Origin of the sequence: Kribbella sp. NPDC000426, assembly GCF_040300265.1 — a bacterium.
GTDB lineage: Bacteria > Actinomycetota > Actinomycetes > Propionibacteriales > Kribbellaceae > Kribbella.
In genome coordinates this window covers 280,110-337,780 of sequence record NZ_JBEPDK010000001.1, presented here as the reverse complement: position 1 = coordinate 337,780, position 57,671 = coordinate 280,110, and the positions used below count along the sequence as shown (strand labels likewise).

Here is a 57,671-nt window from a genome sequence, read left to right as displayed (position 1 = left end):
CTCGGTGCCGAGGTCGTGGTCGCGGAGATCGATCCGGCACGCAGGACTGCTGCCGCCGAACTCGGACTCATGACGATTGACCCGTCGTCGGTCGACCAGGCCGCGTGGGTGGATGAGTGGACCGATGGGGCCGGCGCGGATGTCGTGTTCGAGGTGTCCGGCGCTGCCGCCGCCGTTGCGGGTGCTACCGGCCTGGTCAAGGTCCGCGGGACACTCGTCGTGGTGGCGATCCATCCGCAACCGCGGCCGCTCGACCTCCACCGGGTGTTCTGGCGGGAGCTGCGGATCCTCGGCGCGCGGGTGTACCAGCGGGCAGACTTCGAACGTGCTGCGGAACTCGTTGCCGACGGCACCATTCCGGCGGCGCGGCTGGTGACCGGCGTCGTACCGCTGGCCGAGGTGGAGTCGGCCTTCGGCGTGCTCGAGTCCGGGCAGGCGATGAAGCTGCTGGTGGAGTTGAACGCCTCATGAACCCCTTCGACCTGAGCGGACGGCTCGCTGTGGTGACGGGCGCGAAGCGCGGGATCGGCTTCGCCATCGCCGAATCGCTGGCCGCTGCGGGCGCCGACATCGTCGGTGTGTCCGCCACTCTGGACCCCGCCTCGTCCGAGATCGGCGAGCGCGTGCGGGAGCTCGGCCGCGAGTTCTCCGGGCACCGGGTGGACTTTGCCGACCGCGATCAGGTGACCGACTTCGCCGAAGCGCTGGCCGCCGGCGACCGGCAGGTGGACATCCTGGTCAACAATGCCGGGACCATCCGCAGAGCGCCCGCGGCCGAGCATTCGCTCGACTGGTTCGACGAGGTTCTCGAGGTCGACCTCACCAGCGCGTTCGTGCTCAGCCAGATCCTCGGCCGGCGGATGCTGCAGGCGGAGTACGGCCGGATCGTCTTCACCGCCTCACTGCTCTCGTTCCAGGGCGGGATCAACGTGCCCGGCTACGCCGCCGCCAAATCCGGTACGGCGGGGCTGGTCCGCGCGCTGTCCAACGAATGGGCAGGGCGCGGTGTGACGGTCAACGGCATCGCCCCCGGCTACATCGCCACCGACAACACCCAAGCACTACGGGACGACCCGGACCGGTCTCGAGCCATCCTCGAACGGATCCCGGCAGGCCGCTGGGGGACGGCGGCCGACATCGCCGGCGCGGCCGTGTACCTGGCGTCGGACGCCGCCCGCTACGTCACCGGAACCATCCTCCCGGTCGACGGCGGGTGGCTTGCCCGGTGACCTTCCGGGCCATGGTCAAACATCATACGTATGCCCTATCATCTGGCATCACCGAACCACTCCGACTCGTCAACGAGTCGACAAGACAAGGACAGCTCATGGTCGGAATCCACACCGCGGTTCAGCTCCGCCGCCGGCCGGCGGTGACCGTCGCCGGGATCTGCGCGGCCGCCACCGCGTTCCTGGCCCTCGCCGGGTGCGGCGGCGGTAACACCACGGCGAGCGGGTCGAACGGCTTCCCCGAAGTCAAGCAGGACACCTCCTCGACGATCACGGTCTGGGTCGACGCGGACCGGCAGGCCGCCGCGAAGGCGTTCCAGCAGGCCAACCCGGACACCAAGATCCAGGTCGTCTCGTACGACGGATCGGCGAACGGGTCGAACTCGTTCCGGACCAAGATGCAGCTCTTCGACCGGGCCGGCAGCGGCTGGCCGGACGTCGTGTTCTCCAGCCAGAACAACGACGCGGCCTGGGCCAGCCAGAAGAGCGGCGGCAAGCAGGCCTTCGCGGCCGTGCTGAACAAGGGTCTGGTGCCCAACGACACGCTCTCGAAGTTCACCGAGGGATCGCTGAACCCGTGCACCGTGGACGGCCAGGTGTACTGCCTGCGTAACGACCTCGCTCAGGCCGTGCTCTGGTACAACAAGAAGCTGATGGACCAGTTCGGCTACGCCGTTCCCACCACGTGGGAGGAGTACCAGGCGCTGGGCGAGAAGGTGGCCAAGCAGCACCCCGGCTACATCATCGGAACCGCCGGTGACGCCTGGACTCCGGAGGTCTTCTTCTGGGCCAGCAAGTGCCAGGCGAACGGCATCACCGGGCCCAAGTCGGTCACCGTGAACACCGACTCGACCGAGTGCAAGCGGGCGGCTTCGCTGCTGGACACGCTGCGCGGCAACGGAACCGTCCCGGTGGTCAGCGTCTTCACCCCGGAGTTCGTCAAGAAGTACTCCGGCAAGGTGCTGATGATGCCCGGTCCGGCCTGGTACGCCGGGGCGATCTTCAACAACCCGCAGTCGCTGAACGTGCCGGCCGGCCAGCTCGGCATCGCCGCGCCGCTGCCGTGGAAGGGCGACGACAAGCCGGTCACCGGCAACGTGGGTGGCGGCACCTGGTTCGTCTCCAGCCACTCGAAGAACCTGGCCGCGGCGGAGAAGTTCGTCCAGTTCGTCACCACCGCCGACGACTACCAGGTGAAGGTCGCGCCGGGCTATCCCGCCTACGCGCCGGCCGCCGAGAAGTGGGTCGCGAAGCAGGAGTCCAGCAAGTACTTCGCAACCTCGCTCGAGCCGGTCGTCACCGCCGCCTCCCAGGTCTGGGACGGCTGGGGTTACGGAATCTTCAGCCAGGAAGCGATCTGGGCGAAGACGGTGACCACGGCGGTGACCGGCGGCAAGTCGATCGTGGAACTGCTGCCGACGTGGCAGCAGGCGATCGAGAACCAGGCCAAGGTCAACGGATATTCGGTGAACTGACATGACCATCGCTCCACCGAGCGACCAGCTGGCCGCCGACGCCTCCGGGCGCCGGCGGCCGGTCCGGCGGAACGGCCGGACCGTCGGCCGCACGCCGATCGGCTACGCCTTCGTCTCGCTCTACGCGCTGCTGACCCTGGCCTTCGGCGTCGTTCCCGCGCTGTACGCCGTGGTGCTGGCCTTCACCAACGCCGACGGCGGATTCGCCGGTATCGGCAACTTCACGAAGGTCATCGGCGACTTCCGGTTCTGGCCGGCCGTGCTCCACGTGACCGTCTACCTGGTGATCTGGCTGATCGCGCTGGTCGTCTTCGTCGTCGGGCTGGCCCTGCTGGTGCACGCCGTACGGGTGCGCTGGATGAGTACGGCGCTGCGGTTCGTCTACTACCTGCCCGGTGCACTCGCGGGCGCGTCCAGTGTGCTGCTCTGGCTGTTCGTGCTCGACCCGACCGCCAGCCCGGTCAGCGGCTTGCTCAAGGCCTTCGGGTTCGACAGTTTCGTCGCGGTCATCCAGCCCGGGCACCTGCCGGTGATCTTCGCGATCATCGCGTTCTGGACCGGGGCCGGCGGATGGATCGTGATCATGTACGGCGCGCTGAACAACATCAGCACCGAGGTGATCGAGGCGGCCCGCGTCGACGGCGCGAACGCCGTACAGATCGCGCTCCAGATCCAGCTGCCGCTGCTGCGCAAGTGGGTCGCGTACATGGGTGTGATGTCGCTGGCGGGGGGCACACAGCTGTTCGTCGAGCCGCAGCTGCTGAGCCAGGCCAGCAACGCGGTCGTCCCGAACGACTACTCGCTGAACCAGCTCGCCTACCAGTACGCGTTCCAGCAGAACGACTTCAACGGCGCGGCGGCCATCTCGCTGCTGCTGCTGGTGGTCGCGCTCCTGCTGTCGTGGGTGTTCGTCACCCGCGGCGGCCTGTTCGAGAAGGAATGAGTATGTCGGCACTGTCCAGCGAGTCCCGCCACGTGAACCTCCGCGGATGGAGCGGGCGGTCCGTCGCGGGCGCCGTGATGATCCTGTTCGTCGCGTTCTTCGTGATCCCGATCGTGTGGCTGCTGCTCGCGGTGACCAAGTCCGCCAAGTCACTGATCGTCTCGAACCCGTTCTCCGCCGGGTCGTGGAGCGACTTCGCGGCCAACTGGCACCAGCTGTTCGCCTTCCAGGACGGCGCGGTCACCACCTGGATCGGCAACTCGGCCGTCTACGCGCTCGGTGCCCTGGTGATCACACTCGTGGTCGGCGTACCGGCCGGGTACGCGCTGGCGCTGACGGAGTTCAGGGGACGCCGGGCCCTGCTCGTGCTCACCCTGGTCGTGATGCTGATCCCCAGCACCGCTCTGGTCCTGCCGATCTTCCTGGAGCTGAACAGCATCGGCCTGATCGGGAGTCCGCTGTCGGTGATCCTGCCGATGTCGTTCTTCCCGTTCGGCGTCTACCTGACCTACATCTACTTCTCCACGAGCATCCCGCGCGACCTGCTGGCGGCTGCCCGCATCGACGGCTGCACGGAGTTCCAGGTCTTCTCGCGGATCGCGCTGCCGCTGGCCGCGCCGATCGTCGCGCTGGTCGCGTTCTTCAGCTTCGTGCAGAACTGGAACAACTTCTTCCTGCCGTTCGTGATGCTGCCCTCCAGCGACGGCTACCCGGTCCAGGTCGGGCTCACCTCGCTGCTGGCCGCCACCCCGGCGTTCAACCCCAGCTCGGCCGGATCCGAATCCGTGCAGCTGCCCACGCTGGCGCTGGCGACGATCGTCTCGATCCTGCCCGTGCTGTTCGTGTTCCTCTTCTCCCAACGGTTCCTCGTCGCGGGGATGACCGCGGGAGGCACCAAGGAATGACCGCCCTGAAGGAGAATCACCTATGAAGATCACCGGATACCGCAGTCTGAGCACCGTTCACGACTGGGGGAGAGTCACCGGCGACGTCAACGGCGTACAGAGCGGGGACACCACCCCGGTCCCCGTCCTGATCGTGGAGACCGACGCCGGCATCGAAGGAGTCAGCGTCGGGCCGCACGAAGACATCGCACGGGTCTTCCCGGCCGTCGACGGAGAGGATCCGCGCTCGGTCGTCGCGCTGTACGACCGGATGCTCGACTGGGTGTTCAAGACCGGCCATGCCGGGCCCGTGTTCGGCACGATCGGGGCTCTCGACACGGCCCTGTGGGACCTCAAGGCCAAGGCGGCCGGCGAGCCGCTGTGGCGGTTGCTCGGGGCCCGTGAACGGTTCGTGCCCGGCTATGCGTCCGGGTTGGAGTACGGGCTGACCGACGAGGAGTTGGCCGAGCTCTACGGCCGGTTCGCGGATCGCGGGTTCAAGGCCGGCAAGCTCAAGGGCGGCCGTGACCTCGACCGGGACCTGCCGCGGCTGGAGATCGCCCGGGAAGTGCTCAGCCGCAACTCCCGCCGGCCCGCGCTGATGTTCGACGCGAACGAGTCGTGGAACCAGGCCCAGGCGGCCCGGTACGTCGCGGCGATCGAGGAGCGGATGGACCTCACCTGGGTGGAGGAGCCGCTGCGTCGCTGGGACGCTGCCGGTATGGCCGCGCTGCGCGGCAAGGTCCGGGCCGCGATCGCCAGCGGCGAGAACCTGACCGGGCTCGAGCAGTACCGTCCGCTGCTCGACGCCGGCGCGCTCGACGTCGTCCAGGTCGGCAACGTCTGGGGGATCACCCACTTCCTCCGGGTGGCGACGCTTGCCCACGGCCACGACCTGCCGGTGAGTCCCGTTGCCTACAACGCGAATCCGATCGCGCACGCGGCCGCCGCCGTACCGAACCTGTTGACGTACGAGGTGCAGGACCTGCACTTCCCGGTCGGGCTTGACGTCGACCAGGAGTTCGACGACGGCGGGATCATCCTGGGCGACCGTCCGGGGATCGGCATCGCGGTCGACGAGTCGAAGCTCTCACCGCTCGGCTCGACGCCGACTCTTCCGGCCTCGACCGGGCCGCACGTGCGGCCGATGCGCGCCGCGCTGCGGCTGGTGGCCGAGCCCGACGTGATCGACGTACCCGCGGTGCCGCTGAGGCCGGTCTCGTGACGCGCGTGCCGGAGCGCCGGGCGCTCGTCGTCGGCGTACGTCCCGAGAAGCGCGAGGCGTACCTGACGCTGCACCGCGAGGTCTGGCCGGGCGTCGAGCAGAAGCTTGTCGAGTGCAACATTCGCAACTACAGCATCTTCGTCTTCGGCGACGTCCTGTTCGCGTACTACGAGTACGTCGGCGAGGACCACGACGCGGACATGCAACGAATCGCGGACGACCCGGTGTCGCAGGAGTGGTGGACGCACACCGATCCCTGCCAGGTGCGGATCGCCGACGAGCGGATCCCGGGCGCGTTGTGGCAGCCGATCGACGAAGTGTGGCATCTCGGATGACGGTGCGAATCGATGTGGGAATCGATGTGGGGATCGATGCCCACGTGCATCTGTGGGACCGGGCGCTGGACCCGCAGGACTGGATCGACCCGGAGACGATGGCACCGATCGCCCGCGACTTCGATGCGTCCGACCTGAAGGCGATGCTGGCGTCGACGGGGCTCGAGCGCGCGGTCGTCGTACAGTCGAGCAACAGCGTGGCCGAGAGTGTCCGGCTGGCCTACCTGGATCCGTCCGTGGTGGCGGGCCTGGTCGGCTGGGTCGACCTGACCGCGGACGTCGCGGCGCAGCTCGACGTGATCCGCCGGAACGCGACCGTTCCGCTGGTGGGGGTGCGGCATCTTGCGCACATCGACCCCGATCCGGCGTGGCTGCTGCGCGACGATGTTGCTCTCGGCATCGATGTGCTGGACCGGGAGGGGCTGTGCTTCGACTTCGTCGTCCGTGACTGGCAGCTGTCGCAGGCTGCGGCCGTGAGCGGCCGGCACGAGGGAATGTCCTTTGTTCTCGACCATCTGGGCGGTCCACCAGCGCCGGGAGCGGACACTCGTGCCTGGGCGGCCGGGCTGCGGGAGCTTGCCCGCCGTCCGAACGTCGCGGCCAAGGTGTCGGGGCTGGTGTCCGGTCTGGCTCCGGGATCCTGGCGCGCCGAGGATCTCGCGGACCGGGTGCTGATCGCCCTCGAGGCGTTCGGGCCGGAGCGTCTGCTCTACGGTTCCGATTGGCCGCTGGTGGAGCTCGGCGGCGGAGCGGCGGTGTGGAGAGCAGCGGCGGACAGTCTGCTGGGCGAGCTGTCCGCGTCGGAGCGTGCGCAGGTGTTCGGCGGCAACGCTGCCGGCATCTACTGCCGCTGACCTCGCTTGCGGCCGCGGGGGCGGGGAGCGTGGTCGGACAACCGGCGACGCTCCCACGACCCGTGGATGTGATCGTGCATCGCCTTCTCGGCGCCGGCGCGGTCGTTGCGCGCGATCGCCTTGACGATTGCCTCGTGCTCCTTGAGCGTCAGCTCCACGGCGTCCGGCGGGTTGATGCCCTGGTACCGGCTGGACTCGACGGCTCGTTTGTAGATGTGCTTGGCGATGTTCTCGGCGAGCTGGTTGCCGGAGATCTCCATCACCGCGTAGTGGAAGATCACGTCGGCCTGCCGGAACGAGTCGGTCTCGGACTCGCTCTCCCGCATCGCGGTCAGTGCGTTCTCCAGCCGCCGGACTTCGTCGGCGTTGTGGGACTCCGCGACCGCTCCCGCCATCGCCGACTCGAGACTCGCCCGGACGACGGTCAACTCGTCGAGTACGCCGAGGCTCTCGTCGTTGTCGATCAGCGCCGACAGCACCACCGGGTCGAGCATGTTCCAGTACCCCGGCGCCCGCACCTGGGTGCCGCGGCCCTGCGAGACCGTGACCAGGCCCTTCTCCTCGAGCCGCTTCACCGACTCGCGCAACACTGTCCGGCTCACCCCGAAGTGCTCGCTCAACGGCCCTTCCGGAGGAAGCAGATCGCCCTCTTGCAACCTGCCGGTCACGATCAGGTCGACGAGCTCCGCGACCACCGAAACCCCGAGCCTCCCCGCCGGCAGACGTCTCGGGATCAGGTGCACCGAGGGAACGGGGTCTTTCGCCATAGGTGTGATCTTACGGCGTCCCGGAAGACGGTCGGCCCGGAGCCGCGCAGGTACGGCGCCAGCGCGCGGGCGCTGAGAATCTGCTGAATTGTTAACGTGACCATTGGCTGCTGAAGTCTTGACCGGCGGGTTTGGTGACGTCAACATGTGAGCGCTAACAGTCCGTTGCGGGGCGATTACACGAGGGACGGACATCCGGCCGGAGAGGGGCGAGTCTTGTGAAGAAGAGGTTTGTGGCCACCCTGAGTGGCGCCCTGCTGGTGCTCGGCCTCGCGGCCTGCGGCGGGCAGGGAGCGGGCGGGACCACCGACACCGCAAGTCAGCAGCCGGGAGACCTGACCATCGGCGTCTCGATGCCGACGCAGACGTCGGAGCGCTGGATCGCGGACGGCAAGGCGGTGAAGGAGAAGCTCGAGGCCAAGGGGTACAAGGTCGATCTGCAGTACGCGAACGACGACATCCCGACCCAGTCCCAGCAGGTCGACCAGATGATCACCCAGGGCGCCGACGTACTGGTCATCGCGGCCATCGACGGCACCGCGCTCAGCAGCCAACTGCAGGCCGCGGCCGACAAGAAGATCCCGGTGATCGCGTACGACCGCTTGATCCGCGGTAGCAAGAACGTCGACTTCTACGTCAGCTTCGACAACTACAAGGTCGGGGTCGCCCAGGCAAAGGCGCTGCTGCGCGGGCTGGGGCTGGAGAACGCGGACGGGTCGAAGGGCGCCAAGACCGGGCCGTTCAACATCGAGGTCTTCGCCGGTTCGCTGGACGACAACAACACCCACTTCTTCTTCAACGGCGCGATGGACACGCTGAAGCCGTACTTCGACAGCGGCGCGCTGCTCGTCAAGTCGAAGCAGACCAAGATGGAGCAGGTCGCGACGCTGCGGTGGCTGCAGGAGACGGCGCAGAAGCGGATGGAGGACCTGCTGACCTCGAGCTACAACGACGGCGCCAAGGTCAACGGCGTGCTGTCGCCGTACGACGGGATCTCGCGCGGCATCATCACCGCACTGCAGAACGTCGGCTACGGCACGGCCGCGAACCCGATGCCGGCGATCACCGGCCAGGACGCGGAGATCGCCTCGGTCAAGCTGATCAACACCGGTGTGCAGAGCTCCACGATCTTCAAGGACACCCGGCTGCTGGCCGAGCAGGCCGTCAACGCGTCGGAGGCGTTCCTGCAGAAGAAGCAGCCCGAGGCCAACGACACCAAGTCGTACGACAACGGCGAGAAGGTCGTGCCGGCGTACCTGCTGCCGATCCAGACCGTGTTCAAGCCCGACATCCAGAAGGAACTCGTTGCTTCTGGCTACTACACGGCTGCCGAGGTCGCCGCCGGCCAGGCCAAGTGACGCTGGTGGACGACGTACTGCTGGAGATGCGGGGGATCACGAAGCGGTTCCCCGGCGTCAAGGCGCTCGAGGACGTGTCGCTGGTGGTCCGGCGTGGGGAGATCCACGCGATCTGCGGCGAGAACGGCGCGGGCAAGTCGACGTTGATGAAGGTGCTGTCCGGGGTCCACCCGGCCGGCACCTACGACGGCGAGATCAGGTTCGACGGGCGGCCGGTGCACTTCGCCGGCATCCGCGACAGCGAGGCCGTCGGCATCGTGATCATCCACCAGGAGCTAGCGCTGGTGCCGTACCTGTCGGTCGCGGAGAACATCTTCCTCGGCAACGAGCGTCGTGGCCGCGGCGGGCTGATCGACTGGAACCGGACCAACGCGGACGCCCGCGAGCTGCTGGCGTCGGTCGGGCTGGACGAGAACCCGGTCGCCCCGGTGATCCAGCTCGGGGTCGGCAAGCAGCAACTGGTGGAGATCGCGAAGGCGTTGTCGAAGGACGTCCGGCTGCTGATCCTCGACGAACCGACGGCAGCGCTGAACGACGTCGACTCGGCGCACCTGCTCGACCTGCTCCGGCGGCTGCGCGACCGCGGCATCACCTGCATCATGATCTCGCACAAGCTCAGCGAGATCACCGCGATCGCCGACTCGACGACGGTGATCCGCGACGGCCGGACCGTCGAGACGCTCGACATGGCGTCCGGGGAGGTCACGCAGGAACGGATCATCCGCGGCATGGTCGGCCGGGACCTCGACAGCTTCTACCCGGACCGGGAGTCCGTGCCGGGTCCGGAAGTACTGCGGATCGAGGACTGGACGGTGTGGCACCCGGTCCAGCCGCGCAAGGTCGTCGACGGCGCGTCCCTGACCGTGCGGGCCGGCGAGGTGGTCGGCATCGCCGGTCTGATGGGCGCCGGACGGACCGAGCTCGCGATGAGCGTCTTCGGCCGTTCGTACGGGCGCAACGTCAGCGGCCGGCTGTATGTCCATGGCCGCGAGATCCGGGCCCGAACGGTGGCCGAGGCGATCCGGCACGGCATCGCGTACGCCACCGAGGACCGCAAACGGTACGGGCTGAACCTGATCGCCGACGTCCGGGCCAACATCTCGGCCGCGGCGCTCGGCCGGCTGGCCCGGGCCGGATGGGTCAACGGCAACGAGGAGATCAAGGTCGCCGAGCAGGGCCGGCGCGACCTGAACATCAAGACCCGCACGGTCCTGGACGTCGTCGGCACGCTGTCCGGCGGCAACCAGCAGAAGGTCGTGCTGTCCAAGTGGCTGTTCACCGACCCGGACGTGCTGATCCTGGACGAGCCCACCCGCGGTATCGACGTCGGCGCGAAGTTCGAGATCTACACGATCATCAACCGGCTGGTGGCGCAGGGGAAGGCGGTCGTCGTGATCTCGTCGGAGCTGCCCGAGCTGCTGGGGATGTGCGACCGGATCTACACCTTGTCGGCCGGCCGGATCACCGGCGAGCTGCCGGTGGGCCAGGCCACCCAGGAGAGCCTGATGGCGCTGATGACGCAGGAGAAGGAGCTCGCCGGATGACCAGCACCAAACGTTCCGCGCCGGCCGAACAAACCGAGAGCACCGCCACGGCCGGCCTGCACATCGGCACCAGCGATCCGCTGACCCTGGTGATGCGCAATCTTCGGCAGAGCGGCATCTACATCGCGTTCGTGGTGATCGTGGCGCTGTTCGCCTCGCTCACCCACGGGGTGCTGCTCAGCCCGGGCAACATCACCAACATCGTGCTCCAGTACTCCTACATCCTGGTGCTGGCGATCGGCATGGTGATCCTGATCATCGCCGGCCACATCGACCTGTCGGTCGGGTCGATCGTCGCGCTGACCGGCGCGGTCTCCGCCGTACTGGTCATCCAGCACGGGCAGCCGTGGTGGATCGGGGTGGTGGCGGCCATTGCGGTCGGTACGGCAGTCGGCGCTTGGCACGGTTTCTGGGTGGCGTACGTCGGCATGCCGGCCTTCATCGTCACGCTGGCCGGGATGTTGCTGTTCCGGGGGCTGACGCTCGAGGTGCTCGACAACGTCTCGCTGTCGCCGTTCCCGGCGGAGTACCAGAAGGTTGCCAGCGGCTTCCTGAACGGACTGCTCGGCGGGTACGGCTATGACGCGTTCACGCTGCTGATCGCGGCGATCGCCGTCGCCGGGTACGCCGTCGGCGTGTTCCGCACCCGGCTCGCGCGGATCCGGTACGAGCAGCCGGTCGAGTCGTTCCCGCTGTTCGTCACTCGCGTGCTGGCGGTGGCCGCGGTCGTCATGTACTTCGCCTGGCAGCTCGCCCACGCCCGTGGCCTGCCGATCGTGCTGATCATCCTCGGCGTGCTGGTGGCCGGATACGGGCTGATGACGAAGAACACCGTCTTCGGCCGGCAGGTCTACGCGATCGGCGGCAACCTGCCGGCGGCGATGTTGTCCGGTGTGAAGGTGCGCTCGGTCAACTTCTGGATCTTCGTCAACATGGGATTCCTGGCCGGCATCGCCGGCGTCATCTACTCGTCCCGCTCCAACGGCGCCCAGCCCGCCGCCGGCAACATGTTCGAACTGGACGCGATCGCGGCCGCCTTCATCGGCGGCGCCGCCGTCGCGGGCGGCGTCGGCACCGTGGTCGGTGCGATGGTCGGCGGCCTGATCATGGCGGTGATGAGCAACGGCATGCAGCTGATGGGCGTAGACCAGTCGACCCAGTCCGTCGTCAAAGGCCTGGTCCTCCTCCTCGCCGTAGCCTTCGACATCTACAACAAACGCCGCGCCGGCACGACCCGCTGACCGCGCCGGCCAGGTCATCGGGGATCGACGTCGAGCCCCACGGTGCGGAAACCGGTGTTGCTCATGGAGGAGTCCGGGGTGTTGGAGGTTCTGGCGGCGTTGCGGTAGCGGTTGCAGTAGGAGTCGTGGCAGAGGTAGGAACCTCCGCGCATGACTCTGGCGGTTCCGGCGGCTGGTCCGCGGGGGTCGGTGACTGTCCCGTTGCGCGCGTCGAGTTCGTAGGTGCGCGGGCTGAACCAGTCGCCGCACCACTCCCAGATGTTGCCTACCGTTTGCCAGAGGCCGAGGCCGTTCGGCGCGTAGGTACGCACCGGCGCTGTCGTGAGGTAGCCGTCCGACAGGTCGTTGGTGACGGGGAACCGGCCCTGCCAGATGTTGCATCGCCAGCTGTCGCCGTCGCGGAGGTCGTCTCCCCACGGGTAGCGTCGTCGGTCGAGACCGCCGCGGGAGGCGTACTCCCACTCGGCCTCGGTCGGCAGGCGCCGGCCCGCCCATCGGCAGTAGGCGTCGGCATCGTTCCAGCTGATGTGGATCACCGGATGGTCGTCGAGTCCGTCGAGGTCCGATCGGCTTCCGCCGGGGTGGCGCCAGTCCGCGCCGCGAACTCCCAGCCACCAAGGGCTTCCGGGGGCCGGGCGCATGATGTCGGTCGGCCGCGCCTGTACGGCGAGGTGGAAGACGGCGGAGAAGCCGAAGTGCTCGGCGTCGGTCCGGTACCCGGTCGCGTCGGCGAAGTGCGCGAAGTCGGCGTTGGTCACGCTGGTGGCATCGATCGCGAACGACGCCAGCGCAACCGGGTGCACCGGCGATTCACCGTCGGCCGGGAAGCCGTCGCCGAAGCCGTCACCCATCTCGAACGTCCCCGCGGGGACCGGCACCTGCTCGATGTCGTGCCGGCCGGTGACCGTCACGACCGACGATCGCGGCCGCGGATCACCGGAGACGAACGCCGAGACCGACGGTGCACAGCAGGAATCCATGGTTCACCTCTCGTGGCCGGGCGGCATCGGAGCGGGGACGGCGTCGCTGGGTGCGAATCCGAGCCGCGAGGCCCGGAACCAGCGCGGCCCGTCGTGCTCGGCCACCAGCGGCCGGGTGTAGATGTGCCAGGTCTGCCCGTCGTCGTCGGGATCCCCGGTGATCGTCTGCTGGAACGTGCGTGCCGGGCGCGACACGGGTTCGTCGCGGCTCCACCCGATCACTGCGCCCGGCGTCGCACAGGACGCGGTGATGTTGCCATCGGCATCGATCGCGCAGACCGGAACTTCGGTGGGCTGGAGCGTGCCGGCAGGCCGCCACCGGGCGATGAGTTCGTCCTCGTCGACGGCGCCGAGGTCTCCCGTCCCGCGCAGCCAGTCGTCCAGTGCTGACGACAGCCGGTGGAGTGTGTCGGCGTACGCCGGATCGTCCGCGAGATCGACGGTCTCGTGTGGATCGGCCAGCAGATCGTAGAGTTCGTGCTCCGGCTTGCGTTCTGCGGTGACACGTCGCTGCAGCGGGGTCAGTACGTCGCAGGCGACGCCGGCGGCCCGTTGCCGGGCCTCGTCGTTGACCGCGCGCCGCAGTTCCTTCCAGGTGGGGAACTTCTCGGCGAAATGCTGGTACTGGAAGGGCGACCGATCCGGATGCCGATGCCGGATGTAGCGGTACCTGACGTCGCGGACCGTCCGCGAGGAGTCCCGCTGCTCGTCCATCCGGTCGCGGCCCCCGAACGCGTAGTCGCCTTGTGTCAGGTTCGCTCCGGAGCTGTCGAACAGCGGCGAGAACTGCATGTGCGCGGGGATGTCGAGTCCTGCCATCCGCAGCATCGACGGACCCAGGTCGGCGAGGTGTACGACGTCGGTCCGCGCCTGCCCGGCCGCGATCTGCCCGGGCCAGCGCACGATGACGGGCACCCGCAGGCCGGCCTCGGTGGCCCACCGCTTCGCGCGCGGGAAGCCGGCGCCGTGGTCGCTCCAGAACACGACGATCGTGTTGTCCGCCAGGCCGTCGTCCTCCAGTTCGGCAAGCAGCCGGCCGGCCCACGCGTCCATGACCGAGATGAGGTCGTGATAGCGCGCCCAGGCCGTCGCGAACACCTCGTTCTGCAGGTGGTACGGCGGAACGGGTGTGCCACTCGCGTCGTGCCGCTGTTCCGGCGGCAGCTCGGCGGTCACCGTGTCGAACTCGTCGTCGTCCAGGTAGATCTGGGACTCGTGGGTCGCCATACCGTGGAAGAGCGCGAAGAAGGGCGTGTCCTCCGTCGGCCGGTTGCGCCAATGCGCCGTCGACGAGCAGTCGTCGAAGGCGGTGCCCGGTACTGGCACCTGGAAGTCGGTGAAGGCGTTGTTGGTCGCGTAGTAGCCAGCGGCACGGAAGTATTCGCTCAGCAGTCGTACCTCGGGCGGCGGTACTGCCTTCGACCGCATGTTGTGGGTGCCGATGGAGGTGGGGAAGCATCCGGTCATCAGAGCCGAGCGTGACGGCCCGCAGACCGGTGTCGTCGCGAAGGCCTGGTCGAACCGCACACCGGCGGCAGCGAGGGCGTCGAGGTTCGGCGTCCGGGCGACTTCGGCACCCGGCCAGATTCCGGTGTAGCACCCGAGGTGGGGGTTGATGTCGTGCGTCGAGATCCACAGGATGTTCGGGCGGCCGGCCGGCATCTCGGCGGTCACTTGCCGCTCGCCGGGACCACGGGATTCATGCCGGACGACCCGGTGAACCGGGCCAGCACGGAGAACCGCTCGTCGGTCGCCGGTTGTTCGCCGGTCCACGGCTTGTCGCCGACCGCGGCCTGGGCGTCGTACAGCTTGACCTTGAGCTGTTCACGGATCTCGGCATACCCGGGGTCGTCGTAAACGTTGCGCAGCTCGTGCGGATCGGTCTCGAGATCGAAGAGCTCCCACTCCGTGGGGTACTCGAAGAAGCCGCTGCCCGGCAGGCCGTATCCGCTGTTGTAGTAGAAGATGAGCTTGTAGCGGTCGTCGCGGTAGCCGTAGTGTGCGGGCGCCTTGTGGAACCAGTCGTCGTTCTCCCAGTAGCGGTAGTACATACCCTCCGCGGCCGGTGCGGTCGGGTCACCGACGAGATCTCCCCAGAAGCTGCGGCCCTGCATCCGGTCGTGTGCGTCCACCCCCGCCGCCCCGAGGAGGGTCCGGGCGAAGTCGACGTTGGTCACGATCCCGTCGTGCACGGTGCCGGCCGGAATGGCGCGCGGGTAGCTCATGACCAGCGGCATGCGCAGGGATTCCTCGTACATGAACCGCTTGTCGAACCAGCCGTGGTCGCCGAGGAAGAAGCCCTGGTCCGACGAGTAGACCATCAGCGTGTCGTCGAGTTCCCCGCGTTCGCGCAACCACCCGGTGAGGCGTCCGACGTTGTCGTCGACGGAGGCCACGCAGCGCAGGTAGTCCTCCATGTAGCGCTGGTACTTCCACAGTGCCAGCTCCTCGTAGCTGAGGCCCTCGGGCGGTTCCACCTTGAGGTCCTCGCTGTTGATGTAGTCGGCGATCCGCATCAGCGCTCGTCGGGCCGAGGCCGAGCGGGTGCTGTAGTCGTCCCAGAACGTGCCCGGGACCGGGATCGGGTCCGAGTACAGGTCGGCGTGCTTCTCGTCGGGTTCCCACGGGCGGTGCGGAGCCTTGTGCCACACCAGCAGGCACCACGGATCGTCGCCCTCGAGGCCGTCGACCCACTGCATGGCCAGATCGGTGATGATGTCCGTGGCGTACCCGGACTCGCGCCGGACCCCGTCCGCCGAGAGGAACCGCGGGTCGAAGTACTCGCCCTGGTTGATCAGCACATCCCAGTAGTCGAAGTTCTGCGGGTTCGACGCTGCCTCCTCGCCCATGTGCCACTTGCCGACGATGCCGGTGCGGTACCCGGCCGCCCGGAGTTGGGAGATGAAGGTGGGCTGGGATGCGTCGATCGGTGTCCACAGGGTCGTGACACCGTTGATGTGGCTGTACGTGCCGGTGAGGATCGAGGCCCGGCTCGGAGAGCACAGGGAGTTCGTGACGAAGCAGTTGTCCAGCCGTACGCCGCGCTCTGCGATCTCGTCGATGTACGGCGTCCGGTTCACAACGGATCCGTAGGCGCCGATCGAGTGTGCGGCGTGGTCGTCGGTGAGAACGAAGACAATGTTCGGCCGGCGGGTGGGTTCTGGCATGTGGGTCGGCTCCTGGCGGGTGCGGTTCAGACCGGGTTGGTGGCAGAGCGGGTACGGCGGAACTCCTCGGTGCGGACGACCGCCGCCGGGATGCGGGCGGCGGCCGCGGTGGCGATCGGGAGGAGCTCGCCGAGGACCGTTGCGTAGCGCGGATCGTCGACGAGGTTGGTGCGTTCGTGCAGATCGGTGAGGCTGTCGGCGAGGAAGATGTCGGCCTCGTCCGGTGGGACGGGGAGGCCGGCTCGGCGGGTGTTCAGGTCGAGCCGGTACCGCTCGGTGCGGGCGCAGACGCGCTGCGGCCAGCCGAGGCCGTCGTCCCAGCCGCCGGCGTCCCGGTTGGGGAATGCCCGGCTTGCGGTGTCGCCGTACCCGATGGCCGAGAGCACGACCTGCGGTGCGGATTCGGAGAACACGTCCCGCCCGGTACAGGTCGCCGGGCGGTCCAGCTCGGCGAGTGCGAGGAGCGTGGGCGCGAGATCCTCGCTCACGACCAGGTCCGAGCGTCGTACGCCCTCCGGCAGGACGCCCGGCCAGGAGACGATGAACGGCACTCGGTGGCTCTCGGGCGCGAATGTGTGCTTCGCCAGGATGCCGTACTCGCCGAGCGAGGCGCCGTGGTCGGTCGAGAACACCACGATGGTCGACTCGCGGAGACCGGCCTGGTCGAGTGCCCGCAGGATCTGTCCGACCTGATCGTCGAGCCAGGCGACGCATCCGTAGTACATCTGGAACGAGCGATCGAGATCCTCGGCGGACAGATCGGCGCCGCGGGTGAGCTCGCCCCATTCCCGCTCGAACCGGTTGCCGGACTGCTCCGGCGATCGCGGTACGCCGAAGTTCAGGCCGGCGTACCGGCTCGCCCACGGCTCGGCCACGACCATCGGTTTGTGCGGCTGGACGTAGCTCGCGCGGAACAGGAACGGTCCTTCAGCGGCGGTCAGCGCCTCGACGACCGACCTGGTGATCGTCTCCGAACCGACCTCCTCGTGCTCGGGCAGAACCGCCGAGAAGACGTGGCCGATCCCGGGGGAGCGCCGGATTTCGACGTCGTTGTCCGTAGCGCGCTGCAGGACCTCAGCCATGCCGGAGCCGGAGTGGTCGTCGTGCTGCCAGGGCGACCGGCCTCCGGGCAGGTGCTCCTTGCCGTAGTTGGCCGTCGCCCAGCCGGACGCGGCGAACGTTTCCGGGAACATCTCTGCGGCAACGGCCCCGTCGGGCAGGTAGCCCTCGTTGTTGAGTACGCCGGAGACCAACGGGCTCTGGCCGCTCAGCATCGCCTGCCGGGCCGGGACGCAGACCGGCGAGGAGGCGTGCGCACGTTCGAACAGGACGCCCCTGGCGGCGAGGGAGTCGATGTGCGGAGTGGCGATCTCGGGGTGGGGATTTCCGTAACAGGAGAGCGCATCCGTGCGCAGTTCGTCGGCCATGATCCACAAGACATTCGGCTTCGCCATCACCAGATCCTTCGCTGGACGGGATCGAACTCTTGCAAAACCTACTAAGTGCTCGCTAGGTTTTCAATCCTCGGGGTCACTCTCACCATCGAGGAGCGGAATCAGATGTACGACGTGCAACGACGATCCAGAGTGGTGTCAGCGGTGGCCGCGGGCGCGATGGCGCTCGCCCTGGCCGTGAGCGGCTGTCAGTCCGCGGTCAAGCAACAACAGACCGGCGCCGGCGCGGCCGGCAAGCCTGTCGACGGTGGCATCCTGACCATTGCGCAGAGTTCCGACATCCAGCCGAACAACGTCCTGGCCGGCCGGCTGGGCAACTCCAGCTGGGCGTCGAACGTCTTCGAGACACTGACCAGGTACGACGGCGACGGCACGCCGCAGCCCTTGCTGGCCAAGGAATGGAAGGTTGCCGCGGACAAGTTGTCGATCGAGATCACGCTGCGCGACGACGTGACCTTCCAGAGCGGTCGCAAGCTCACCGCGGACGATGTGAAGTACTCGTTCGAGCAGGTGCTGAAGTCGAGCTCGCAGGTCACGCCGATCGCCAAGAAGTTCAAGAGCATCGACGTGACCGGTCCGACCGCGCTGACGATCCACTTCACCAAGCCGGTCCCGAACATCTTCGACTTCTTCGAGTACAGCTACATCCTCGACAAGGAGTCCGCGAAGGGGCTGGCCGACGGCTCGAAGGTGATCGGGACGGGCCCGTTCCTGTTCAAGAGCTGGTCGCCCGGCTCGCAGGTCCAGCTGGTGCGCAACGACAAGTACTGGGGCGGCAAGCCGCACCTGGACGGCATTACGATCGCGGTGATCACCGACAGCACCGCGATGCTGAACGCGGTCCGCGGCAACCGGTCCCAGCTGGCGATCGGGATGAACCCGGTGGACATCCAGTCGATGGCGTCGAACAGCGCGTTCACCGTCGTCAACACCACCGGCAGCGTCTATCCGCTCGGCCTGAATATCGACCAGCCGCCGTTCGACAAGAAAGAGGTGCGGCAGGCGGTCAACTACGCGATCGACCGGGCCCGGATCGCCAAGCAGATCTTCGGTGCCGCTGGTGTCGCCACCGACCTGTTCTGGGACCCGAGCCTGCCCGGTTACCCGAAGGACCTCGCGCAGCGGTACACCTACGACCCGGCGAAGGCCAAGCAGATGCTCACCGCCGCCGGCGCCGAAGGGGCCGCCGTGCCGATCACCGTCATCAGCCTCCCGCAGAACATGAGCGTCGCCGAGATCGTGCGGAGGAACCTCGAGGAGGTCGGTCTGAAACCGACCATCGAACCGCAGGAGACGCAGAGCTTCGGCGAGAACCAGATCGCCGGCAAGCTCGGTACGGCGTTCATGCCGCTGCACGGCCTCAACGGCCTCGGCGCGATCACGCTGATGGACACGCTTCCCTCGCTGCGCAAGGGGAACTCGTCGCGGTTCTGGACCGACGAGTACGCCGCGCTCCGCAACAAGGTCACGGCTGCCGACTCCGACGCGGCGTACCAGGACGCGTTGCACAAGCTCTCGGAGTACATCCTGGACCAGGCGTTCACCTCGGCGGTCGTCCAGGCCCAGGGGCAGAACGTGGTCGCCAAGAACGCCCACGACCTGAACTGGAGCACGCGCTCCTATCTCGACGCGAAGTCGGCCTACCTCGATCACTGACCGATGCTTTCGTCTGCTCAGGAGGAATCCGTGAATCGGAGACCCAACGTCTTGCTGGTGATCGCCGACCAGCACCGCTTCGACTGGCTCGAGGGCAGCGGCGAGCTGCCCGTCCGGACCCCGAACATCCGCAGGTTGCAGGAGGCCGGGGTCACCTTCCGGCGGGCAACGACGCCGTCCCCGCTCTGCGCGCCGGCCCGGGCCTGCCTGGCGACCGGTCTCGACTACGAGTCCACGCCGGTGCCGAACAACTTCCACGATCTGCCCGTCGACGCAGACACGTACTACCGGCGGCTCCGCGACCGAGCGGGGTACTTCGTGGCCGGGGTGGGAAAGTTCGATCTGCACAAGGCGACGTTCGACTGGAACCTCGACGGTTCCCGCCTGCTCGGTGAGTGGGGGATGTCCGCCGGGATCGACAACGAGGGCAAGTTCGACTCGCTGTGGTCCGGGCGCGAGCAGCCCAAGGGGCCGTACATGAAGCACCTGTACGACGCCGGCCGCGCCGATGCGCATCTGGACGACTTCTCGCGCCGCAAGGACGCGCCGTACAGCGACGTCTCGCCGAGCCCGTTGCCCGAGGAGTCCTATCTGGACAACTGGATCGCGCGGAACGCGCACGCCCTCCTCGACCGGCGGCCGCAGGACACGCCCTGGCACCTGGTGGTGAACTTCGCCGGACCGCACGATCCGATGGACGTCACCGACCGGATGCGCGCCGCGTGGGCCGACGTCGACTTCCCGCCGCCGCATCGGCCCGGCGCGTTCGACGGGGATCACACCGAGGTACGGCGACGGTACGCGGCGATGATCGAGAACATCGACCGGCATCTCGGCTCGTTCCTCGACCGGCTGCAGCGGGAAGGCGAGCTCGGCAATACCGTCGTCGTCTACACCAGCGACCACGGCGAGATGCTCGGCGACCACGGCACCTGGGGCAAGCAGATCGCGCTGGACCCGAGCATCCGGATTCCGCTGATCGTCTCCGGCCCGGTCGTCGAGAATCCCGGCACTGTCAGCGATGCGTTGGTCTCCCTCGAAGATCTGGCCGCGACAGCTCTCGAGATCGCCGGACTGGACATCCCAGCCGAGATGACCGCCCGATCGGTGCTGGCCGTCCTCCGTGGTGAGACGAGCCGACACCGTGAGTACGTCGTCTCGGGCCTGGACCGTTCCGAACGCGAGATCGAGATGGCTGCCCGGCACTACGGCGCGAACAAGTGGGTGCAGTTGCGCGGCTGGCGGACCGTCACCACCGCCGACGAGAAACTGGTCCTGAGCCCGGACCTCGAGCATCCCTATCTCGTCGACCTGTCCGCGGATCCCTTCGAGGAGTACGACATCTCGGGGGAGCGTCCGCAGTCGGTCGATCGTCTCCAGGCGTATCTCGCGAAGGCACGGGACGAGGAGCGAGTCTGATGTTGCGCTTCCTGGTGAAGAAGGTGCCGTCGATCGTCCTGGTGCTGTTCGCCACCTCGATCATCGCGTTCCTGCTGCCGCGGTTCGCACCCGGCGATCCGGCGCAGACGATCGCCGGACCGGACGCGACACCTGAGCAGATCGAGGCGATCCGGCAGTCCCTCGGACTCGACCGGCCGTTGCCGATCCAGTACCTGAGCTGGCTCGGAGGTGTAGTCCGGGGTCATCTCGGCACGTCGTACATCTTCAACCGGCCGGTGAGCGATCTGATCCTGTCGCGGCTGGAGAGCACTGTGGAACTGGCCGTGCTTGCGTCGGTGTTCATGATCCTGATCGGTCTGGGCCTCGGTGTGCTCGGCGGTTCGGCCCGGTCGCGGATCGCGCGGATCGGTGTCGACGCGACGAACACTCTGCTGCTGGCGACGCCGGCCTTCCTGGTGGGGCTCCTGCTCATCGTCCTGCTGGGCGTCACGTGGCGAGTGCTGCCGATCAGCGGCGAGGTGTCGCTGTCGGAGAACCCCGAGATCGGTATCCAGTACCTGCTGCTGCCGGCACTCGCACTGGGACTGGCGCACGCGCCCTCGATCTCACGCCTGCTACAGACGACGATGCGCGGAACCCGCGGCGAGGAGTTCGTCGATCTGGCCCGTGCGAAAGGCGCCTCGCCGCGCCGGATCACCTATCGGCACGTACTGCGTACCAGCCTCGGCGCCGCTGTCGTTGCCATCGGCATCAGAGTGGGCGAGCTGTTCGGCGGGGCGATCATCATCGAGGCGATCTTCGCCCGCAACGGTCTGGGACAGCTGGCGGTACAGGGTGTGAACTCCCGCGACTACCAGCTGGTCCAGATCCTCATCATCGGCGCCGTGCTGATCGCGGTGCTGTCCCAGCTGGTCACGGAGCTGATCCTCGCAGCCCTCGATCCCCGAGTCAGATTGGACGCCTGAGATGCGGAACGACCAGGTCACGACGGTGGCGGCCAGGCCACCGAGACCGACCGTTCGTCCGGTGGGACGACGGCCGGGCCTGCTGCGGAACGCGACGGTGCGGAGGTACCTGGTGGCCTTCCGTACGCCGCGCGGTGTTGCGGGGGCGGTGATCCTCGCGGTTCTGGTCCTGACGGCCGCGCTGGCTCCGGTCATCTTCCCGCACGGGTACGACCAGCAGTCCGCGGACTCGTTGCAAGGGGCGAGCGGGGCACATCCGTTCGGAACCGACGAACTCGGCCGCGATCTCCTCGTGCGCACGGTCTACGGACTGCGCACGGATTTCTCGATCATCCTGGTGGCGGTGCCGCTCAGCATGATCGCGGGAACCGCCCTCGGCCTGGTCGGCGCGCTGTCGCGGGTCGCGGGTGCCGTCGTCCAACGGATCCTGGACATCATCCTCGGCTTCCCCGGTGTCGTTCTCGGCGTGTGCGTGGTGCTGATCATGGGACCGGGCTGGGCCGCGCTGGTGGTGTCCATCGCCGTCGGCGGCCTCCCCTTCTTCGGGCGTCAGGCGCGGGCGGCATTGCTCGAACAGAGTGGACGAGAGTACGTCGTCGCCGCACGGACGCTCGGCGTCAGCAAGAGCGCCGTACTGTGGCGGCACATCCTGCCGAACGCGGTGGACCCCATCCTGGTCGGCGGCGCGATCTTCGTGGTCGTGGCCGTCTTCATCGAGGCCGGCCTGAGCATCATCGGCCTGGGCATCCAGCCGCCGGCCCCGTCGCTCGGATCCCTGCTGAATGTCGGGATCCGGTTCGTCGAGCAGTCGCCGCTGTACATCCTCGGTCCCAGCATCGTCCTGATCCTGCTGTCGATGTCGTTCAGCCTCCTGGCCGACGCCCTGAACGAAACGGTGATCCGCAAATGACCACGCCCACGACCTCCGCACCCGTGCTGCGGGTCCAGGACCTCGAGGTCACCTTCGACCTGCCGGACGAGCAACTGAAGGCGGTGGACGGGATCTCGTTCGCTCTCGAGCCTGGCCGCATCCTGGGTATCGTCGGTGAGTCGGGCTCCGGCAAGTCGGTGACCTCACGCGCGATCATGCGCATGATCCGTCACCCCGGCCGGGTGACCGGCGGGCAGGTGGAGCTCAACGGTCGCGATCTGCTGGCGCTGAGCGAGAAGGAGATGCTCGCCGTGCGCGGCAAGGAGATCGCGATGATCTTCCAGGACCCGCAGGCGGCGCTCAACCCGGTGATGCGGATCAAGGACCAGATCGTCGAGGCCCTCAAGATCCACGGGACCGACGGCGCCGCCGCTCAGGCCCGGGCGCTCGAACTGCTCGAGCAGGTCGGCATCCCGGAGGCGGCCCGCGCGGCGCAGAAGTATCCGCACCAGTTCTCCGGCGGTATGCGTCAGCGGGTCGTGATCGCGATCGCGCTGGCCAACGATCCGTCGATCCTGATTGCCGACGAGCCGACGACCGCCCTCGACGTGACGATCCAGGCCCAGATCCTCGACCTGCTCCGGCGGCTGCGGGACGAGCTGGGGATCGCGATCCTGTTCATCACCCACGACATGGGCGTGGTCGCGGAGATGTGCGACGACGTCGTCGTCATGCACCTCGGCAAGATCGTGGAGCGGGGGACCGTTCGCGACGTCCTCACCCGGCCGCAGGACCCGTACACCGTCTCGCTGATGGCTGCCATCCCGAAGATGGACGCACCGTTGCGCGAGGACGCTCCGGCGGCCGAGCGGACCGTGCTCGAGGTGCGGGAGCTCAAGACGGACCTCAACACGGCGCGGCGGAGCTGGTTCCGCAAGCCTGTGCCGTTCTATGCGGTCAACGGCGTGTCCGTGCAGGTGAGCGCCGGCGAGACCCTCGCCCTGGTAGGGGAATCCGGCTGCGGCAAGTCGACATTGTCGCGAACGATCGTCGGCATCAACGAACCCGCGAGCGGCGAGATCCTCGTGAACGGCGAGCCGGTGGAACTGCGAACCGACGAGCAGCGCCGGGCACTGGCCAGGACAGTTCAGTACGTCTTCCAGGATCCGTATTCCTCGCTGAATCCCCGCCGTACGGCGGGCCAGTCGCTCGAGGAGGCACTCAGGATCGCCGGAGTTCCGCGCACCGAACTCCGCGACCGCAGCGTCGAACTGCTCGAGCGGGTCAGCCTCGGCGCACAACACCTCGACCGGTACCCGTGGGCCTTCTCCGGCGGTCAACGCCAGCGCATCGGCATCGCGCGGGCGCTGGCGTCGGATCCGCGGCTGCTGATCCTCGACGAGCCCGTGTCCGCGCTGGACGTCTCGATCCAGGCCCAGATCCTGGCTCTCCTGACCGACCTGCAGACGACGTTCGACCTGGCGTACCTGTTCATCTCGCACGACCTCGCGGTCGTCCGCGAGATCAGTCACCGCGTCGCCGTGATGAACCGCGGCCTGATCGTGGAGCAAGGTACGACGGAGGACGTCTTCGGCAGCCCACGCCATCCTTACACCCGTACGCTGCTCGCCGCCACACCCGATCTCGACAAGGCGATTGCCTGAGCCACCGCTCAGCACCTGCCCTACTGGAGGGGACACATGACCAAGGACACAGCTCCCGAAGCCGACGGCACGCAGTCGGCCCGGCGTTCGGGACGAGCGACACAGGCGCGCGGCGCGGCGCGGCGGCGGGAGATCCTCGACACCGCGATGTCGCTGTTCTCCGTCGGCGGCTTCAACACCGTCAGCCTTGCCGACATCGCGAACGAGGTGGGCATCACCCAGGCGGGGATCCTGCACTACTTCCCGACCAAGGCGGCTCTGCTGCTGGCCGTGCTGCAGGAGCGCGAGGCACGCAACGTCGTCTCGCGCCAGGAGCATCAGCAGCGTGGGGACTCCCCGCTCGCGGCGTACGTCGAGACGTTGGCGGAGAACGACCGCAACCCCGAGCTGGTCCAGCTGTTCGTGATCCTCGCCGCCGAGAGCACCGCCGAGGGCCACCCCGGTCACGACTGGTTCGTGCAGCGCAACAACAACCTGATGAAGACCATGGTCGGACTGGTCGAGGAAACCGTCGACGTCTCGAAACTCCCGGACGGCGTCGATGCCGAGGTGGTGGCCCGCTGGATGCTGGGCCTGGCCCACGGGCTCGGCGCCCAGTGGGTGTTCGACACCTCGGCGTTCCCCCGCGCCGAGCACGTCAGGCTCTTTCTGAGACTTCTCGAGCCGTACATGCGTCCGTGATGACATCGATCGAAGGATCTTCCGTGCCCCAACCCAACCTCATCGTCATCCTCGCCGACGACCTCGGCTACTCCGACATCGGCCCGTTCGGAGGCGAGATCGACACGCCCTCGCTCCAGCGGCTGTCCGACCGCGGTGTCCGGATGAGCTCGTACTACGTGACGCCGCGCTGCAGCCCTTCGCGGGCGGCACTGCTCACGGGACACCACCCCCACTCGGTCGGCATCGGCGTCCTCACGACGGACAACCGCCCGACCGGGTACGCCGGCTCCCTGACCACCGGCGTACCCACACTTGCAGAGCTGCTGTCCGCCCGGGGCTACGCGACCGGACTGTTCGGGAAGTGGCACCTGGCGAGCGAGTTCAGCAACCCGAGCGACACCTGGCCGACCCGCCGCGGCTTCGACGAATTCCGCGGCATCCTTCCGGGCGCGTCCAGCTTCTACCAGCCGCCGCTCGTGGCCGGCGAGGAGCGGGTCCCGGCCGAGGAACTCGACGACGACTTCTACTTCACCGACGACATCTCGGAGCACGGAGCCGCGTTCGTCCGTCACCACGCCCAGGACGACGAGCCGTTCTTCCTGTACCTGGCCTACACGGCACCGCATTGGCCTCTGCACGCGCGCGAGGCGGACATCGCGAAGTACCGCGATCGGTACGCCGCCGGGTGGGGGCCGGTGCGTAAGGAACGCCTGCGCCGGCTCCAGGAAGAAGGTCTGCTGCCTGCGGTCGACCGGCCTGCTGACGTCGACGACGGTGCGGAGTGGTCCGAGCAGGACCAGGAGTGGCAGGTCGAGCGGATGGCCGTCTACGCGGCGCAGGTCGAGTCCCTCGATCGCGGCGTCGGACGGATCCTCGACGCGCTGGACGAGTCAGGCGTCTCGGACGACACGATCGTGGTGTTCTTCTCCGACAACGGCGGGTGTGCCGAAGAGCTGCCGCCGGGTGCGACGTTCCTTTCCGAGCTCGTCCGCCCGCCGGTGACGCGATCGGGCCAGGAAGTTGTCGCAGGCAACGATCCTGCGGTGATGCCCGGCCCGGAGACGACGTACCAGAGCTACGGCCGGGACTGGGCGACCGTGTCGAACACGCCGTTCCGGCTGTGGAAACGGTGGGTGCACGAGGGCGGCATCTCGACACCGTTCATCGTGTCCTGGCCCGGCGGCGGCGTACCGGCAGGTGGCGCGATCAGTCACGAGGTCGGCCACGTCACGGACATCGTCCCGACCGTCATGGCGGTGCTCGGTGAACCGAACCCAGGCGAGGGAACCAGTCTCCTCGACGTCTGGCGGACCCCGGAGCTCCGCAGCCCCGAACGCACCGTGTGCTGGGAGCACATCGGCAACGCCGCGGTCCGGCGCGGACGATGGAAACTCGTCCGCGAGTGGGGCGGTCCGTGGGAGCTGTACGACATCGAGGCGGACCGGATCGAGTCGGCCGATCTGTCGGGCGAGCATCCGGATCTTGTCAGCGAGTTGGCCGCGGTCTACCAGGAGTGGGCCGAGTCGCACGGCGTCATTCCCTGGCAGGACGTGCTCGACGGGTATGCGGCGCGCGGCATCCCGACGTCCCGGGCGGTCGGATGACGGGCGGTACTGCGGTGACGCCCCCCAACATCCTGCTGATCACCGCCGACGACATGGAAGGTACGACGCCTGGGGCGTTCGGCGGCCCGGCCGGTGTCACGCCGGCGCTGGACCGGCTCGCTGCCGAAGGCATGGTCTTTCGTCGAGCGCATGTCGCGATCGCTGTCTGCCAGCCCAGCCGGTCCGCGATCATGACCGGCCAATGGCCGCACCGCAACGGCGCCGAAGGGTTCCAGCCGATCAATGACGGCGTGCCGCTGCTGACCAGTCTGCTGTCGGCGGCCGGCTACAGCGTCGGCATCCTCGGCAAGGTGAACCATCTGCAGCCCGTCGAGCGGTTCGGCTGGGACACCGTCGTCGAGATGCGTGACCTCGGACTCGGGCGCGACCCGGCGCGGTACGCCGACGAGGCGGCCGGCTTCCTCGCCCGTGCCGAGGGCCGTCCCTGGTTCCTGATGGTCAACGCCCACGACCCGCATCGGCCGTTCCACGGCTCGGCGGACGTGGCTGAGATGTTCGGTGCGGCTGCATCGGATATTCCCGAGCCCTCGCGCGTCTTCGGTGCGGACCACGCCGTACCGCCGGGGTACCTTCCGGACCTGCCGGCGGTCCGTGAGGAGTACGCGCAGTACCTGAGTTCCGCACGTCGGTGCGACGACGTCGTCGGCGCTGTGCTGGGCCGGTTGGACGCGGCCGGACTGACCGACTCGACGCTGGTCGTCTTCCTGTCCGACAACGGGATGGCGTTCCCGTTCTCGAAGGCGAACTGCTATCTGCAGTCGACGCACACCCCCTTGATCGTTCGGTGGCCAGGCCAGGTCGATCCAGGCGAGGAGGCGGACCGCTTCGTCACGATGCTCGACCTGTTCCCGACCTTCTGCGAAGTGGGCGGCGTCGAGCCCGGTGACACCGACGGACGAAGCCTGGTTCCGCTGCTGACCGGCGGTGCACCCGGAGTCGAGCGCGACCACATTGTCACGGTGTTCCACGAAACCGCGGCCAAGCGCCGGTACGAGATGCGCTGCGTCCAGAACGAGCGTTACGGCTACATCTGGAACGGCTGGGCCGACGGGACGACCGACTACCGAGCAGAGAACATGGCGGGGCTGTCCTGGTCCGCGATGCTCGCCGCGGCGAGTTCGGACGATGCCGTCTCGGAACGCGTCCGGTTCTACCGCACCCGTGCCGTCGAAGAGCTCTACGACCTTGTCGAGGATCCCGACAGCCTCGACAATCTCGCGAACCGGCCCGAGTACCGGGAGCAGCTGACATCGATGCGGTCACTGCTCGGCCGCTGGATGGCGGACACCGGCGATCCCCGGCGGACCTCTTTCGAAGGCGCGATCGGGACAGCCGTCCGCGACGGGGACGAGCCGTGACCGCAAGCGCGGAGCGCGTCCGGTTCCCCCGAAGGGTGTTTGCCGCGGGCAACGAACCGGACCCGCGCTTCACGCTCGCCAACGAACGCACGTTCCTGGCGTGGACCCGCACGGCCCTCGCGCTGACGGCCGGAGGAGTGGCCCTGGAGAGCCTCGGCCTCGACCTGCAACCCGGGTTCCGGCTGGCCGCGTCCTTGGTCCTGATCGGAACCGGGACACTGACACCGCCCCTCGCCTGGCGGGAGTGGACGAAGACGGAGCGCGCCCTGCGTGAATCGCGCCCTCTCCCCGGAGCGCACCTCGGTGTCGCTCTGGGGATCACGGTCTCGGTCGTCGGAGCCCTGGTCGCTTGCGCGGTCGTCCTGCGATGACGCACCAGCCTCTGTTCGACGCCGGCCTGCAGCCCGAGCGGACCGAACTCGCGTGGCGTCGTACGGCGTTGTCCATCGCGACCGCGTCCTTGGTATCGGTCCGCGTCCTGCCGGAGATGCTCGGCAGCCTGCTCTGGGCGTTGTTCGGCATCGCGGGCGTCGTCCTCGCCATCTGCGTCTGGACTGCCGCCAGGTCGCGATACCTGCACTTCAACACGACGGCGAACGACGGATCACTCGCCGGCTTAGCCGCCGGCAAGCAACTGTTCGCCGTCACCCTCTTCGCCTCAACAGCCGGCCTCCTCGCCACGGCAGCAGTCCTCCACGCGGCCTGATCCCCGGTGGCCCCACGGCGCCGAGGGGTGAGGTCGGTGCCGTGGGGCCGGGAGGGGTGGGGTTAGGCGCGGGTGAAGGCGCGGATCTCGACTGTGTACGGCGTAGCTGAGAGGACGCCGGTGCGGGTGTCGAAGGGGAGTTCCGCGACGGTGACCTGGGCCGGCTGGCCGACTCGGTTGGTTGCGTCGAGGGTGGTGCCGGTGAGTTGCCACAGCTTGCCGTTCGGGCGGGCGTTGAAGCCGGTGAACGACAGGTCGATGTCCTGGACGTCGGCGGTGGCGTTGACGGTTGCCACTGTCAACGTCTTGCCGTCGGCCGAGAGTGCGGCCATCGCGTCGACCGGGTACGTCGGGCTGCCGGCGTTGACGATCGGCTGGTCGCCGCCCGGCGGGTAGGTCGGCGCCGGCTGGGGTGAGCTGCCGGTCAGTGCGACCGGGGTGACGCCGAACCGCTCCCGGTAGAGCTTGAACAGCACACCGGCCGCGCTGTAGGTCGAGTCGGTCTTGTTGTACGACAGCCACGACGTGCCCATCGTGTACGCCGCCATCGTGATGAAGTCGCTGCCCCGGAACATCTCGTGCAGCATCATCGCCAGGCCGAACAGCTGCTTCATCCCGCTGGCCTTCTGGAAGCCCCACTCGTCGATGCTGACCTTGATCTGGTCCTGTGCGAGCTCCGGGAAGTCCTTCGCGTACAGCTCCCAGTTCTCCCGCACCGACTTGATGTAGCCGGCGCCCCGGCGGCAGGAGTCGACCATCGACTCCGCCGGCGTCACGTCGACGTACTTGCCCTGGTCGAGGTCGAAGCGCTGCGTGGTTCCGTAGCAGTGCTCGGAGATGATGTCGAACTTGCCGGCGCTGCTGGTCAGCAGCCGGTGGTTCCAATCGGTCAACGAGCCGTACTCGACCTTGACCGGCGTGGGCTGCACGATCTGCCGGCTGCTCGGGTCGATGTAGTACGGCAGCCGGTGCACGGTCATGCTGGCCGGGAAGGCGCCGACCGCGACGATGGCGATCGACGGGTCCACCTTCCGCATCGCGTCCGCGAAGAGGTTGTGCTTGATCATGTAGTGCGCCGGCGACATGTAGCCCAGCTGCCAGAAGCCGAACATCTCGTTGCCGACGGCCCAGTACTTGACGCCGTACGGCTTGGGGTGGCCGTTGGCGGCACGGCGCTGACCCATCGGGGTGTCGGCCTTGCCGTTGACGTACTCGACCAGGAGCGCCGCCTCGCGGGCGGAGCCGAAACCGGTGTTGACGCACGGGTACGGCTCGGTGCCGAGCAGGTCGCACATCGCCAGGAACTCGTCGGTGCCGACGTCGTTGGACTGCGGGTTGTTGCGGTCGGGGTCGAAGGTGGTCGGGCGCAGGTCGGGATCGCCGATCGCGTTCTGCCAGTCGTGGCCGGAGACGAAGTTCCCGCCGGGGAACCGCCAGAAGCCGCCGAGCCCGCGGAGCAGGTCGATGGTGTCCTTGCGGAAGCCCTTGACGTTGTCGCCGGGCATCAGCGACACCGCGCCGACCCGGAACGTGCCCGTGCCGGTGCCGGAGATCTGCAGGGTGCCGGTGGTCGTCGCGGTCCGGCAGACGAACCGGAGCGGGATCGTCGTCCAGGCCTTCTTGACCGCGAGCGTGACGCTCTGGCTCTGACCCGGTCCGTCACCCCACGACAGCGTGGCGACGATGTGCGAGCCCGGATCGCCGGCGATCACCACGCGGCCGACGTACGCCTTGGCGGCGAGGCCGAGTCCGGTCTGCTGGATCCCGCGGGTCTCCGAGCGGCTCAGCGCGACCTTCGGCGACTGCTCGCCGACATACGGGTCCTTGGTGTCCATGGTGACGTCGGCGGCCGGGCCGACCGGCCGCCACTTGCGGGTGTTCGGGCTCAGCAGGTCGACCGCGCTGTAGAACTTGCGGTCGGCAAGTACCTCCGACCACAGGCTGTCGTAGACGAGCGTGCCGATGTGCTCGATGAACGCGCCGTAGACGTACGGGAGGATCGGGGCGGACTGCTTGGTGGCGTCGATACCCGCGCTGATCGCCGGCCCGGCCGCGTAGGCGGTGGTGCCGGAGGTGGTGGCCCACAGGCCGGTCGCCAGACCGGCTGCCACGGAGGCCTGGATCACGGTACGGCGGGAGATGCCGCCGCTGTCCGTGCCGTTGTCTGTACCGGTGGCTGTAGACGTGCTGTCCATCTGGTCCTCAACCTTCCCTCAATGCTGCTGTGGACGGGTCAATGTCTGGTGCTCGCACAGCGGTGGCGAGCCGATCGCGCGTGCGGCAGCGATCGAGCCGGAACGAGTCGGCCAGCTCCTGGACCTGCTCGACGCCGAGACCGGCGAACGAGCGGGCGAAATCGTCGACCAGCGGTTCGGCGAGCAGGATGTGCCGGACCAAGGTCGCGATCCACTGCCGCCGCCCGAACGGCAGTGGGTCGAAATTCGGGAACTCGGTGTCGAAGGTCTGCTCGATCGGGTCGAGCAGGTGCCGGACGCCGGTGTCGACGGACCCCCACGCGTCGACGCCGAGGCGTGCCTTCTTCGCCAGCACCGGCGCGATCTGCTGCAGGTACGGCGAATCGGGCGCCACGTGCACGAGCCCTTGCAGCCCGATGTCCTTGTACGTCCACAGGCTCCAGCCGGCGCCGTACCGGTCGTAGATCTCCAGTTGGTCGCGGAGTACGCCGTACCGGGACTCGTCCTGCTCGGGGTCGCCGGAGTACACCGGCCCGAACTCGCCGACCCAGATCGGTGTCCCGGTCTTGAGCATGTACTGCGTGCGCTCGAGGAACGTCGCCTCGACCGCGGCCGCGTCGACGTACCGCCCGCGCGAGACGCCCGGGTACGGGCCGGAGTCCGCGTAGCCGGCCAGCGCGTAGTCGTGGACGCTGTAGACGGTGTTCGGCCAGGGCTCGCCGAAGAGCGCGAAGTCGGTGGCGTGCCGGTTTCCGTCGAGGAAGATCACGGTGTCCGGATCGACCGCTCGGACGGCGTCGTACAGCCGGGTGTAGAACGCGGCGAGGCTCTGGCCGGTCGGAGCGGCCGGCTCGTTGAGCAGGTTGTAGCCGGCCACCCAGGGATTGCCGCGGTACCGGTCGGCCAGCGCCTCCCACAGATGCACCACGCGGTCCTGGAAATCGCGATGCTGCCAGAACAGCGAGAGGTGCGTCGGGTTGTCGCTGTGCCAGCGCTGGTTCTGGAATCCGGGTGCGGCGTGCAGGTCGATGATCGTGTAGAGACCGTGCCGGGCACAAGTCTCGACCGCGCGGTCCAGCAACCGGAATCCCTCGTCTTTAAGGACCTTCGGCCGTTCGTCGTCCTCGAAATGCCGGTAGTTGACTGCCAGCCGGACACAGTTGAGACCGAGCGAAGCCAGGTACGCCGCGTCGTCGTCGGCGAAGAACGTCTCGTAGAAGCGCTCGAAGAACGCGTCGTAGACCTTGTCGCCGAGTACTTCGCGCAGCGCCCGGCGCTGCAGCTCCTCCGTCGACGGATAGCCGGTGATGAAGTTCTCCATGCTGAGCCAGCCGCCGAGCCCGACGCCGCGCAGCAGGACCGGCCGCCCGCTGCGGGTAACCAGCTCACTGCCCGCCACCTGCAGCGCGACGTGTGCCGCATCGGCGGTCATCGGCCGAACCCGGAGGTGGCGATCGATGTCAGGACAGACCAGTAGCGCAATGAACGACGCATGACGGAACCTCTTCGACTGCGCGGCAGCGGACCGGACGGCGGATGAGTCCGGAGATTGCTGATCAGAAAGACCGTGAAAGTTTCCGAATCTTTCGAGATGAACGCTAGGTCGAAGTCCATTGGTCGTCAATACTTCGAACGCCTCGCCGCGATGATTCGCGGCAGGACCCTGGGTGCGTAAACTGTCGGAAACTGCGCCGAAATTTCTGCGAGGTTGTGGTGGCCAGATCAGATCGGGTGAAGATCAGCGACGTCGCTCGCGCCGCCGGGGTGTCGGCGCCGACGGTGTCCAAGGTGCTGAACGGACGTGCGGAGGTTTCGCCGGAGACCCGGGAGCGGGTGCAGGAGGCGCTCCGGGCGCACAACTACCAGCGCCGGCCGAGCGGCAAGCAGCCCAAGGCGGGGCTGGTCGACCTGGTGATCAAGGAGCTCGCGACGCCCTGGTCGGTCGAGATCATCCGCGGCGCGGAGGACGCCTGCCGTGCGGCCGGTATCGGTCTCGTGGTGTCGGCGGTGCACAGCGCCCAGACGGACGCGCAGCGATGGTTGGACAATCTCGCCGGGCGGCACTCCGACGGCGTTCTGCTCGCTGTCTCGAACCTCGGGCCGGCCGAGCGCGAGCGGCTCGACGCTCTCGGCGTACCGCTGGTGCTGATCGATCCGATGGGCGATCCCGAACCGGGCATCCCTTCGATCGGATCGACCAACTGGGCCGGAGGGCTGGCCGCTACCGAACACCTCGTCGGCCTCGGCCACCGACGGATCGCGATGATCGCCGGACTGCCGAATCTCCTGTGCACACAGGCGCGGCTCGGTGGGTACCGCGCGGCGCTGGAACGCGCGGGCATCACGCCCGACCCGGAGTTGCTGCGCTTCGGCGACCACTTCCCGCCGAGCGGGGAGGCGGCCGCGCTCGAGTTGCTGGACCTCGCCGAACCGCCGACGGCGATCTTCGCCGGCACCGATCTCCAGGCCTTCGGCGCGTACAAGGCGCTCCAGGCGCGCGGTGTCCGGGTTCCCGACGACATCAGCGTGGTCGGGTTCGACGATCTCGCTGCCTGCGACTGGGTGACACCGCCGCTGACGACTGTCCACCAGCGGCTCGTTGACATGGCCCGGATGGCCGTCGAGGTGATCGTCGAGGGCCGAGCCGAGGCAGGCGACCCCAGCCGCCTGGAGCTGGCCACCGAACTCACGATCCGCGAGAGCACGGCCCCACCTGCGGCCAGGCGTCCGGGGTAGAACCGGGCGCCGTCGGCGCAGCTTGCCCGGTCAGGTACGACGATCGGACCAGGACGACTGCGTCAGTTCCAGCGACGCCGCTTCCAGGGCGATCAGGATCTCGGCGGTGGCCCTCGGGTCGCTGAGGGAGCGGCCGGTGGTCGCTTCGACCCGGCGCAGCCGGTGGCGGACTGTGTTCGGATGACAGAACAGGACCTTCGCAGCTGCCGCCGCCGAGCCGCCGTTGTCGCGCCACGCGGCCAGCGTCTCGAGCAGGACTTCGCACTGCTCGGCAGGTAGGTCGAGGATCGGACCGAGCACCGTCTGCCGGACCCGCTGCATCACCTCAGGCGTGCTGACAGCCGCGACGGAGAGTGGAAAGTCGTCGAACATCGTGACGTGCGGCGCCCCCGCGGCTGTGCTTGCCATCGCGATCCGCGCGAACCGCAGCGCCGCCGCAGTCTCGGTCAGGGCGGCGTACGGCGGGCTGATGCCGACCCGGCTGCTTGCGGCCGCGGTCAGGATCGTGGTGAGCGGGCGGATGTCGGCGTCGTTCTCGAAACGGACGATCCCGATCTGCGCGTCGGGCATCAACCGCCACGCCGACCCGATCCGGCGGGCTCGCAGACGGTTCTCGACCCCGGGCAACGCCTCCTGGGCCAGTTGTACCGCTTCGGCGGCAACCACGACGAACGGACCGCGTTTGGGCAGGCGAAGGACATCCGCGACGTCCCACACCGAGGTCTCGGGCAGCGGCCGTCCCTCCAGCAGCGCGCCGACCAGGGCCGACCGTTCGCCCTCGTTGCGCAGTACCAGCGTCATCGTCGCCTCGCGATGCGCCGCGGCCATCTCTTCGGCGAATGTGTCGTGCGCGGACCACAGGTCGGAGGCGGCGTCGACCAGTGCCTGGTTCGAGACTTGCTGGTGAGCGCGGGCGTGCCGCACCAGGCTGTGCCAGATCTGGCTGAACAGGATGCGGAACGCCGCCATCACGACCGCGAGCGGCACGCCCTGCTCGGCGCGCAGCGCACCGGTCGTCCGGGCCGCCGCGACATCGGCGTACTGGTCCTCACGCAAGGATCGCAGTACGTACTCGAGGTTTCCGCGCACGGAGGCCCGCAGGTCGTCGGCCGGTACGACGGTGTGCGCGGCGTAGAAGTCGAGGCGGGCCTCGATCGCGGACGCGATCTCGTCGGCGAAGCCGTCGAGCTCGCCGAGCAGCCGGCCGGCGAGTGCCACGAGCGCCGGATCCGGACCGCCCGTGGCCCCGCTGTGCGTCACGCGATCAGCCTAGTACCTGCTCACCCGCGTCAGCCGCCGGCGGCAGCGACGATCAGCTCGACGGTTTCGGCCGGCTTGCTGATCATCGCGACATGCGAGCTGCTGACCTCCACGGTGTGTGCGCCGGCCCGCTTGGACATCGCGCGCTGGGCCTCCGGCGGGATCGTCGCGTCGTCGGCGGCCACGAGGTACCAGCTCGGGATCGTCCGCCAGCCAGGCACTCCGGACGGCGAGGACAGGCACGAGAGAGCGAACCCACGCTGCGCGACCGACATGAACCCGGCCAGCTCCGCGCTCAGGTCGGCACAGAACAACCGGTGAAAGGACTCCAGTTCGATGTAGCCGTCGGCGTCGCCCTCGGCCGCGCCTGGGTACGGACGCCGGTCCAGGTGGTCACCGAGCTCGGTCGATCCGCCGCCGAGCTCGAAGGTCTCGAGCAGCGTCTCGCCCTCGTCCGGTGCGAACGCCGCGATGTAGACCAGCGCCCGGACCCGGGGGTTTCCCGTGCCGACGTTTGTGATCACGCAGCCGCCGTACGAGTGGCCGACGAGTACGACGTCGCCCTCGATCGTCGACACGACGTCGCGGACGTAGTCGGCATCAGCGGCGACGCCACGCAGCGGATTGGCCGGCGCGAGGACCGGATACCCGCGTCCGCGCAGGTCGTCGGCCACCGCCTGCCAACCAGAGGCGTCGGCGAACGCGCCATGAATCAGCACGACGGTGGGCAGTGGGGCAGTGTTCATGAGGAGCCTCGTTCCGGTCGGGAATGACTGCGCACCACGCTGCAACCTCTGACCGGTCCGCACCATGTTCCCGGCCAACCGGAAGAGGCCTGTTCGTTGTTCCTGCGAACAGGCCTGTCGGCGCGGCGATGTGGGGTCCGGACCCCATGGTTTCCCACTGTGCGCCCGACAAGACTGGCTGCTCAGCAAGGCCGTCGGTGCGGGCGGTCCGGGAGGTCGGGGTGAGTGGTGTCAGTGGTGTCAGTGCGAAGGTCCGGCGGAGTTGGTCGATGCGTGCCGGCGATATAGCGGTCGGGTTGCCCACGGTGACGGTGCTGGATCCGGTGGCCAAGGCGGTGCAGTTGATGGCTGTCGGCCGAATGCCGGGGATGGTGGTGGTGGACGACCTCGGTCGGCCGCTCGCGGTGCTGCCGGGGTCGCAGGTGCTGAGGTTGAGCATTCCGGCGGCTTTCCAGGAAGACCCGATGCTGGTTCGGACGGTCGACGAGCCGTCGGCCGACGCCTTCTGGCGCGAGCTCGGTGGGTTGACCGTCGGCGACTGTCTGCCGCGTCCGGTGGCCAGGCCCGTGACGGTGACCGCGGACGCAACGCTGCTGGAGATCGCCGCGGTGATGGCGCGCGGCCGGAGTCCGCTGGCGGCGGTCGTCGGCTCCGACGGGATGCTGACCGGCGTCATCACTCTGGACCGTCTGCTGACTAGCCTGGCGGTGGCCGGACTCGGCGACCAGCCGACGGGGTAGCGGTGAGGCCATTCGTCGCGCTCGCAATCTTCGGCCTGGCGTTCTTCTACATCGCCACCGAGAAGGCGGGCAAGGTCAAGGTCGTCCTGATCGGGGCCGCTGCGATGCTCGTCCTCGGGCTGGCGCCGGGTACGGAGGTGTTCTTCTCCGAACACGAAGGGATCGACTGGAACGTCATCTTCCTGCTGCTCGGCATGATGATCGTGATCGGAATCATCAAGCAGACCGGGGTGTTCGACTACCTCGGCATCTGGGCGGCGAAACGCTCGCGCGGCCGCCCGTACCGGTTGATGGTGCTGCTGATGCTGATCACCGCGGTCGCCTCGCCGTTCCTCGACAACGTGACCACGATCATGCTGGTCGCGCCGGTGACGATCGTGGTCTGCGAGCGGCTCCGGATCGCGCCGCAGCCCTATCTGATCGCCGAGGTGCTCGCGTCGAACATCGGCGGCGCCGCGACGCTGATCGGCGATCCGCCGAACATCATCATCGGCAGCCGGGCCGGGCTGTCCTTCAACGACTTCCTCGTCCACATGACGCCGATCGTGGTGGTCGTGTTCGTGCTGTTCGTCGTCCTGACGAGATTCCTGTTCCGCAAGGACCTGCGGTACAACCCGGAGCAGGTCGCCGCGATCCTCGCATTGCAGGAGCGGCGGGCGATCCGGGACCCGTGGCTGCTGGCCCGATGCCTGGCTGTGCTGGCCGTGATGGTCGCCGGCTTCACGCTGCACTCGGTGATCCACCTCGAGCCGTCGCTGGTGGCGTTGATCGGCGCCGGTGTGATGGTGCTGGTGGCGAAGACCGATGTCGGCGAGGTGCTGCGCGAGGTCGAATGGTCCACGCTCGTCTTCTTCATGGGCCTGTTCGTGATGGTCTCGGGCCTGGTGCACACCGGCGTGATCGAGACGATCGGCGACTGGGCGGTCTCGGCGATCGGGGACCGATACTTGCTGGCGGCAACCGCTCTGCTGTTCGGCTCGGGCATCCTCGGAGCGTTCTTCGACAACATCCCGTACGTCGCCACGATGACGCCGGTCGTCGAGGGTGTCGTGGAGCAGGGGCCGGATCCGCGGACCGGGCAGGCGCTGTGGTGGGCGTTCGCGCTCGGCGCCGACTTCGGCGGCAACGGTACGGCGATCGCCGCGAGCGCCAATGTGGTCGCCCTCGGGATCGCCTCCCGCAGCGGGCACCACATCACGTTCTGGCAGTTCACCCGGTACGGCGTCGTGGTGACCGCTCTCAGCATCAGTCTCGCCTGGGTGTACGTGTGGCTGCGCTACTTCGTCTGATCCGCGAGCGAACGGAGCGCGAGCGGCGAGAGCACGACCTCGACGCTCCCGACGTCGACTGCGGTGACCTGCACACCCGGTACGTCGATCGCGAGCTCGAGGAACGCCGGCAGTTCGGCGAGGGCCGCGACGTCGCAGCGAGCCACCGTCCGGGCCAGCGAACGCTCGATCTCGTCGAGCGCGAGGTCCGTCGGCAGGAGCGAGTTCTCGACGGCGGCCGCAGGGTCGACGATCCGGATGCCGACCTCGCCGGAGATCCGGACCTCGACGCCTTCGAGGCTGCGGGACGTGACGACGAGCGGCCGGCGGGTGCATGCCCTCGGCAACCATACGTAGCGCTCCAGGAGCGGTACGCGGATCGTGAGGCCGGCCGTGACCACCCGGGCGACGCGGCCGGCCCGCAGTACGGCGAGCCAGCGGCTCCGGGGTACGACGCGCGGCTCGATCGCGGCGACCGCCGCGAGGACGAGGAGTGCGGCCAGAATCGCCCAGGGACGGGCGATCGGCGCCGCGAGGACAGGTGTCGTGAACTGCATACCGGCCTCCCGGGAACGATGGTGCGGCGAGGCGCCGGCCCGCGATCCCCTCGGCCCGCGGGACGCCTCGCCGCACTCCCAGTCTGGCGATCGGACCGCGGCGGCGGTATGAGTGCTGCCACCCACTTCCGACCATCAACATGGACAGTGCCGAGCCCGGTGATGGAGGCTGGAGAGGTGAAGACGGGAGCCGGAATGCCTTTGTACTGGCGGGTATGCCTGATCAACGGGCTGGTGTTCGTGCTCGGCACCGCCGCGCTGGCGCTGGCACCGGTCACCGTATCGGCGACGGTGCTGGTGTCGGAGGCTGTCGTCCTGGTGCTCGGTCTGATCGGCATCGTCGTACTGAACTCGATCCTGCTCCGGAACAGCCTGGCGCCGCTGGACCGGCTGGTCCGCATGATGGATACCGTCGACCTGCAACGGCCCGGGCGGCGGTTGCCGGAGTCGCGCAACGGAGCGGTGGAGCAACTGGTCCGCGGGTTCAACGCGATGCTCGAGCGGCTGGAGACCGAGCGCGGCCGCAGCAACGCGAAGGCGCTGGAGGCGCAGGAGGCCGAGCGGCACCGGATCGCACGCGAGTTGCACGACGAGATCGGGCAGGGTCTGACCGCCGTACTGCTCGGCCTCAAGCAGTTGTCGTCGGGTGTGCCGCCTGCTGTGCAGAAGGAGTTGACGGAGGTGCAGGAGACGGCGCGGGCGACGCTCGACGAGGTGCGGAGTGTGGCACGTCGTTTACGGCCGGGCGTGCTGGAGGACCTTGGCCTGCAGAGCGCACTGGCCGCGCTCGCCAGTGAGTTCTCGGCGCACGGCCTGCACGTACGGCGGGTTACGTCGCCGGGACTGCCGGAGCTGGGGCACGAGCGGGAACTCGTTATTTACCGGGTCGCCCAGGAAGCGCTGACCAACGCGGCCCGGCACTCACAGGCCCGTGTCGTGCAGTTGTCCCTGCAGCGGCAAGGCGCGGCGGTGATTCTCACGGTCGAAGACGACGGGACGGGGATCCGGGGCGCCGAGGAAGGGACGGGAATTCGCGGCATGCGCGAGCGTGCACTGCTGATCGGGGCCGAGTTGACGGTCGGTCCGGGAGCCAAGGGTACGTCGGTGCGCCTGACAGTTCCGCTGGAGCAGTCATGATCAGGATCCTGCTGGCCGACGACCATGCGTTGGTGCGCCGCGGCGTACGGCTGATCCTGGACAGCCAGCCGGACCTGCAGGTGGTCGCCGAGGCCGGCGACGGCGCCGAGGCGGTGCAGGCGTTCCGGGACACACCTGTCGATCTCGCCGTGCTGGACGTCGCCATGCCGCGGATGACCGGCCTGCAGGCGGCGCGTGAGCTGTCCCGCCGGCGCGAACCGCCGCGGATCCTGATGCTTTCGATGTACGACAACGAGCAGTACTTCTTCGCCGCGTTGAAGGCCGGTGCGTGCGGATACGTGCTCAAGTCGGTCGCCGACCGCGATCTCGTCGACGCCTGCCGGGCCGCCGGGCGCGGCGAGTCGTTCCTGTATCCCGGGGTGATGAGCACGCTGGTGCGTGACTACCTCGATCGGGTCCGGCGCGGGGAGCGGGTCCCCGGTCAGGTCCTCACCGCGCGCGAGGACGAGGTCGTGAAGCTGATCGCGGAAGGCCATCCGTCGAAGGAGATCGCCCGCATCCTGACGATCAGCCACAAGACCGTCGAACGCCACCGCGCCAACATCCTGCAGAAACTCGGCATGCGCGACCGGACCGAACTCACGCGCTACGCCATCCGCGCCGGCCTCATCGAGCCGTGACCGCGGTGCCTTGGTTCGCGGCGGTCAGCCGGAGGACGCGGGCCGAGGGTTCAGGCGTCGTCGTGGTGATGGTGAGTACGTCGTCGTCGGACCAGCTGTAAGTCCAATCGGTGTCGTCGGCCGGGAAATGCGGCGCGATCGTGGATCGGCGGATGGGGAAGCTGATGGTGGCGGGGCCGGGACTGCGGTGCCACAGGGTCAGGTATGTGGCGTCCGGGCCGTTGAGGGCGAGGGCGATCCAGTCGTCGCTCCACCCGGGCAGACCGAGGGGCCAGCTGGGAACGAGGGTGTCGAGATCCTTGAGGATGTTGCGATGGGCCGCGAGCGCCGAGCGGACCAGGTCGAGCTCGGCCGGCGCCATCCGGTTGAGATGACCGGACAGGTACAGGCGACCGGCGATGCCGTTGACGAGGGCGAAGGTGAACTGTTCGCGGGTGGTGCCCGCGATCGGGTACGCCCAGTTGCCCGCCTGCTCCGGGAGCAGGGCGGCCGGTGCTGCTGCGGCAATAGGTGCGTAGAGCAACGGATCTTCCTGGTCCGAGGTGGACTGCAGGTGGAGGCGGGACAGCATCCCGTAGTCCATCCGCATCGCGCCCGAGGCGCAGTTCTCGATCAGGAGGTCCGGATGGCGCTGGTGGAGTCCGTCGAGCCAGTCCAGGAGCGCCCGGTTGTGTTCCAGGAGTCCGTGGCCGAGCGACGTACCGCCCTTGTCGGTGCCGGGGCCGGTCATGGTGTTGTTGTCGAACTTGAAGAAGCCGACGCCGAACTCCTCGACCAGCCGGTCGACGGTGTCGTCGAGATGCTTGCGCGCGGCCGGGTTGCGCAGGTCGAGCAGGTAGCGTCCGGATTCGGCGATCCGGGTGCCGCGGCGGCTGAGGAACGCTTCGTCGGGCAGCTCGTCGGCGATCGGTGAGCGGACGCCGATGACCTCGGGTTCGAGCCAGAGGCCGGGAACCATGGCGTGGGAGTGGATCCGGTCGATGACCTCGGCGAGCCCGTTCGGGAAGCGCGTCGTCGAGGGTTGCCAGGCGCCGACGGTGTTCCACCAGTCGCCGTCGGCGTACCAGCCGGCGTCGATACAGAAGTAGTCCGCGCCGGCCTCGGCGGCCGCGTCGATCAGCGGCAGGAGCTTGTCCGTCGTCGGATCGCCCAGCAGGGTGTTCATGTAGTCGTTGAAGATCACCGGCATCCGGTCGTCGGCCGGGCGGCGTCGGCGTACGGCGCGTCGTTGCCGGGTGAGCGCCGCGAACGTTGTGTCCCGGTCGGTGCCGGCGACAAGCGACACGGGCACCGACGTGAACGGTGTGTCCTCGGTGAGCTGCACGCTCCACTGGTGTTCCTGGTCGGTCGGGCCGCTCAGCACCAGGTAGCCGCCGTTCCGGCTCTCGCCGATCTCGTAGTGCCACGGCCCGTTGTGCTCGATCTGCCAGCCCAGGGCGTACGGCGTACTCCGGTCGACGAGCACGCCGATCGGCAGCCGCTCACCGCTGGACCACGAGCCGAGGTTGGTCACCGCGTGCCGGGTCCGGGCGACGTGCCGATGACCCTCGCTCACGATGTCGGTGAGCGCCCCGGCCCGCAACGACGTCGCCGACCATCTGCTCTCGGTCATCCAGCTGTTGTCCGCGGAGTACAGGTCGGCGTCGACAGTTTCGATGCCGACGGCAAGCGACGACAGGAACGTGAGCTCGAGACTGCCAGGTCCGGCGAGGGATGCCTCGGACCAGGCGCGGACGCCGGCGCCCGCTTCGAACACGCTGGTGACGCGCAGCCCGGAGTCGCGGTCCTCCTGCAGGATGCGCAACGAGCCGTCGCTCTGCTCGTGCCGGACGTACCGCAATCCCTGACCCAGCGTGGTTTCCACGTGCCGGTAGCTGCTGGGGGACAGCCCGGATCCGACGGCTGACACCTCGACCAACGGTTGGCTCGTCTCCGGCGCAGGACGCTCGGGTTGGGTGGGTTCGCGGACGGCGATCAGCCGCACCGGCCCGTCGTCGAGGGCGAAGGTCAGGCTCAGGTCAGGTGTGCTCCAGCTCAGCAGCTTCACACGGCCTCTTCCGTGGTCGGGCTCACGACTCCTCGTTCGAGGAGGTAGTCCTCGACCGTGAACAGATGGGCGGACATCCAGGTCCGGGCCCGGTTCGAGTCGTGTGCGGTCAGGGCGGCAAGGATCGAGAGGTGTTCGCGATGGGCGGTGTCGTCGGCGCCGGGTTGCGTGATCGATCGCCGGAGCCGGTCCCGCATCGTCCGGCCGCCGAGCGCGTCGATCAGCGCGGTCAGCACGGGGTTGCCGGCTGCCTCCGCGATGATGCGGTGGAAGGCGATGTCGTTCTCGATCACCGTTTCGTGGTTGGGCTCGTCGCGCGCCAGTTCGGCCTCGTTGTGCCGCAGCAGCTCGGCCGCGGCCTCGAGTTCCGCGGCGCCGACCCGCTGCGCCGCCGCGGCGGCGGCCTCGGTCTCGAGGATTCGCCGGACCGAATGCAGGTGGGTGGTTCCGCTCCCGTCCTGCAGGTCGACCACGAAGCCGATCGGGGCCAGCAGCATCGAGGGGTCGAGCTTGGTGACGTAGGTCCCGTCGCCTTGCCGGGTCTCGAGCACCCCCATCATCGACAGCGCGCGAACTCCTTCCCGCAAAGGGTTCCGGGAGACCCCGAGGGCCGCCGCGAGATCCTTCTCGACCGGCAGCCGGTCACCGGGCCGCAGCCGGCCGTCGATGATCAGCTGCCGGATGCCCTCGACCACGACATCGGTCTGCGATACGCCCGGAGTACGGGGCTGTTCGGCGAGCTTGCCCGGCGTCATGGCAGCGCATCCGCGGCTGCGCGTCCGGCCCAGTAGGAGCCGTCCGGGAAGCGGTAGGTGTCGAGTGATTCGGTGTACATCTCCGCACTGTAACCGGGCACGACCGGAAGTACGTACGAGCCGTTCCGGACCACGCAGGGCTCGACGAAGTGTTCGTGCAGGTGGTCGATGTACTCCGTGACGCGGCCGTCGAGGCTGCCCGAAACGGCGACGTAGTCGAAGATCGAGAGATGCTGGACGAGCTCGCACAGACCGACTCCGCCGGCGTGCGGGCACACCGGTACGTCGAAGGAGGCGGCGAGCAGGTAGACCGCGAGTACCTCGTTGATGCTGCCCAGCCGGGCCGCGTCGAGCTGGCAGTAGTCGAGCGCGCCGGCCTGGAACATTTGCTTGAACAGCACCCGGTTCATGCCGTGCTCGCCGCTGGCCACGCCGATGGGAGCGACGGCCTTGCGGATCGCGGCGTGCCCGAGGATGTCGTCGGGGCTGGTGGGCTCCTCGATCCACAGCGGGTCGAACTCGGCCAGCGCCTTCACCCATTCGATCGCCTGCGGCACGTCCCACACCTGGTTCGCGTCGATCATCAGATGACCCTCGGGCCCGATGACGTCGCGGGCGATCCCGCAGCGCCGGATGTCGTCGGCCAGGTTGGCGCCGACCTTCAGCTTGACGTGTTTGTAGCCGGAGGCAACGGCTTCCTCACAAAGCCTGCGTAGCTTGGCATCGGAGTACCCGAGCCAGCCGGCCGACGTCGTGTAGCACGGGTAGCCGGATGCCTCGAGCTCCTCGATTCGTTGCTTGCGGCCCGGTTCCTGGCGGGCCAGCAGTGCGATCGCCTGGTCGGGCGTCAGGACGTCGGACAGGTACCGCAGATCGGCGGCCGCGACGAGCTCTTCGGGCGACATGTCGGACAACAGACGCCACAGCGGTACGCCGGCCCGCCGGGCGGCCAGGTCCCAGACCGCGTTCATGACCGCGGCCAGGGCCAGGTGAATGACGCCCTTGTCCGGCCCGAGCCACCGCAACTGGCTGTCCGACTGGAGCTCGGTGTAGATCCCGCCCAGATCGGCGCACAGTTCGTCGATGTCCCGGCCGATCAGCGGTTCGGCGCGCTGGCGGGCGGCAGCAGCGCACAGGTCGGTACCGCGACCGATCGTGAACGTCAGGCCGTACCCGGCCAGGCCGGGCTCGTCGGTGCGCAGGACGACGTACGCCGCCGAGTGATCGCCGTCCTTGTTCATCGCGTCGGATCCGTCGCTGTTGAGCGAGGTCGGGAACCGGACGTCGACGACCTCCACCGAGGTGATGCATGGCATGGCGGGCCTCTCAAACGCAATAGATGGGATCTTTCGCCACCTTTGATGCCGTTCAGTATGGACCAGGAGAACCCTGAGCGCTACGATCCCGGCAATTCATAGGATTAATAGCTGGTCTTCTCGACGGAGGACGCGTGGTATGAGCAACCTGGTGAGCTCGGACCGCTCCGGGCCGCAGCGGCTGTATTACGACCGGCCGGCGGCATCCTGGCTGGAGGCGCTGCCGCTCGGCAACGGCCGGATCGGCGCGATGTGCCACGGCGGAATCGGCACGGACCGGATCGGGCTGAACGACGAGACCCTGTGGTCGGGAGGTCCGGAGACCGCACGACTGTTGTCGACCCCGCTCGGCGCGACCGGTGCGGACGCGGTCCAGGCTGTGCGCGACGCGCTCCGGGCGGGTGATGTCCGGCGCGCACACGAGCTGGCCGGCGGCTTTCATTCCGGTTACTGCCAGGCGTACCTGCCGGCGGGCGATCTCCTGCTCGAGATCCGGGTCGCAGGCAGTACGCCGACGGCTGACGCGGTCTCGCAGTACCGTCGCGAGCTGGATCTCGATGCCGCGGTGGCCACGACGGCGTACGAGATCGGGGGAGTGAAGGTCCGGCAGGAGGTCTTCGTCAGCGCGCCCGACGGCGTGCTGGTCCAGCGCTTGACCGCATCCGAGCCGGTGCTCGCGCTCAATTGCCGACTGACGTCGCAGTTGCCGTCGAACCCGGAGACGATCACGGACGGGCTGGGCCTGACCCTGCAGGCCCCGGCCGAGGTTGCCCCGCCGCATCGCGACGTACCGGTGCCGATCCGGTACTCCGACGGTGACGATCGCGGCATGGAAGCAGCCATCGCGCTGCGGGCTGTCACCGATGGCGAGCTCCGGGTGGGAGACTCCGGGCTCGAGATCGACGGCGCGACCGAGGTCACCCTCGTGCTCGCAACCGCCACTGGGTACGACGGCCCGTACACCGTGCCGACCCGGAGCGGCGCCGAGTGCCTGGCCGCCGCGGACCGGACGGTGCGGGCCGCGCTCGAACGCGAGTACGGCGACCTCCTGGCCGATCATCAGGCGGATCACCGCCGGCTGTTCCGGCGCGCGTCGCTCGAACTGTCCGGATCGGCGGAGCGCGCCGAGCTGCCGACCAACGTTCGGGTGGCCCGGGAGGCCGACGGCGACGACCCGGCCCTGGCCGCGCTGATCTTCAACTACGGTCGCTACCTGATGGTCGCGAGTTCGCGACCGGGCGGCCTGCCGACGAACCTGCAGGGGATCTGGAACGACATCGTCCGGCCGCCGTGGAGCTCGAACTTCACGATCAACATCAATACCGAGATGAACTACTGGCCGGCCGAGACGACGAACTTGTCCGAGTGCCACGAACCGCTGCTCAGGTTTATCGAGCAACTCGCCGAGGCCGGACGTACGACGGCCCGCGAGCGGTACGGATGCGGCGGCTGGACCGCGCACCACAACGCCGACGCCTGGTGCTGGACGAACCCGGTCGAGGGCGATCCGCGGTGGTCGAACTGGCCGATGGCCGGCGCGTGGCTGGTCCGGCACCTGTGGGACCACTACGAGTTCACCGGCGACGCCGAGTTCCTCGGCCGCTCCTGGCGGGTGTTGCGCGGCGCGGCGGAGTTCTGCCTCGACTGGCTGGTGGAGATGCCGGACGGCAGCCTCGGTACGTCGCCGTCGACATCCCCGGAGAACGACTACATCGCCGCCGACGGCCGGCCCGCTTCGGTCACCGAGTCGTCGACGATGGACATCGCGTTGATCTCGGACCTGTTCCGCCGGGTCGAGCAGGCGGCCGAGGTACTGGACGTCGTCGACCCGCTCGTCGGCGAGCTGTCGACCGCACGGAAGCGACTGCCCGAGCCGCCGATCGGCGCACGGGGCCAGCTGCAGGAGTGGGCGGCCGACCTGCCGGAGGAGGACCCGCATCACCGGCACATGTCGCACCTGGTCGGCGTACATCCCGGCGATGCGATCACGCCGGACAGCACTCCCGACCTCGCCGCCGCGGCGTTGCGGACGCTCGACCTGCGCGGTGACGAGGCGACGGGATGGTCGCTGGCGTGGAAGATCTGCCTGCGGGCCCGCCTGCGCGACGCCGCCGCGGCCCACCGCCTGGTCCGGGCTTTCCTCAAGCCGGCGGACGACTCCGCGAGGGGACGTCCAGGCAGCGGTGCCGGTGTCTACCCGAACCTGTTCTGCGCGCATCCGCCGTTCCAGATCGACGGTAACTTCGGTGCGACTGCCGGGATCGCAGAGATGCTGATGCAGAGCCACGCCGGCGAGATCGAGCTGCTCCCCGCGCTGCCGGCCGAATGGCCGAGCGGACGGGTCGCCGGTCTGAGAGCGCGTGACGGCGTGACCGTCGACATCGCATGGACGCCGCAGGGCATCGAGGCAGTCCTCACCGCCGACCGGGACCAGGAGCGGGTCGTCCGCCATGGCGACGATCGGGTGCTTGTGAGGTTGACGGCCGGAATCGGCCGGCGCGTGAGCTCGGCCCTCACCGCCGGCCCGGAAGAGGAGGTCTGATGGCAACGCTGACAACCATCCAGCCACCGGCCGGTGAGTTGCCGCGCCGGAACAAGCGGCGCCGCCGGCGCGAGCGCCCCGGGATCAAGGGGCTGCGCCGCAGTTTCCGCCGGCACTGGACGCTGTACCTGTTGATGGTCGTGCCGCTGGTCTGGTTCGTGGTGTTCAAGTACATCCCGATGTCGAACGCCGTGCTGGCCTTCAAGAGCTTCAACGTGATCAAGGGTATCTGGGGCAGCCCGTGGGTGGGTTGGCAGAACTTCGACCTGTTCTTCCACAACCCGGTGTTCTGGACCCTGGTGAAGAACACCTTCGTGTTGTCGGTCTACACCGTCGCGGCGAGTTTCCCGATCGCGATCATCCTGGCGCTGGCGGTGAACGAGGTCCGCAACGGCTTGTTCAAGCGGACCGTGCAGCTGGTGACCTACGCGCCGTACTTCATCTCGACCGTGGTTGTGGTGTCGATGACGATCCTGGTGTTGTCGCCGCGGCTCGGCATCGTGAACGAAGGGCTCGGCTTCTTCGGCGTACCGGCGATCGACTTCCTCGGCAACCCCGACTACTTCCGCCACATCTATGTGTGGTCCGACGTCTGGCAGACCACCGGGTACTCCGCGGTGATCTACCTGGCCGCGCTGTCCGGGATCGACCCGGCGCTGCACGAGTCGGCCAAGATCGACGGTGCGAGCCGGCTGCAGCGGATCCGGCACGTGGATCTGCCCGGCATCATGCCGACCGCGGTGATCATCCTGGTTCTTGCCGTCGGCAACATCATGGCGATCGGGTTCGAGAAGGCGTTCCTGCTGCAGAACCCGCTGAACCTGAGCCAGTCGGAAATCATCGCGACGTACGTGTACAAGACCGGTCTGCTGAACGCGGACTTCAGCGGCGCCACCGCGGTCGGGCTGTTCAACTCGGTGATCAACCTCGCCCTGCTGCTGATGGTCAACACGATCGCCAAGCGGATCACCGGGAACGGACTGTGGTCATGAGCGTCGTCACCGAAACGCGCCCGTCGGCGAACAAGACGAACAAGCGGGTCGAGCGCCGGGCGGCGCGGGCCCGGCGGATCCGCGAGCCGCGGACCGACCGGATCTTCCTGCTCTGCGTGTACCTGCTGCTCGGCGTCTTCCTGCTGGTCGTGCTGCTGCCGCTGCTGTACATCGTGGCGAGCTCGTTCAGCAGCCCGGAAGCGGTCTCGGCGGGCCGGGTGTTGTTCTGGCCGGTGGACTTCTCGCTGCGCGGGTACCACGCGGTGTTCGAGAACCCGCAGATCGTCCAGGGCTACCTGAACTCGTTGTTCTACACCGTGGTCGGCACGATCGTCAGCGTCACGATGACGATCGCGATCGCATACCCGATGTCGCGCCGTACGCTGGTCGGCCGCAACGTGGTGATGACGGCGATCCTGTTCACGATGCTGTTCACCGGCGGGCTGATCCCGACGTACCTGGTGGTGCAGTCGGTCGGCCTGCTGGACACCCGGTGGGCGTTGATCATCCCGCAGGCGATCGGGGTCTGGCAGGTCATCATCGCCCGGACCTACTTCCGTACTGCGATCCCCGACGAACTGGTCGAGGCCGCCGAGCTGGACGGCTGCGGCGACCTGCGGTTCCTCTGGTCGGTGGTGATCCCGTTGGCCAAACCAATGATCGCGGTGGTCGCACTGATGTACGCGATCATGCAGTGGAACTCGTACTTCGACGCGCTGATCTATCTCAAGAACCCGGACCTGTTCCCGCTCCAGCTGGTCCTGCGCAACATCCTCATCCTCAACACCACCGGCGGCGGGGCCGTCGACGCATCCGTCGTCATCCAGCGGCAGCAACTCGCCGACCTGCTCAAGTACTCGCTGATCGTGGTCGCGAGCGTGCCGGTGCTGCTCATCTACCCGTTCGTCGCCCGCTATTTCACCAAGGGAATCCTGATCGGCGCCGTGAAGGGCTGATCCTCCGCATCACACCTCGACCCTGTGAGGGACCAATGTTTGTACAGTTCACGAAGCGGAGGCGTGCCGCAGTCGCCGGCCTGAGTCTCCTGGCACTCGCGCTTGCCGCCTGTTCCGGTGGCAAGGGCTCGAACGATCAGCAGGGCAAGCCGTTGCCGACGATCACCGGGAATCCGGCCGTCACGCTGAGCGTCTTCTCGCCGCAGGCGGCCGACACGAACCTGGCCACGAACGACTTCACCAAGCAGATCCAGCAGAAGTACAACATCACCATCAAGTGGCAGACGACCACCTACGACGGTGGACCGGCCAAGGAGAAGCGGCAGATCTCGCTGGCCAGCGGTGACTACCCCGATCTGTACCTGCTGATCCCCTGGGTCGACCAGTTCACGACGGCGGACCTGCTGAAGCTGGGAAATCAGGGTGTCCTCGTACCGCTGAACCAGCTGATCGACCAGTACGCGCCGAACATCAAGAAGGCCCTGGACTCCACGCCGGAGTGGAAGGCGATGGCGACCGCGCCGGACGGCAAGATCTACGGCATCCCGCAGTGGGTCGACTGCTTCCACTGTTCGTACCCGGACAAGCTGTGGATGAACTCGGCGTGGTTGAAGAAGCTGGGCCTGCAGCAGCCGAAGACGACCGAGGACATGCGGAAGGTGCTCCAGGCGTTCAAGACCCAGGACCCGAACGGCAACGGCAAGGCGGACGAGATCGCGCTCAGCGCGAACGTCCGCGACAACCTCATCCCGTACTTCATGGACGCCTTCATCTACGACCCGCAAGGGCAGAACAACAGCGGCGGCAACAACACCACGCTGGTTCTCAACAACGGCAAGGTCGACATCCAGGCGAACAAGGACGGCTGGCGCGAGGGCCTGAAGTACATCAACTCGCTCTACAAGGAAGGCCTGATCGACAAGGGCGCCTTCACCCAGAACCCGGACGCGATGCAGCAGCAGGGCAACCACGGCGGCTCGGTCATCCTCGGCGCGGGCACCGTCATGCACCCGGGCATCTTCGTCAACACCGGTTCGGCGGACGGGCGGGACAAGCAGTACGACGCCGTACCGCCGCTGACCGGCCCGGAAGGCAAGAACTACGCCAGCTACGTCTTCCCGAGCATTCCCGGCGCCACGTTCGTGCTGACGTCGAAGGCCACGCCGGAGAAGCAGATCGCGGCGATCAAGATGCTCGACTACATCTTCACCGACCCAGGCCAGATCAACGGTCAGTTCGGGATGGAGGGCAAGGGCTGGACCCAGCCGGGTTCCGGTGACGTTGCGCTCGACAAGTCGCTGAAGCCGAGCTTCAAACAGATCCCGCTGAAGCCCGGCTCGAAGCCGCGGAACTCCGGGTGGGGTGCGCTCGCGCAGTACAACAACACCGCGAAGTTCCGGAACTCCGAGGTCATCGACACCGACATCCACACGCAGGCGGGGTACGAGCGGAAGCTCTTCGACGCCACCCAGCTGTACGCCGGGCACGAGGACAAGGCCCAGATCTACCCGTTCTGGAAGGTCTGGATCGACCCGACGCTCGCCAACGAGGTCGCGACCCTGCAGACCAACCTCGAGAACTACATCCAGCAGAACGCGCTGCAATTCGTCACCGGCTCGAAGAACATCGACACGGACTGGGACAGCTACGTCAAGGGGCTGGACGGTCTCGGTCTGAAGCGCTACCTGGAGATCCAGCAGACCGCGTACGACAAGGTACCCAACAAGTAGGCGATCCGGGCCGGCCGGAGTGATCCGGCCGGCCCTCATCCGCGTATCAGCGACGAGGAGCAAAGAGTGCCGTTCGACGCAACGTTCGAGTCCCTGACCACATTCGAATGCCCGGAGTGGTTCCGGGACGCGAAGCTCGGCATCTGGTCGCACTGGGGACCCCAATCGGTCCCGCGGTACGGCGACTGGTACGCGCGCAACATGTACCGCGAGGGCAGCGACCAGTACCGCTACCACCTGCGGACGTACGGCCATCCGTCGGAGGTCGGCTACAAGGACGTCGCCGAGCGGTGGAAGGCCGAGCGGTTCGATGCCGGGGCGCTGATGGATCAGTTCGTCGCCGCCGGTGCGAAGTACTTCGTGGCGCAGGCTGTGCACCACGACAACTTCTTCAACTACGACTCGGCCGTGAATCCCTGGAACTCGGTGAAGGTCGGCCCGGGCAAGGACATTGTCGGTCTCTGGAAGGCCGCCGCGGCCGAGCACGAGTTGCCGTTCGGGCTCACCGAGCATCTCGGTGCCTCGTTCACCTGGATGAAGGCCACCGAGGGCCCGGAGGTGCCGGATCCCTGGTACACCGACGATCCCGAGTGGCACCGGTACTGGCTGGACTCGGTCACCGAGATGATCGACAAGTATCAGCCTGACCTGGTGTACTCCGACGGGCCGCTGCCGTTCGGGGAGGTCGACTACACACCTGGCCTCCGGGCGGTCGCGCATCTCTACAACACCAATCCTCGCGCGGTGTACCAGCAGAAGGACCGCAACCCTGAGGTGAGCGCGGTCGGCATCATGGACATCGAGCGCAGCCAGACGCCGGAGATCAATCCGGCGCCCTGGCAGACCGACACCTCGGTGGGGGACTGGTTCTACAACGTCCGCGACGTCTACAAGACCGCCGGCCACGTGATCGAGTTGCTCGTCGACATCGTCTCGAAGAACGGCAACCTGCTGCTCAACGTGCCGCAGTTGCCCGACGGCACGATCGACGTCGAATGCTCGCAACTCCTCGAGGACCTCGGCGCCTGGATGCGGGTCTGCGGCGAGGGCATCTACGGCACCCGCCCGTTCCGCGTCTTCGGCGAAGGCCCGTCCACCGTCGTGATCAAGGGCTTCACCGAGGACCGCGTCAGCTGGACCAGCACCGACTACCGCTTCACCCGCCGGGACAACACCCTCTACGCCTTCCAACTCGCCTGGCCCGCCGACCGCCGCGCCGTCATCCGCACCCTCGCCGACCACGAAACAGCCACCACCGTCCGCCTCCTGGGCCACGGCCCCATCCCCTTCGAACAAGCCCACGGCATCCTCGTAGCCCACCTCCCCACCACCCCGCCCCTCCCCACCGCCAACTGTCTCGCCATCGACCTGGGAACGGCATGATGGCCAGATGATGAAAGTGCGTCTCGCGTATGGCGAGTCTGGGTTGGTGGTTGAGGCAGATCCGGCGCGTACGACTGTGGTGGAGCCGGTGCATCATGTGAGGGCTGGTGATCCGGCGGCGGTGTTGCGGCGGGCGTTGCGGGAGCCGGTGGTGGGGGCGCCGTTGCGGGAGCGGGTACGGCGAGGGCAGACGGTGGCGATCTCGGCGTGTGACGGGACCCGGCCGCAGCCGCGGGAGTTGATGATTCCTGCGGTGCTGGCCGAGCTCGACGGGGTTGTCGACCTCGACGACGTGGTCGTGCTTGTCGCGACCGGTACGCATCGTGGCAACAGCGACGCGGAGCTGCGGCAGATGTTCGGTGACGAGGTGGTCGACTCGGTGCGGATCGTCAACCACGACGGACGCGATCGGGACCAGCTGGCCTGGATGGGGGCGCACGGCAACGGTGTGCCGGTCTGGTTGAACCGGCAGTGGGTGGAGGCGGATGTCCGCATCACCACCGGCTTCGTCGAGCCGCATTTCTTCGCGGGGTTCTCGGGCGGACCCAAGCTCGTCGCACCGGGTCTCGCCGGCCTTGACACCGTCCTGGTACTTCATGACGCCGCACGGATCGGCGACCCACGGGCGACATGGGGTGTGATCGAGGGCAACCCGGTGCACGACGACGTACGGGCGATCGCGGACGCCACCGGTGTCACGTTCGCGCTCGACGTCGTACTCAATCGCGACAAGGAGATCGTCGCCGCGTTCGGCGGTGACCTGCTGCCGATGCACGCCGCCGCCTGCGCCGCGGCCAAGCGAATCGCGATGCAGCCGGTCGACGCCCCGTTCGACGTGGTGGTCACGACCAACTCGGGCTTTCCTCTCGACCAGAACCTCTATCAGTCGGTGAAGGGCATGTCGGCTGCCCACCAGATCGTCCGCCCCGGCGGCACCATCATCTGCGCCGCCGAGTGCCGCGACGGCTTCCCGGACCACGGCGACTATCGCTCGTTTCTCGTCTCGGCCCCATCGCCCCAGGGCCTCCTCGACCAGATCGCGGCCAGCGCCGAGACCACACCCGATCAGTGGCAGGTGCAGATCCAGGCCCGGATCCAGGCAACGAGCCGCGTCATCATGCACACCGGCTACCTGACCGACTCCGAGCTGCGCACAGCCCACCTGGAACAGACCGCCGACATCACGGCAACCATCGCCGAATCCCTCGCCGCAGCAGGCCCGAACGCCCGCCTCTGCATCCTGCCCGAAGGCCCCCAAACCATCCCGTACCTAGCCGCCGGCTGACAGCAGTCGTTGACCGGTCAAATACAGCAAGGAGTCGATGTGCGAAGCCGGACGGTCCTCAACCGCGGCTGGCGGTTCACGCTGGGAGATCCGTCGGAAGCGGAGTTGCCGCCGTACGACGATTCCGGGTGGGAGCCGGTCGGGCTTCCGCACTCGTTCAGCATCCCGTACTTCCAGGCGACCGACTTCTACGTCGGCCCGGGCTGGTATCGGCGGGAGCTGGAGCTGGATACCACCGAAGGCACCCTGCAACTCGAGTTCGAGGCCGCGTTTCAGGACGCCCGCGTCTACGTCAACGGTGTCGAGGTGGGTAGCCACCGCGGCGGCTACACCGGATTCGTGGTCGACATCAGCGACGCCGTACGCCCCGGGAGCAATCTCGTCGCCGTCCGGGTCGACAACACCTGGGATCCCACCCTGGCGCCGCTCGGCGGGGAGCACGTGTTCTCGGGCGGTCTCTATCGTGACGTCTGGCTCGAGCAGACCGACGCCGTTCACGTCGCCTGGAACGGCATCTCGGTCACGACACCAGGGCTGGAGGACGGCGTTGCCCGGGTGCACGTCGAGGTCGAGATCGAGAACGACACAGCCGACGCTGTCGATGCCGCAGTACAGCTGATTCTGCGAGATTCAGAGGGCAAGGAGCTCGCACGGGCCGAGTCACCGCAACAGACCTTCCCGCCCGGTTCGACGCAGGTTGTCGTCGAAACCGAGCCGTTGACCAGCCCCGAGTTGTGGAGCCCCGAGACCCCGGTGATGTACGCCGTGCAGACCGTACTGCGCGACGCCGGTGGACTCGTCCACGATGAGGTCACCACGCCTTTCGGGTTCCGGTACTTCGACTTCGATGCCCACACCGGCTTCAGCCTCAACGGCGTACACCGCTATCTGCTCGGCGCGAACGTCCACCAGGACCAATCGGGCTGGGGCGACGCCGTGACGAACGGCTCGATCCGCCGGGATCTGCTGATGATGAAGGAGGCCGGGTTCGACTTCATCCGCGGCTCGCACTACCCGCACGATCCGGTGTTCACCGAGGTCGCCGACGAGATCGGCCTGCTGGTGTGGTCCGAGGGCACGCTCTGGGGCACCGCGCCGGCCGGCGGGTCGCCCTGGGCCGGCGGTTCGTACCCGACGGACGAACGGCACCGGGCCGCCTTCGAGCAGAGTGTCAAGCAACAGCTCGAAGAGATGATCCTTGCCAACCGCAATCACCCGTCGGTGGTCGTCTGGAGTGTCGGGAACGAGGCATTCTTCGCCGATCCGGCGGTGATGCCGGAGGTACGCCGATTGATCGGCGAGCTCGTCGACCTGGCCCGCAAGCTCGACCCGACCCGGCCGGCGGCTGTGGGCGGGGCGCAGCGGGGCGACACGGACCGGCTGGGCGACCTGGCCGGGTACAACGGGGACGGCGCGTGGCTGTTCCCGGATCCCGGCATCCCGAACCTCGTGTCGGAGTACAGCTCGACCAGCACCCAGCGGCCGGGTGAGTACAGCCCGGGCTGGGGAGACCTGACGAAAGACGCCGAGTCGGGGGAGACGGATCCGTATCCGTGGCGGCTGCCCTGGCGCTCCGGAGAGGTGATCTGGTGCGGCTTCGACCACGGCAGCGTCGCAGGCCCGTACCTCGGCTCGATGGGCATCGTCGACTACGCACGCCTGCCGAAGCGGGCGTGGTACTGGTATCGCCGGACCTACCGTGGGATCGAGCCGCCCGCCTGGCCGCAGCCCGGTACTCCGGCCGGCCTGCTGCTCACCGCGGACAAGACCGAGTTGTCGAGCTCGGACGGTACCGACGACAGCCATGTCATCGTCACCGTCGTCGACTCCGACGGCCGGCATATCGCGCACGATCTCCCGGTCACGCTGACCATCACGTCCGGCCCTGGAGAGTTCGCAACCGGCCTGCAGTTGGACTTCGCTCCCGACGGTCCCAACCCGATCCGCGACGGTACGGCAGCCGCGTTCTTCCGCTCGTACCACTGCGGTACGACGGTCATCACCGCGCAAGCGGACGGCCTGCCGAGCACCTCCCTCAGCATCCAGACCACGGCCGGGCCGGTCCTGACGGGCCCCAACACGGTGCCCTTGCGGCGCGTGCCACCCGCGGCGACCGTCATCGCGGCACCGACCTCGCTCTTCGGCATCGGCAACCCGACCGATGCCAGCAGCAACCATCCCGACCATGTGGCCAGCTGTGTCAACGATGGCCGGTACGACACCTGGTGGCAGAACGCCGAGAACGACACGACGCCGTGGATCGCCGTCCACCTCGAACGCCTTGTCACCCTCCGAGTGGTACGGATCGCGCTCCGCGAGCCGGCCATCGCCCCGATCGCAGTCGACTACGCGACCGACCGAGACACCTGGCATCCCATCACCGTCGTCCCACCCGGCACCCTCGACTACAACATCCCGGTCGACGACCTGCCTGGAACGGCAATCCGCCTGACAACGACCGCGCCCCTGTCCGTCACAAGCCTCGCCGCCGAAGGCACCTCCTGACGCCCATGGAACCCAACGGACCCTCACGGCCTGCCGAGTACGCGGGCTACCTCTACGTGCACTTCAAACGCGAGTCGGTCGACGGTGAGCAGATCTACTTCGCGTTGAGCGACGGCAACGACCCACTGCGCTTCACCGACCTCAACGGCGGCGAGCCGGTGCTGTACTCCGCCTTGGGCGAGCGTGGCGTGCGCGACCCGCACGTCGTCCGCTCGCCCGAAGGCGACCGGTTCTTCCTGATCGCGACCGACCTGCGTCTCTTCGCGAGCCTCGACTGGGACCGGCATCAGCGATGGGGCAGCCGCTCGATCATGGTCTGGGACTCGGCGGACCTGGTGAACTGGGGCCAGGGCAGGCTCGTCCAGGTCGCACCACCCGAGGCCGGCAACACCTGGGCGCCGGAGGCGGTGTGGGACCCCGAACAGGATGCGTACCTCGTCCATTGGTCGTCCACGCTGTACGACGACGCCGCCCATGAAGGCCAGAGCTACAACCGGATCATGTGCGCGACCACCCGCGACTTCCGCGAGTTCTCCGAGCCGCAGGTGTGGATCGACCACGGATGGCAGACGATCGACGCCACCGTGATCGAGCACGACGGCGTCTACTACCGCTTCCTGAAGGACGAGCGCGGCCGTAGCGGCGACGCCCCGCTCGGCAAGTCGATCTTCTCCGAGACCTCGCCCTCGCTGACCACCACCGAATGGAAGCCCCTGGCCGAAGGCATCGGCCTCGACGCCATCACCCAAGGCGAAGGCCCCCTGGTCTACAAGTCGAACACCGAGGACAAGTGGTACCTCTGGATCGACGAGTTCACCCCCGAACGCCGCTACGTCCCCTTCGAGACGACGAACCTCGCCGGCGGCGAATGGACCCACGCCAAGAACCACCACCTCCCGAGCGACCCCTGCCACGGCGTCGTACTGCCAGTCACAGCTGAAGAGTACGAACGACTCGGCAAGGCCTGGACGTGACGCGAGGGCCGGGCGCAGCGCGTCTGACGGTCGGGGCGCTGTGCACCGATCACACGGTCAACCCGTTGGGAATCGACAATCCGGCGCCGGCCCTTGGGTGGCAGCTGAGTTCGCCTTTCGACGGTGAGCAGCAGTCCGGCTACCGGATTCTCGTCGCCGGCAGCCCGGAGCTGTTGGACCGCGGCATCGGCGACGTCTGGGACAGCGGCCGAGTCGACGACGCCGAGTCGGTCGGAGTCTCGTACGCCGGTCCCGCGCTGGAAGCGTCGCGACGCTACTACTGGGCCGTCCAGGTGTGGGACTCACGAGGTGCTCCGTCGGCCTGGAGCGAAGCTTCCTGGTGGGAGATGGCCGCGGCTGATTGGAAGGGCGCCGAGTGGATCAGCCCCGCCACAGAGGATTCGCGTCAGGGCGCTCCGCTTCTCCGTAGAGAGTTCACCGTCGAGCGTTCGGTGGTGAGTGCTCGCGCCACCGTTTACGGGCTCGGGTTCTACGAGCTCCGGCTCAACGGACTCAAGGTCGGCGATCGGGTGCTGACGCCCGCCAGCACGCCGTACGACCGGCTGAACCTGTACGACACGTACGACGTGACCGAGCAGCTGCGAACCGGCGAGAACGCCGTCGGGTTGTGGCTCGGCAACGGCTACGGCTCGGGCTACAACCGGTACGGGTTCCGCTGGCTCGGGCCCAGGCAGGCGATCGTGCTGCTCGAGATCACTCTCACCGACGGCAGCCGGACAACCGTCGTCACCGATGGCGGCTGGAAATGGTCGACCGGCCCGATCGTTGCCGACGACATCTATAACGGCGAGTACTACGACGCCCGCCTGGAGCAACGCGGCTGGGACCGGCCGGGCTACGACGATTCGCGCTGGGAACCGGTCCGCACGGTGCCCGCGCCGGGCGGCGATCTCGTGCCCGCGACGCTTCCGCCGATCCGCGTCGTCCAGACGCTGCTCCCGGTCGAGCTGACGGAGCCCGAGCCGGGCCGGTTCGTGTTCGACCTCGGTCAGAACATCGCGGGCTGGCCACAGCTGCAGGTACGCGGGCAGCGCGGCACCGTCGTACGCCTGCGGACTGCCGAGGAGCTCACAGCAAGCGGCCTGCTCGACACCGCCACCAACCGGAACGCTGCGGCCACTGACACCTATGTCCTGGCCGGTGACCGCTCCGGGGAGACCTACGAGCCGAGATTCGCGTACCACGGCTTCCGGTACGTGGAGGTCACCGGCTATCCGGGCCGGCCGTCGTTGGACAGCATCCGGGGCCGAGTGGTGCACGCCGACGTACGGTCAACCGGCCACTTCGACTCCTCGAACGACCTGCTCAACCGGATCTGGCGCAACAACCGGTGGAGCATCCTCAACAACTCGATGAGCATTCCGACCGACACTCCGGTCCGGGACGAGCGAACTCCGCCGGCCATGGACGTGCAGGCGTATCACGATGCCGCGGTCCGCGAGTTCGGCATGGCCACGTTCTACGCGAACTACCTACGCGCTCTGCCACCCGGGACGGCGCTGCCGAGCGATGCCCCGAAG

The 57,671-nt window shown here is 68.0% G+C and carries 48 protein-coding genes (2 of these 48 cut by a window edge); 35 read left to right on the top strand and 13 right to left on the bottom strand.

Annotation, left to right across the window (positions count from 1 at the left end):
* From ABT313_RS01600 to ABT313_RS01565, 8 genes are all read left to right on the top strand, one after another.
* A protein-coding gene (locus tag ABT313_RS01600) for a zinc-dependent alcohol dehydrogenase (RefSeq protein ID WP_350847500.1) crosses the window boundary here: on the top strand, positions 1-471 show its final stretch. 549 nt of this gene lie to the left of the window's left edge; 471 of the gene's 1,020 nt are visible here — the last part of the coding sequence; its start codon lies beyond the left edge, outside the window; the stop codon is at positions 469-471.
* Positions 468-1,229, top strand: coding sequence for an SDR family oxidoreductase (locus ABT313_RS01595; protein WP_350847498.1), 762 nt, complete (start codon positions 468-470; stop codon positions 1,227-1,229). The genes ABT313_RS01600 and ABT313_RS01595 overlap by 4 nt, the downstream gene beginning before the upstream one ends.
* Before the next feature lie 98 nt (positions 1,230-1,327).
* Positions 1,328-2,704: an ABC transporter substrate-binding protein gene (locus ABT313_RS01590; RefSeq protein ID WP_350847496.1), complete on the top strand. Its 1,377-nt coding sequence runs from the start codon at positions 1,328-1,330 to the stop codon at positions 2,702-2,704.
* Between the two features lies 1 nt (position 2,705).
* A complete protein-coding gene (locus ABT313_RS01585) occupies positions 2,706-3,647 on the top strand; it encodes a carbohydrate ABC transporter permease (RefSeq protein WP_350847494.1) in 942 nt (313 codons plus the stop codon).
* A gap of 2 nt (positions 3,648-3,649) precedes the next feature.
* Positions 3,650-4,552: a carbohydrate ABC transporter permease gene (locus ABT313_RS01580; RefSeq protein WP_350847492.1), complete on the top strand. Its 903-nt coding sequence runs from the start codon at positions 3,650-3,652 to the stop codon at positions 4,550-4,552.
* 22 nt (positions 4,553-4,574) lie between these two features.
* Complete coding sequence (locus tag ABT313_RS01575; RefSeq protein WP_350847490.1) at positions 4,575-5,756, top strand: mandelate racemase/muconate lactonizing enzyme family protein; 1,182 nt, start codon at positions 4,575-4,577, stop codon at positions 5,754-5,756.
* Positions 5,753-6,091 (top strand): L-rhamnose mutarotase, encoded by a 339-nt coding sequence (locus ABT313_RS01570; RefSeq protein WP_350847488.1) that lies wholly within the window; start codon positions 5,753-5,755, stop codon positions 6,089-6,091. The genes ABT313_RS01575 and ABT313_RS01570 overlap by 4 nt, the downstream gene beginning before the upstream one ends.
* Positions 6,088-6,945 carry an amidohydrolase family protein gene (locus ABT313_RS01565; protein ID WP_350847487.1) on the top strand — a complete coding sequence of 286 codons (858 nt, stop codon included), beginning with the start codon at positions 6,088-6,090 and terminating at the stop codon, positions 6,943-6,945. Before ABT313_RS01570 ends, ABT313_RS01565 begins: the two co-directional genes overlap by 4 nt.
* On the opposite strand, the gene ABT313_RS01560 is transcribed toward ABT313_RS01565, so the two are convergent.
* Positions 6,933-7,712 (bottom strand): FadR/GntR family transcriptional regulator, encoded by a 780-nt coding sequence (locus ABT313_RS01560; RefSeq protein ID WP_350847485.1) that lies wholly within the window; start codon positions 7,710-7,712, stop codon positions 6,933-6,935. The two genes, ABT313_RS01565 and ABT313_RS01560, sit on opposite strands and share 13 nt — an antisense overlap.
* A gap of 233 nt (positions 7,713-7,945) precedes the next feature.
* Here ABT313_RS01560 and chvE point away from each other — a divergent pair, with 233 nt between their 5' ends.
* The 3 genes from chvE to mmsB are packed head-to-tail and all read left to right on the top strand — an operon-like array spanning position 7,946 to position 11,855.
* Entirely contained in the window at positions 7,946-9,070 is a 1,125-nt protein-coding gene (gene chvE / locus ABT313_RS01555; protein ID WP_350847482.1) for a multiple monosaccharide ABC transporter substrate-binding protein, read from the top strand.
* A 5-nt stretch (positions 9,071-9,075) separates the two neighbouring features.
* A complete protein-coding gene (gene mmsA, locus ABT313_RS01550) occupies positions 9,076-10,614 on the top strand; it encodes a multiple monosaccharide ABC transporter ATP-binding protein (RefSeq protein ID WP_350847480.1) in 1,539 nt (512 codons plus the stop codon).
* Positions 10,611-11,855: a multiple monosaccharide ABC transporter permease gene (gene mmsB / locus ABT313_RS01545; protein WP_350847478.1), complete on the top strand. Its 1,245-nt coding sequence runs from the start codon at positions 10,611-10,613 to the stop codon at positions 11,853-11,855. Before mmsA ends, mmsB begins: the two co-directional genes overlap by 4 nt.
* Before the next feature lie 14 nt (positions 11,856-11,869).
* Here the strand turns inward: mmsB and ABT313_RS01540 are convergent, their stop codons facing one another.
* From ABT313_RS01540 to ABT313_RS01525, 4 genes are read right to left on the bottom strand one after another with little or no spacing between them, the layout of a single operon-like run.
* Positions 11,870-12,835 (bottom strand): formylglycine-generating enzyme family protein, encoded by a 966-nt coding sequence (locus ABT313_RS01540; protein WP_350847476.1) that lies wholly within the window; start codon positions 12,833-12,835, stop codon positions 11,870-11,872.
* Positions 12,836-12,838: 3 nt separating this feature from the next.
* Positions 12,839-14,509, bottom strand: coding sequence for a sulfatase family protein (locus ABT313_RS01535; protein ID WP_350847474.1), 1,671 nt, complete (start codon positions 14,507-14,509; stop codon positions 12,839-12,841).
* Entirely contained in the window at positions 14,506-16,002 is a 1,497-nt protein-coding gene (locus ABT313_RS01530; protein ID WP_350847472.1) for a sulfatase family protein, read from the bottom strand. Before ABT313_RS01530 ends, ABT313_RS01535 begins: the two co-directional genes overlap by 4 nt.
* A 26-nt stretch (positions 16,003-16,028) precedes the next feature.
* Complete coding sequence (locus ABT313_RS01525) at positions 16,029-17,456, bottom strand: sulfatase-like hydrolase/transferase (protein WP_350847470.1); 1,428 nt, start codon at positions 17,454-17,456, stop codon at positions 16,029-16,031.
* Between the two features lie 105 nt (positions 17,457-17,561).
* Between ABT313_RS01525 and ABT313_RS01520 the strand changes: the two genes are divergently transcribed.
* The 10 genes from ABT313_RS01520 to ABT313_RS01475 all read left to right on the top strand — a co-directional run bounded on the left by ABT313_RS01520 (position 17,562) and on the right by ABT313_RS01475 (position 28,365).
* Entirely contained in the window at positions 17,562-19,112 is a 1,551-nt protein-coding gene (locus tag ABT313_RS01520; protein ID WP_350847468.1) for an ABC transporter substrate-binding protein, read from the top strand.
* A 30-nt stretch (positions 19,113-19,142) separates the two neighbouring features.
* Positions 19,143-20,531 (top strand): sulfatase family protein, encoded by a 1,389-nt coding sequence (locus ABT313_RS01515; protein ID WP_350847465.1) that lies wholly within the window; start codon positions 19,143-19,145, stop codon positions 20,529-20,531.
* Positions 20,531-21,478, top strand: coding sequence for an ABC transporter permease (locus ABT313_RS01510; RefSeq protein ID WP_350847463.1), 948 nt, complete (start codon positions 20,531-20,533; stop codon positions 21,476-21,478). Before ABT313_RS01515 ends, ABT313_RS01510 begins: the two co-directional genes overlap by 1 nt.
* A 61-nt stretch (positions 21,479-21,539) precedes the next feature.
* The gene (locus ABT313_RS01505; RefSeq protein WP_350847461.1) at positions 21,540-22,388 is read left to right on the top strand and encodes an ABC transporter permease; all 849 of its coding nucleotides are present in this window, start codon (positions 21,540-21,542) and stop codon (positions 22,386-22,388) included.
* Complete coding sequence (locus tag ABT313_RS01500) at positions 22,385-24,013, top strand: ABC transporter ATP-binding protein (protein ID WP_350847459.1); 1,629 nt, start codon at positions 22,385-22,387, stop codon at positions 24,011-24,013. The genes ABT313_RS01505 and ABT313_RS01500 overlap by 4 nt, the downstream gene beginning before the upstream one ends.
* A gap of 36 nt (positions 24,014-24,049) precedes the next feature.
* Positions 24,050-24,694 carry a TetR/AcrR family transcriptional regulator gene (locus ABT313_RS01495; protein WP_350847457.1) on the top strand — a complete coding sequence of 215 codons (645 nt, stop codon included), beginning with the start codon at positions 24,050-24,052 and terminating at the stop codon, positions 24,692-24,694.
* Positions 24,695-24,717: 23 nt separating this feature from the next.
* Positions 24,718-26,280 (top strand): arylsulfatase, encoded by a 1,563-nt coding sequence (locus tag ABT313_RS01490; protein ID WP_350847455.1) that lies wholly within the window; start codon positions 24,718-24,720, stop codon positions 26,278-26,280.
* The gene (locus tag ABT313_RS01485; RefSeq protein WP_350847453.1) at positions 26,277-27,659 is read left to right on the top strand and encodes a sulfatase family protein; all 1,383 of its coding nucleotides are present in this window, start codon (positions 26,277-26,279) and stop codon (positions 27,657-27,659) included. The genes ABT313_RS01490 and ABT313_RS01485 overlap by 4 nt, the downstream gene beginning before the upstream one ends.
* Positions 27,656-28,030, top strand: a complete 375-nt coding sequence (locus ABT313_RS01480; protein WP_350847451.1) for a YidH family protein — start codon at positions 27,656-27,658, stop codon at positions 28,028-28,030. The genes ABT313_RS01485 and ABT313_RS01480 overlap by 4 nt, the downstream gene beginning before the upstream one ends.
* Positions 28,027-28,365: a DUF202 domain-containing protein gene (locus ABT313_RS01475; RefSeq protein WP_350847450.1), complete on the top strand. Its 339-nt coding sequence runs from the start codon at positions 28,027-28,029 to the stop codon at positions 28,363-28,365. The genes ABT313_RS01480 and ABT313_RS01475 overlap by 4 nt, the downstream gene beginning before the upstream one ends.
* Positions 28,366-28,427: 62 nt before the next feature.
* Here ABT313_RS01475 and ABT313_RS01470 read toward each other — a convergent pair whose 3' ends face one another.
* Together ABT313_RS01470 and ABT313_RS01465 are read right to left on the bottom strand one after the other, a co-directional pair.
* On the bottom strand, positions 28,428-30,560 hold the full coding sequence (locus ABT313_RS01470; RefSeq protein WP_350847448.1) for an alpha-L-arabinofuranosidase family protein: 2,133 nt from the start codon (positions 30,558-30,560) through the stop codon (positions 28,428-28,430).
* 7 nt (positions 30,561-30,567) lie between these two features.
* Positions 30,568-31,992 (bottom strand): glycoside hydrolase family 5 protein, encoded by a 1,425-nt coding sequence (locus ABT313_RS01465; protein ID WP_350847447.1) that lies wholly within the window; start codon positions 31,990-31,992, stop codon positions 30,568-30,570.
* 281 nt (positions 31,993-32,273) lie between these two features.
* Between ABT313_RS01465 and ABT313_RS01460 the strand changes: the two genes are divergently transcribed.
* Positions 32,274-33,296 (top strand): LacI family DNA-binding transcriptional regulator, encoded by a 1,023-nt coding sequence (locus ABT313_RS01460; RefSeq protein WP_350847445.1) that lies wholly within the window; start codon positions 32,274-32,276, stop codon positions 33,294-33,296.
* Between the two features lie 30 nt (positions 33,297-33,326).
* Here the strand turns inward: ABT313_RS01460 and ABT313_RS01455 are convergent, their stop codons facing one another.
* A complete protein-coding gene (locus tag ABT313_RS01455; protein ID WP_350847444.1) occupies positions 33,327-34,556 on the bottom strand; it encodes a PucR family transcriptional regulator in 1,230 nt (409 codons plus the stop codon).
* A 29-nt stretch (positions 34,557-34,585) separates the two neighbouring features.
* Positions 34,586-35,302 carry an alpha/beta fold hydrolase gene (locus ABT313_RS01450; RefSeq protein WP_350847442.1) on the bottom strand — a complete coding sequence of 239 codons (717 nt, stop codon included), beginning with the start codon at positions 35,300-35,302 and terminating at the stop codon, positions 34,586-34,588.
* A 221-nt stretch (positions 35,303-35,523) separates the two neighbouring features.
* Here ABT313_RS01450 and ABT313_RS01445 point away from each other — a divergent pair, with 221 nt between their 5' ends.
* Positions 35,524-36,042, top strand: coding sequence for a CBS domain-containing protein (locus ABT313_RS01445; RefSeq protein WP_350847440.1), 519 nt, complete (start codon positions 35,524-35,526; stop codon positions 36,040-36,042).
* A gap of 2 nt (positions 36,043-36,044) precedes the next feature.
* Positions 36,045-37,331, top strand: a complete 1,287-nt coding sequence (locus ABT313_RS01440; protein WP_350847439.1) for an ArsB/NhaD family transporter — start codon at positions 36,045-36,047, stop codon at positions 37,329-37,331.
* Here the strand turns inward: ABT313_RS01440 and ABT313_RS01435 are convergent.
* A complete protein-coding gene (locus tag ABT313_RS01435) occupies positions 37,319-37,867 on the bottom strand; it encodes an SPFH domain-containing protein (RefSeq protein WP_350847437.1) in 549 nt (182 codons plus the stop codon). The two genes, ABT313_RS01440 and ABT313_RS01435, sit on opposite strands and share 13 nt — an antisense overlap.
* A 195-nt stretch (positions 37,868-38,062) precedes the next feature.
* Here ABT313_RS01435 and ABT313_RS01430 point away from each other — a divergent pair, with 195 nt between their 5' ends.
* Together ABT313_RS01430 and ABT313_RS01425 are read left to right on the top strand one after the other, a co-directional pair.
* The gene (locus tag ABT313_RS01430; RefSeq protein WP_350847435.1) at positions 38,063-39,004 is read left to right on the top strand and encodes a HAMP domain-containing sensor histidine kinase; all 942 of its coding nucleotides are present in this window, start codon (positions 38,063-38,065) and stop codon (positions 39,002-39,004) included.
* A complete protein-coding gene (locus ABT313_RS01425; RefSeq protein ID WP_350847432.1) occupies positions 39,001-39,645 on the top strand; it encodes a response regulator in 645 nt (214 codons plus the stop codon). Before ABT313_RS01430 ends, ABT313_RS01425 begins: the two co-directional genes overlap by 4 nt.
* On the opposite strand, the gene ABT313_RS01420 is transcribed toward ABT313_RS01425, so the two are convergent.
* Genes ABT313_RS01420 through ABT313_RS01410 form a run of 3 tightly spaced genes read right to left on the bottom strand, consistent with a single transcriptional unit; the run spans position 39,632 to position 43,763 of the window.
* A complete protein-coding gene (locus tag ABT313_RS01420; protein ID WP_350847430.1) occupies positions 39,632-41,692 on the bottom strand; it encodes a glycoside hydrolase family 36 protein in 2,061 nt (686 codons plus the stop codon). The two genes, ABT313_RS01425 and ABT313_RS01420, sit on opposite strands and share 14 nt — an antisense overlap.
* Positions 41,689-42,447 (bottom strand): FadR/GntR family transcriptional regulator, encoded by a 759-nt coding sequence (locus ABT313_RS01415; protein ID WP_350847429.1) that lies wholly within the window; start codon positions 42,445-42,447, stop codon positions 41,689-41,691. Before ABT313_RS01415 ends, ABT313_RS01420 begins: the two co-directional genes overlap by 4 nt.
* Positions 42,444-43,763, bottom strand: coding sequence for an L-fuconate dehydratase (locus ABT313_RS01410; RefSeq protein WP_350847427.1), 1,320 nt, complete (start codon positions 43,761-43,763; stop codon positions 42,444-42,446). Before ABT313_RS01410 ends, ABT313_RS01415 begins: the two co-directional genes overlap by 4 nt.
* A gap of 139 nt (positions 43,764-43,902) precedes the next feature.
* Here ABT313_RS01410 and ABT313_RS01405 point away from each other — a divergent pair, with 139 nt between their 5' ends.
* The 9 genes from ABT313_RS01405 to ABT313_RS01365 form a co-directional block, all read left to right on the top strand.
* Complete coding sequence (locus tag ABT313_RS01405; RefSeq protein ID WP_350847425.1) at positions 43,903-46,305, top strand: glycoside hydrolase family 95 protein; 2,403 nt, start codon at positions 43,903-43,905, stop codon at positions 46,303-46,305.
* Positions 46,305-47,297 carry an ABC transporter permease gene (locus ABT313_RS01400; protein WP_350847424.1) on the top strand — a complete coding sequence of 331 codons (993 nt, stop codon included), beginning with the start codon at positions 46,305-46,307 and terminating at the stop codon, positions 47,295-47,297. Before ABT313_RS01405 ends, ABT313_RS01400 begins: the two co-directional genes overlap by 1 nt.
* Positions 47,294-48,253: a carbohydrate ABC transporter permease gene (locus ABT313_RS01395; RefSeq protein WP_350847422.1), complete on the top strand. Its 960-nt coding sequence runs from the start codon at positions 47,294-47,296 to the stop codon at positions 48,251-48,253. The genes ABT313_RS01400 and ABT313_RS01395 overlap by 4 nt, the downstream gene beginning before the upstream one ends.
* A 35-nt stretch (positions 48,254-48,288) precedes the next feature.
* Positions 48,289-49,983, top strand: coding sequence for a type 2 periplasmic-binding domain-containing protein (locus tag ABT313_RS01390; RefSeq protein WP_350847421.1), 1,695 nt, complete (start codon positions 48,289-48,291; stop codon positions 49,981-49,983).
* A 66-nt stretch (positions 49,984-50,049) separates the two neighbouring features.
* The gene (locus ABT313_RS01385) at positions 50,050-51,366 is read left to right on the top strand and encodes an alpha-L-fucosidase (RefSeq protein ID WP_350847419.1); all 1,317 of its coding nucleotides are present in this window, start codon (positions 50,050-50,052) and stop codon (positions 51,364-51,366) included.
* 7 nt (positions 51,367-51,373) lie between these two features.
* Positions 51,374-52,651, top strand: coding sequence for a nickel-dependent lactate racemase (gene larA / locus ABT313_RS01380; RefSeq protein ID WP_350847417.1), 1,278 nt, complete (start codon positions 51,374-51,376; stop codon positions 52,649-52,651).
* A gap of 39 nt (positions 52,652-52,690) precedes the next feature.
* Positions 52,691-55,156, top strand: a complete 2,466-nt coding sequence (locus ABT313_RS01375; protein WP_350847415.1) for a glycoside hydrolase family 2 protein — start codon at positions 52,691-52,693, stop codon at positions 55,154-55,156.
* A gap of 5 nt (positions 55,157-55,161) precedes the next feature.
* Positions 55,162-56,130 (top strand): glycoside hydrolase family 43 protein, encoded by a 969-nt coding sequence (locus tag ABT313_RS01370; protein ID WP_350847413.1) that lies wholly within the window; start codon positions 55,162-55,164, stop codon positions 56,128-56,130.
* Positions 56,127-57,671, top strand: the 5' portion of a protein-coding gene (locus ABT313_RS01365) for a family 78 glycoside hydrolase catalytic domain (protein ID WP_350847410.1). Its footprint extends 1,071 nt past the window's final position; 1,545 of the gene's 2,616 nt are visible here — the first part of the coding sequence; its start codon is at positions 56,127-56,129; the stop codon falls past the right edge of the window. The genes ABT313_RS01370 and ABT313_RS01365 overlap by 4 nt, the downstream gene beginning before the upstream one ends.

Bases quoted from the DNA above. Each gene is read 5' to 3' on its own strand.
- ABT313_RS01595 (WP_350847498.1), top strand. From the start codon at position 468: ATGAACCCCTTCGACCTGAGCGGACGGCTCGCTGTGGTGACGGGCGCG.
- ABT313_RS01590 (WP_350847496.1), top strand. From the start codon at position 1,328: ATGGTCGGAATCCACACCGCGGTTCAGCTCCGCCGCCGGCCGGCGGTG.
- ABT313_RS01585 (WP_350847494.1), top strand. From the start codon at position 2,706: ATGACCATCGCTCCACCGAGCGACCAGCTGGCCGCCGACGCCTCCGGG.
- ABT313_RS01580 (WP_350847492.1), top strand. From the start codon at position 3,650: ATGTCGGCACTGTCCAGCGAGTCCCGCCACGTGAACCTCCGCGGATGG.
- ABT313_RS01575 (WP_350847490.1), top strand. From the start codon at position 4,575: ATGAAGATCACCGGATACCGCAGTCTGAGCACCGTTCACGACTGGGGG.
- ABT313_RS01565 (WP_350847487.1), top strand. From the start codon at position 6,088: ATGACGGTGCGAATCGATGTGGGAATCGATGTGGGGATCGATGCCCAC.
- ABT313_RS01560 (WP_350847485.1), bottom strand. From the start codon at position 7,712: ATGGCGAAAGACCCCGTTCCCTCGGTGCACCTGATCCCGAGACGTCTG.
- mmsB (WP_350847478.1), top strand. From the start codon at position 10,611: ATGACCAGCACCAAACGTTCCGCGCCGGCCGAACAAACCGAGAGCACC.
- ABT313_RS01540 (WP_350847476.1), bottom strand. From the start codon at position 12,835: ATGGATTCCTGCTGTGCACCGTCGGTCTCGGCGTTCGTCTCCGGTGAT.
- ABT313_RS01530 (WP_350847472.1), bottom strand. From the start codon at position 16,002: ATGCCAGAACCCACCCGCCGGCCGAACATTGTCTTCGTTCTCACCGAC.
- ABT313_RS01525 (WP_350847470.1), bottom strand. From the start codon at position 17,456: ATGGCGAAGCCGAATGTCTTGTGGATCATGGCCGACGAACTGCGCACG.
- ABT313_RS01520 (WP_350847468.1), top strand. From the start codon at position 17,562: ATGTACGACGTGCAACGACGATCCAGAGTGGTGTCAGCGGTGGCCGCG.
- ABT313_RS01510 (WP_350847463.1), top strand. From the start codon at position 20,531: ATGTTGCGCTTCCTGGTGAAGAAGGTGCCGTCGATCGTCCTGGTGCTG.
- ABT313_RS01500 (WP_350847459.1), top strand. From the start codon at position 22,385: ATGACCACGCCCACGACCTCCGCACCCGTGCTGCGGGTCCAGGACCTC.
- ABT313_RS01495 (WP_350847457.1), top strand. From the start codon at position 24,050: ATGACCAAGGACACAGCTCCCGAAGCCGACGGCACGCAGTCGGCCCGG.
- ABT313_RS01485 (WP_350847453.1), top strand. From the start codon at position 26,277: ATGACGGGCGGTACTGCGGTGACGCCCCCCAACATCCTGCTGATCACC.
- ABT313_RS01475 (WP_350847450.1), top strand. From the start codon at position 28,027: ATGACGCACCAGCCTCTGTTCGACGCCGGCCTGCAGCCCGAGCGGACC.
- ABT313_RS01470 (WP_350847448.1), bottom strand. From the start codon at position 30,560: ATGGACAGCACGTCTACAGCCACCGGTACAGACAACGGCACGGACAGC.
- ABT313_RS01465 (WP_350847447.1), bottom strand. From the start codon at position 31,992: ATGACCGCCGATGCGGCACACGTCGCGCTGCAGGTGGCGGGCAGTGAG.
- ABT313_RS01450 (WP_350847442.1), bottom strand. From the start codon at position 35,302: ATGAACACTGCCCCACTGCCCACCGTCGTGCTGATTCATGGCGCGTTC.
- ABT313_RS01435 (WP_350847437.1), bottom strand. From the start codon at position 37,867: ATGCAGTTCACGACACCTGTCCTCGCGGCGCCGATCGCCCGTCCCTGG.
- ABT313_RS01430 (WP_350847435.1), top strand. From the start codon at position 38,063: ATGCCTTTGTACTGGCGGGTATGCCTGATCAACGGGCTGGTGTTCGTG.
- ABT313_RS01425 (WP_350847432.1), top strand. From the start codon at position 39,001: ATGATCAGGATCCTGCTGGCCGACGACCATGCGTTGGTGCGCCGCGGC.
- ABT313_RS01415 (WP_350847429.1), bottom strand. From the start codon at position 42,447: ATGACGCCGGGCAAGCTCGCCGAACAGCCCCGTACTCCGGGCGTATCG.
- ABT313_RS01410 (WP_350847427.1), bottom strand. From the start codon at position 43,763: ATGCCATGCATCACCTCGGTGGAGGTCGTCGACGTCCGGTTCCCGACC.
- ABT313_RS01405 (WP_350847425.1), top strand. From the start codon at position 43,903: ATGAGCAACCTGGTGAGCTCGGACCGCTCCGGGCCGCAGCGGCTGTAT.
- ABT313_RS01400 (WP_350847424.1), top strand. From the start codon at position 46,305: ATGGCAACGCTGACAACCATCCAGCCACCGGCCGGTGAGTTGCCGCGC.
- ABT313_RS01395 (WP_350847422.1), top strand. From the start codon at position 47,294: ATGAGCGTCGTCACCGAAACGCGCCCGTCGGCGAACAAGACGAACAAG.
- ABT313_RS01390 (WP_350847421.1), top strand. From the start codon at position 48,289: ATGTTTGTACAGTTCACGAAGCGGAGGCGTGCCGCAGTCGCCGGCCTG.
- larA (WP_350847417.1), top strand. From the start codon at position 51,374: ATGATGAAAGTGCGTCTCGCGTATGGCGAGTCTGGGTTGGTGGTTGAG.
- ABT313_RS01370 (WP_350847413.1), top strand. From the start codon at position 55,162: ATGGAACCCAACGGACCCTCACGGCCTGCCGAGTACGCGGGCTACCTC.